This window comes from Gemmatimonadetes bacterium SCN 70-22, assembly GCA_001724275.1.
Taxonomy (GTDB): domain Bacteria; phylum Gemmatimonadota; class Gemmatimonadetes; order Gemmatimonadales; family Gemmatimonadaceae; genus SCN-70-22.
The window spans coordinates 57,672-115,342 of record MEDZ01000015.1; the positions used below are offsets into that span (position 1 = coordinate 57,672).

45 protein-coding genes, 3 tRNA genes and 1 pseudogene (2 of these 49 cut by a window edge) are annotated in these 57,671 nt (G+C 70.0%); 33 read left to right on the forward strand and 16 right to left on the reverse strand.

The window, feature by feature from the left end; all coding sequences use genetic code 11:
- From ABS52_09310 to ABS52_09330, 5 genes are all read left to right on the forward strand, one after another.
- A protein-coding gene (locus ABS52_09310) for a hypothetical protein (protein ODT03399.1) crosses the window boundary here: on the forward strand, window positions 1-833 show its 3' portion. It extends 613 nt beyond the left edge of the window; only the last 833 of its 1,446 coding nucleotides appear in the window; the start codon falls outside the window, past its left edge; the stop codon is at window positions 831-833.
- Between the two features lie 4 nt (window positions 834-837).
- On the forward strand, window positions 838-2,199 hold the full coding sequence (locus tag ABS52_09315) for an L-seryl-tRNA(Sec) selenium transferase (protein ODT03400.1): 1,362 nt from the start codon (window positions 838-840) through the stop codon (window positions 2,197-2,199).
- Window positions 2,187-2,750 carry a hypothetical protein gene (locus ABS52_09320; protein ODT03401.1) on the forward strand — a complete coding sequence of 188 codons (564 nt, stop codon included), beginning with the start codon at window positions 2,187-2,189 and terminating at the stop codon, window positions 2,748-2,750. Before ABS52_09315 ends, ABS52_09320 begins: the two co-directional genes overlap by 13 nt.
- Window positions 2,751-2,817: 67 nt before the next feature.
- On the forward strand, window positions 2,818-3,510 hold the full coding sequence (locus tag ABS52_09325; GenBank protein ID ODT03402.1) for a phosphoribosylglycinamide formyltransferase: 693 nt from the start codon (window positions 2,818-2,820) through the stop codon (window positions 3,508-3,510).
- A 126-nt stretch (window positions 3,511-3,636) separates the two neighbouring features.
- Window positions 3,637-5,169: a bifunctional phosphoribosylaminoimidazolecarboxamide formyltransferase/IMP cyclohydrolase gene (locus ABS52_09330; GenBank protein ODT03403.1), complete on the forward strand. Its 1,533-nt coding sequence runs from the start codon at window positions 3,637-3,639 to the stop codon at window positions 5,167-5,169.
- Here ABS52_09330 and ABS52_09335 read toward each other — a convergent pair.
- A pseudogene (locus ABS52_09335) lies at window positions 5,166-6,228 on the reverse strand (DDE endonuclease). The gene ABS52_09330 and the pseudogene ABS52_09335 overlap by 4 nt on opposite strands.
- 2,677 nt (window positions 6,229-8,905) lie before the next feature.
- Here ABS52_09335 and ABS52_09340 point away from each other — a divergent pair.
- From ABS52_09340 to ABS52_09360, 5 genes are all read left to right on the forward strand, one after another.
- Entirely contained in the window at window positions 8,906-11,185 is a 2,280-nt protein-coding gene (locus tag ABS52_09340) for a hypothetical protein (GenBank protein ODT03404.1), read from the forward strand.
- A gap of 81 nt (window positions 11,186-11,266) precedes the next feature.
- Window positions 11,267-11,349 (forward strand) — tRNA-Ser (locus tag ABS52_09345).
- 112 nt (window positions 11,350-11,461) lie between these two features.
- A tRNA-Ser gene (locus tag ABS52_09350) sits at window positions 11,462-11,551 on the forward strand.
- Window positions 11,552-11,692: 141 nt separating this feature from the next.
- A complete protein-coding gene (locus tag ABS52_09355) occupies window positions 11,693-13,141 on the forward strand; it encodes a glutamate--tRNA ligase (GenBank protein ODT03480.1) in 1,449 nt (482 codons plus the stop codon).
- Window positions 13,138-13,782 (forward strand): repressor LexA, encoded by a 645-nt coding sequence (locus ABS52_09360; GenBank protein ID ODT03405.1) that lies wholly within the window; start codon window positions 13,138-13,140, stop codon window positions 13,780-13,782. Before ABS52_09355 ends, ABS52_09360 begins: the two co-directional genes overlap by 4 nt.
- Window positions 13,783-13,794: 12 nt before the next feature.
- Here ABS52_09360 and ABS52_09365 read toward each other — a convergent pair whose 3' ends face one another.
- From ABS52_09365 to ABS52_09405, 9 genes are all read right to left on the reverse strand, one after another.
- Complete coding sequence (locus tag ABS52_09365; GenBank protein ODT03406.1) at window positions 13,795-14,739, reverse strand: hypothetical protein; 945 nt, start codon at window positions 14,737-14,739, stop codon at window positions 13,795-13,797.
- A 116-nt stretch (window positions 14,740-14,855) separates the two neighbouring features.
- Window positions 14,856-15,461 (reverse strand): hypothetical protein, encoded by a 606-nt coding sequence (locus ABS52_09370; GenBank protein ODT03407.1) that lies wholly within the window; start codon window positions 15,459-15,461, stop codon window positions 14,856-14,858.
- Between the two features lie 90 nt (window positions 15,462-15,551).
- Entirely contained in the window at window positions 15,552-18,104 is a 2,553-nt protein-coding gene (locus ABS52_09375; protein ID ODT03408.1) for a hypothetical protein, read from the reverse strand.
- Between the two features lie 101 nt (window positions 18,105-18,205).
- Entirely contained in the window at window positions 18,206-19,435 is a 1,230-nt protein-coding gene (locus ABS52_09380; protein ID ODT03409.1) for a hypothetical protein, read from the reverse strand.
- 323 nt (window positions 19,436-19,758) lie between these two features.
- Window positions 19,759-21,507 (reverse strand): hypothetical protein, encoded by a 1,749-nt coding sequence (locus tag ABS52_09385; protein ODT03410.1) that lies wholly within the window; start codon window positions 21,505-21,507, stop codon window positions 19,759-19,761.
- Between the two features lie 34 nt (window positions 21,508-21,541).
- The gene (locus ABS52_09390; GenBank protein ODT03411.1) at window positions 21,542-25,108 is read right to left on the reverse strand and encodes a hypothetical protein; all 3,567 of its coding nucleotides are present in this window, start codon (window positions 25,106-25,108) and stop codon (window positions 21,542-21,544) included.
- Window positions 25,105-25,782 (reverse strand): hypothetical protein, encoded by a 678-nt coding sequence (locus ABS52_09395; GenBank protein ODT03412.1) that lies wholly within the window; start codon window positions 25,780-25,782, stop codon window positions 25,105-25,107. The genes ABS52_09390 and ABS52_09395 overlap by 4 nt, the downstream gene beginning before the upstream one ends.
- Entirely contained in the window at window positions 25,779-26,702 is a 924-nt protein-coding gene (locus ABS52_09400; protein ODT03481.1) for a 16S rRNA (cytidine(1402)-2'-O)-methyltransferase, read from the reverse strand. Before ABS52_09400 ends, ABS52_09395 begins: the two co-directional genes overlap by 4 nt.
- Window positions 26,703-26,823: 121 nt before the next feature.
- The gene (locus tag ABS52_09405) at window positions 26,824-27,153 is read right to left on the reverse strand and encodes a thioredoxin (protein ODT03413.1); all 330 of its coding nucleotides are present in this window, start codon (window positions 27,151-27,153) and stop codon (window positions 26,824-26,826) included.
- A 90-nt stretch (window positions 27,154-27,243) separates the two neighbouring features.
- On the opposite strand from ABS52_09405, the gene ABS52_09410 reads away from it, so the two are divergent.
- Window positions 27,244-27,669, forward strand: a complete 426-nt coding sequence (locus ABS52_09410) for a methylmalonyl-CoA epimerase (GenBank protein ODT03414.1) — start codon at window positions 27,244-27,246, stop codon at window positions 27,667-27,669.
- 40 nt (window positions 27,670-27,709) lie between these two features.
- Here ABS52_09410 and ABS52_09415 read toward each other — a convergent pair whose 3' ends face one another.
- Complete coding sequence (locus ABS52_09415; protein ODT03415.1) at window positions 27,710-28,147, reverse strand: hypothetical protein; 438 nt, start codon at window positions 28,145-28,147, stop codon at window positions 27,710-27,712.
- Window positions 28,148-28,251: 104 nt separating this feature from the next.
- Between ABS52_09415 and ABS52_09420 the strand changes: the two genes are divergently transcribed.
- From ABS52_09420 to ABS52_09460, 9 genes are all read left to right on the forward strand, one after another.
- The gene (locus ABS52_09420) at window positions 28,252-28,998 is read left to right on the forward strand and encodes a pyridoxine 5'-phosphate synthase (protein ODT03482.1); all 747 of its coding nucleotides are present in this window, start codon (window positions 28,252-28,254) and stop codon (window positions 28,996-28,998) included.
- Between the two features lie 55 nt (window positions 28,999-29,053).
- Window positions 29,054-30,721 carry a hypothetical protein gene (locus ABS52_09425; GenBank protein ID ODT03416.1) on the forward strand — a complete coding sequence of 556 codons (1,668 nt, stop codon included), beginning with the start codon at window positions 29,054-29,056 and terminating at the stop codon, window positions 30,719-30,721.
- Window positions 30,722-30,727: 6 nt separating this feature from the next.
- Complete coding sequence (locus ABS52_09430) at window positions 30,728-31,753, forward strand: hypothetical protein (protein ID ODT03417.1); 1,026 nt, start codon at window positions 30,728-30,730, stop codon at window positions 31,751-31,753.
- Between the two features lie 7 nt (window positions 31,754-31,760).
- Window positions 31,761-32,699 (forward strand): hypothetical protein, encoded by a 939-nt coding sequence (locus ABS52_09435; protein ODT03418.1) that lies wholly within the window; start codon window positions 31,761-31,763, stop codon window positions 32,697-32,699.
- A 54-nt stretch (window positions 32,700-32,753) separates the two neighbouring features.
- Window positions 32,754-32,824: transfer RNA gene (locus ABS52_09440), tRNA-Gln, on the forward strand.
- 148 nt (window positions 32,825-32,972) lie between these two features.
- Entirely contained in the window at window positions 32,973-33,926 is a 954-nt protein-coding gene (locus ABS52_09445) for a ribose-phosphate pyrophosphokinase (protein ODT03419.1), read from the forward strand.
- A 43-nt stretch (window positions 33,927-33,969) separates the two neighbouring features.
- Complete coding sequence (locus ABS52_09450; protein ODT03420.1) at window positions 33,970-34,620, forward strand: hypothetical protein; 651 nt, start codon at window positions 33,970-33,972, stop codon at window positions 34,618-34,620.
- Between the two features lie 20 nt (window positions 34,621-34,640).
- Window positions 34,641-35,225 (forward strand): aminoacyl-tRNA hydrolase, encoded by a 585-nt coding sequence (locus ABS52_09455; GenBank protein ID ODT03421.1) that lies wholly within the window; start codon window positions 34,641-34,643, stop codon window positions 35,223-35,225.
- A 19-nt stretch (window positions 35,226-35,244) separates the two neighbouring features.
- Window positions 35,245-37,296, forward strand: coding sequence for a sodium-translocating pyrophosphatase (locus ABS52_09460; GenBank protein ID ODT03422.1), 2,052 nt, complete (start codon window positions 35,245-35,247; stop codon window positions 37,294-37,296).
- 34 nt (window positions 37,297-37,330) lie between these two features.
- Here the strand turns inward: ABS52_09460 and ABS52_09465 are convergent, their stop codons facing one another.
- Window positions 37,331-37,768, reverse strand: a complete 438-nt coding sequence (locus tag ABS52_09465; GenBank protein ODT03423.1) for a hypothetical protein — start codon at window positions 37,766-37,768, stop codon at window positions 37,331-37,333.
- A 129-nt stretch (window positions 37,769-37,897) separates the two neighbouring features.
- Here ABS52_09465 and ABS52_09470 point away from each other — a divergent pair, with 129 nt between their 5' ends.
- Window positions 37,898-38,998 carry a redox-regulated ATPase YchF gene (locus ABS52_09470; protein ID ODT03424.1) on the forward strand — a complete coding sequence of 367 codons (1,101 nt, stop codon included), beginning with the start codon at window positions 37,898-37,900 and terminating at the stop codon, window positions 38,996-38,998.
- Here the strand turns inward: ABS52_09470 and ABS52_09475 are convergent.
- The 3 genes from ABS52_09475 to ABS52_09485 form a co-directional block, all read right to left on the reverse strand.
- Window positions 38,995-40,068, reverse strand: a complete 1,074-nt coding sequence (locus ABS52_09475; protein ID ODT03425.1) for a hypothetical protein — start codon at window positions 40,066-40,068, stop codon at window positions 38,995-38,997. The genes ABS52_09470 and ABS52_09475 overlap by 4 nt on opposite strands.
- Entirely contained in the window at window positions 40,062-40,952 is an 891-nt protein-coding gene (locus ABS52_09480) for a hypothetical protein (GenBank protein ODT03426.1), read from the reverse strand. The genes ABS52_09475 and ABS52_09480 overlap by 7 nt, the downstream gene beginning before the upstream one ends.
- A gap of 489 nt (window positions 40,953-41,441) precedes the next feature.
- Window positions 41,442-42,122, reverse strand: coding sequence for a hypothetical protein (locus ABS52_09485; protein ID ODT03427.1), 681 nt, complete (start codon window positions 42,120-42,122; stop codon window positions 41,442-41,444).
- Between the two features lie 147 nt (window positions 42,123-42,269).
- Here ABS52_09485 and ABS52_09490 point away from each other — a divergent pair, with 147 nt between their 5' ends.
- The 12 genes from ABS52_09490 (at window position 42,270) to ABS52_09545 (ending at window position 57,566) form a co-directional block, all read left to right on the forward strand.
- A complete protein-coding gene (locus ABS52_09490) occupies window positions 42,270-42,641 on the forward strand; it encodes a 30S ribosomal protein S6 (protein ODT03428.1) in 372 nt (123 codons plus the stop codon).
- Window positions 42,642-42,644: 3 nt separating this feature from the next.
- Window positions 42,645-42,869: a 30S ribosomal protein S18 gene (locus ABS52_09495; GenBank protein ID ODT03429.1), complete on the forward strand. Its 225-nt coding sequence runs from the start codon at window positions 42,645-42,647 to the stop codon at window positions 42,867-42,869.
- A 58-nt stretch (window positions 42,870-42,927) separates the two neighbouring features.
- Entirely contained in the window at window positions 42,928-43,935 is a 1,008-nt protein-coding gene (locus ABS52_09500; protein ID ODT03430.1) for a hypothetical protein, read from the forward strand.
- Window positions 43,936-43,950: 15 nt separating this feature from the next.
- The gene (locus ABS52_09505; GenBank protein ID ODT03483.1) at window positions 43,951-44,394 is read left to right on the forward strand and encodes a 50S ribosomal protein L9; all 444 of its coding nucleotides are present in this window, start codon (window positions 43,951-43,953) and stop codon (window positions 44,392-44,394) included.
- Between the two features lie 329 nt (window positions 44,395-44,723).
- Complete coding sequence (locus tag ABS52_09510; GenBank protein ODT03431.1) at window positions 44,724-45,107, forward strand: ribosome silencing factor; 384 nt, start codon at window positions 44,724-44,726, stop codon at window positions 45,105-45,107.
- Entirely contained in the window at window positions 45,104-48,382 is a 3,279-nt protein-coding gene (locus ABS52_09515) for a hypothetical protein (GenBank protein ODT03432.1), read from the forward strand. Before ABS52_09510 ends, ABS52_09515 begins: the two co-directional genes overlap by 4 nt.
- 209 nt (window positions 48,383-48,591) lie before the next feature.
- Window positions 48,592-50,100 (forward strand): hypothetical protein, encoded by a 1,509-nt coding sequence (locus ABS52_09520; GenBank protein ID ODT03433.1) that lies wholly within the window; start codon window positions 48,592-48,594, stop codon window positions 50,098-50,100.
- An 11-nt stretch (window positions 50,101-50,111) separates the two neighbouring features.
- Complete coding sequence (locus ABS52_09525; protein ID ODT03434.1) at window positions 50,112-51,368, forward strand: hypothetical protein; 1,257 nt, start codon at window positions 50,112-50,114, stop codon at window positions 51,366-51,368.
- Window positions 51,369-54,899, forward strand: a complete 3,531-nt coding sequence (locus ABS52_09530) for a chromosome segregation protein SMC (protein ODT03435.1) — start codon at window positions 51,369-51,371, stop codon at window positions 54,897-54,899. It abuts the gene before it with no gap.
- A 124-nt stretch (window positions 54,900-55,023) separates the two neighbouring features.
- Window positions 55,024-55,788, forward strand: coding sequence for a hypothetical protein (locus ABS52_09535; protein ODT03436.1), 765 nt, complete (start codon window positions 55,024-55,026; stop codon window positions 55,786-55,788).
- Window positions 55,788-56,840, forward strand: coding sequence for a 3-deoxy-7-phosphoheptulonate synthase (locus ABS52_09540; protein ID ODT03437.1), 1,053 nt, complete (start codon window positions 55,788-55,790; stop codon window positions 56,838-56,840). Before ABS52_09535 ends, ABS52_09540 begins: the two co-directional genes overlap by 1 nt.
- 27 nt (window positions 56,841-56,867) lie before the next feature.
- Window positions 56,868-57,566 (forward strand): outer membrane lipoprotein carrier protein LolA, encoded by a 699-nt coding sequence (locus ABS52_09545; GenBank protein ID ODT03438.1) that lies wholly within the window; start codon window positions 56,868-56,870, stop codon window positions 57,564-57,566.
- A gap of 80 nt (window positions 57,567-57,646) precedes the next feature.
- Here the strand turns inward: ABS52_09545 and ABS52_09550 are convergent, their stop codons facing one another.
- A protein-coding gene (locus ABS52_09550; protein ODT03439.1) for a hypothetical protein crosses the window boundary here: on the reverse strand, window positions 57,647-57,671 show its end. It continues 1,562 nt past the right edge of the window; the window shows 25 of its 1,587 coding nt (coding positions 1,563-1,587); its start codon lies off the right edge, out of view — the gene reads right to left on this strand; the stop codon is at window positions 57,647-57,649.

Here is a 57,671-nt window from a genome sequence, read left to right on the forward strand (position 1 = left end):
TCATCGACCCGCGCGAGCTGTACGACACGGTGACCGTGACGCTCGCCGACTCGCTGCGCCACGAGATCCTGGCCTTCGTGCACGACACGCTGGGGGCGGGGATCCAGACGGTGACGGTCACCGACTCGCTGACGCTGCGCGTCTCGCTCGATCGGGCACTCGACACGTCGTTCGTGCTCGACACCACGCGCTTCACGCTCAAGCAGGCCGACTCCACGGCCGTGCGGATCGCCCGCGTCCTCTCCCGGCGCGCGTTCGAGAAGGAGCGCGATGATTCCATCCGGACCAAGGCCATCCAGGACTCCATCCAGCGGGCGGCGCGGCGCGACTCGGCCCGCGCCGCCGACACGACACGGGCGGCGCCAACGCCCCCGGTCCCGCCGACCACGCGGCGGACGCCCCCGCGCCGTGCCACCCCCGCCCCGCCGGCCCAGGCTCCCGACACCACCGCCAGGCGCAAGCCGGCTCCCAAGCCGAGCGTCCCGGCCCCGGTCAGCGAGGTGGTGATCAAGCTCGGGACCCCGCTTCGCCCCGGCACGACGTATCGTCTCCGGGCCATCGAGCTGCGCACGCTGTTGCGTCATGCGCGCACGAGCGAGCGCGTCTTCACCACGGAGAAGGAGCGCAAGGCAGCCGACACCACCCGCAAGGGGGCGGCACGCCGCGACTCGACGCCGCGCCCCCGGCCGGACACGGGGGGCGTCGGGGGGGCGGCGGGACGCGGGCCGGCGTCCGGCACCGTGGGGGCGTCGCTGGCGTCGTCGCCTCGCGCGGCGCACGCCAGGTCGCCGTGGGTCGACGACCGGCGCCGCGCCGCCATCGCTAGCCGTTAGGCTCGTGACCGACGCGCGCCGCGCCCTCCCCGCCATCGGCGTCCTCCTGGCGCGCCGAGGGGTGCAGGCGCTCGGGGAAGGCGCCCCACGCGCGCTCCTCGCGGAGGCGGCCCGGCGCGCGGTGGCCGACGTGCGCGAGGGGCGCACTCCTGTCCCGTCCGACGAGGCGGGATGGGTGGCACGCATCGCGGAGGTACTGCACGCCCTGCAGCAGCCGTCGCTCCGCGCGGTGTTCAACGCGACCGGTGTCGTCCTCCATACCAACCTCGGGCGCGCCCCGCTGGCCCACGCCGCCCTCGAGGCCATCAACGGGACGGCCGCGGGCGCGTGCAACCTCGAGTACGACATTGCCGAGGGGCGGCGCGGGTCGCGATACGCGCACTGCGTCGCCCTCCTGTGCGAGCTGACCGGCGCCGAGGATGCGATCGTCGTCAACAACTGCGCGGCGGCGCTCGTCCTGGCGCTCAACACCTTCGCCCGCGACCGCGAAGCGATCGTGTCCCGGGGCGAGCTGGTCGAGATCGGGGGGAGCTTCCGCGTCCCGGAGATCATGGCGCGGAGCGGCGCCGCGCTGCACGAGGTGGGGACGACCAACCGCACGCACGTCGACGACTATCGCGCCGCGTTAGGCACCGCGACCGGGGCCCTGGTCAAGGTGCACCGCTCCAACTTCGAGATCACCGGCTTCGTCGCCGAGGCGACGGTGCGCGACCTCGCCCCGGTGGCCGGCACGCACGGCGTCCCCCTGCTCTACGACTTCGGGAGCGGGCTGATGGTCGACCTGTCCGCGCATGGCCTGGCGGGCGAGCCCGTGGCGCGCGACGGCGTGCGCGACGGCGCCACGCTGACCATGATGAGCGGCGACAAGCTCCTCGGCGGGCCGCAGGCCGGCATCATCGTCGGGCGCGCCGAGGCGGTCGACGCCTGCCGGCGCAACCCGCTCTGCCGCGCCCTTCGGGTGGACAAGCTCACCCTCGCCGCGCTCGAGGCCACGCTGGTGCTGTATCGCGACCCTGCCGCCGCCATGCGCGAAGTCCCGGTGCTGGCGATGCTGACGGCACCGGCCGACGACATCCGCGCGCGGTCGGAATCGTTGGGTGACGCCCTCCGCGCCGCCGGGATCCCCTGCGACGTCGTCCCTGCCGAGGCCACCGTGGGCGGCGGCGCCTTCCCGGCGGCGCGCATTCCGTCGTGGGCCGTCGCGCTCCAGGGCGATGCGCTGGCGCGCGATCGCCAGCTGCGTCGCGGGACGGAACCCGTGGTTGGACGCATCGAGCGCGACCGGCTTCACCTCGACCTCCGCTCCGTCCCGGCCGCGCTCGACCTCCATCTCCGTCGCGCCATCATCGGCGCGTGCGCGCCATGACGGCGCGCCCTGCCGCCTTCCTCGACCGCGACGGAACGCTGATCGAGGACGCCCACTACCTCGCCGATCCCGACGGCGTGCACCTCCTCCCAGGGGTCGCCGAGCCGGTGTCCGCCATCAACGAGGCGGGCCACCTCGCAATCGTGATCACCAACCAGAGCGGGATCGCGCAGGGGCTCCTGACCGAGGCGCAATACGAGGCGACGCGGCAGCGACTCGACGCCCTCCTCGCCGAACGAGGGGCACGGATCGACGCGTCCTACCACTGTCCGCACCACCCCAGCGTCTCCGGCCCGTGCGACTGCCGCAAGCCGGCGACCGGGCTGTACCTGCGGGCGGCCAGGGAGCAGGACATCTCGTTGGAGCGGTCGCTCTTCGTGGGAGACCGTCGTCGCGACATCGAGCCGGCCACGGAGCTCGGCGGAATGGGGATCCTCGTCCCGTCCAACGAGACCCCTCCCAACGACGTCTACTGGGCCCGCACGCACGCCCGCGTGATGCACTCGCTGGGCGAAGCGGTCACCCACTGGCTGGCCACGCTGGCGCGCTGAGCAGCGCCGCATCGTACCCCCACACTGCCCTTACTCCGCGAGCGCCGCGTGGGTACAATGCGGCGCCATGCACAAGCGGATCGCGGTGCTCGCCTCCGGGGGCGGGTCGAACCTCCAGTCCATCCTGCAGCACTTCGCGACCCTGGGCGAGGAGCGCCCGGGCGATGTCGTCCTCGTCGCCAGCGACCGGGGAGCCGCCGGTGCGCTCGAGCGGGGACGCGCCGCGGGGGTTACCGCGGTGGCCATGGACAAGGCGCTCCGTACCAGCGGTCTCCTCTCGCTCCTGCAGGAACACGCGATCGACCTGGTGGTGCTGGCCGGCTACCTGCGCTTCGTCCCGGCCGAGGTGACGCGCGCCTTTCGCGGGCGGATGGTCAACATCCACCCTGCCCTCCTCCCCGCGTTCGGGGGGGAAGGGATGTACGGGCACCACGTCCACGAGGCGGTGATCGCCCGCGGGGCTCGCGTGACGGGCGCCACCGTGCACTTCGTGGACGAGGTGTACGACCACGGCCCCATCATCGCCCAGTGGCCCGTCCCCGTCTTCCCGCACGACACGGCCGCGGCGCTGGCGCAGCGGGTGCTGGAGGTGGAGCACGCGCTGTACCCGCGGGTGGTGCAGCACGTCGCCTCGGGGGACATATCGTTAGGCGATGACGGCCGGGTGGTCGGGGGGGAAGGGCGCGTGGCCCCATCCCGGTTCGCGCTCAGCGACACCCCGGGCGCCACGGTCGAGGGCATTCGGGCGATCCTCGGTTAGCTTTCGGGCGGGTCGGGCGCGCGCGGGCACCGGCGCCGCCTCCCGCGGCGCCCACGCTCCCCGCGCTCCCCGCGCCGCCCGACCCTTCCGCCCATCGTCCTCCGCCCAGCTCGTACCGCCCGCAGAATGCCCACTGCCCTGCTCTCCGTTTCCGACAAGTCGGGACTCGTCGACTTCGCCCGCGCCCTCGTCACCGCGGGGTGGGACCTCGTTTCCACCGGGGGGACCGCGCGCGCCATTCGCGACGCCGGCCTCGCCGTGCGCGACATCGCCGAGGTCACCCGCTTTCCCGAGATGCTCGACGGCCGCGTGAAGACGTTGCACCCGACGGTGCACGGCGCCCTCCTGGCCCGTCGCGACCTGCCCGAGCACATGGCGGCGATCGCCGAGCACGACATCGCCCCCATCGACCTCGTCTGCGTCAACCTGTACCCCTTCCGCGAGACGGCCGCCCGCCCCGGGGTCCACCCCGACGAGGTGATCGAGAACATCGACATCGGCGGCCCCTCGATGCTCCGCTCGGCAGCCAAGAACTTCGCGTCGGTCTGGGTGCTGGTCGACCCGGCCGACTACGCCCCGGTGCTCGAAGCCATCCAGTCGGGCACGGACGACGCCACGCTCCGCCGGCGCCTGGCCGAGAAGGTGTATGCCCACACCGCCGCCTACGACGCCGCCATCACCAGTTGGTTCGCCCAGCAGCGCGGCGACCGCTTCCCCGACACGCTCCCGGTCGCGCTGGAGCGCAAGCAGTCGCTGCGCTACGGGGAGAACCCCGGGCAGGCGGCGGCCTTCTACATCGAGCGGTCGGGTGACGGGTTGGCCGGGCTCGTCCAGAAGGGGGGGAAGGAGCTCTCGTTCAACAACCTCCTGGACCTCGAGGGCGCGCTCCTCGCCAGCGACCCGTTCGGCGACCAGCCGTGCTGTGCCATCATCAAGCACACCACTCCGTGCGGGCTCGCCGTCGGCGACTCGGCGCTGGACGCCTACCGCAAGGCGCTCGCCTGCGACCCGGTCTCGGCCTTCGGGAGCGTCGTCTCGTTCACCGTCCCGGTGGACCAGGCGGCGGCCGAGGCAATCGCCTCGCTCTTCGTCGAATGCATCGTCGCCCCCGCCTTCAGCGAGGAGGCGGTGGAGATCCTCGGCCGGAAGAAGAACCTGCGCGTGCTGGAGGGGACGGCGCGCTGGCGCCCCGGCGCCCAGGACTTCAAGCGGGTGCGCGGGGGGTTCCTGGTGCAGGATCGCCCGCCCACCTCGTTAGGCGATGCCGACTGGAAGATCGTCACGCGCCGCGCCCCCACCCCCCGGGAGCACGCCGACCTCCTCTTCGCCTGGCGCGCCGTGAGCTCGGTGAAGTCGAACGCGATCGTCCTGGCGCGCGACGGCGCGACGATCGGGATCGGCGCCGGGCAGATGTCACGCGTCGACGCCTCGTTCATGGCGGTCCACAAGGCCCGGACCATCGGCCACGAGACCACCGGCGCGGCGCTCGGCTCCGACGCCTTCTTTCCCTTCCGCGACTCCATCGACCAGGTGGCCGAGGCGGGGGTGACGGCCATCGTGCAGCCGGGCGGCTCGGTGCGCGATGCCGAGGTGATCGCCGCCGCCGAGGAGAAGGGGATCGCCATGGTCTTCTCGGGGCAGCGGCTGTTCAGGCACTAGTGGGACGTAGTTGAAATAGATGTAGCACGCATGCGTCGCGTGGGGTCGCGGTAGCGCCACACAAACGGCTGACAGGTGGTGTTATGCAGTTTGATGTACTGCAGCAGTTTCCGCTTGAGGTCCGTGGTCGAGGTGAAGATCCCGCGCGCGATGCAGTCGCGTTCGATGCGTGCGAACCAGCTCTCCACCTAGTTGAGCCAACTGCTGTACGTGGGCGTGTAGTGCATCGTGACGTGCGGGTGGGCGTCGAGCCACGCCTGCACCGCCTTGGTCTTGTGGGCGGACAGGTTGTCGACGATGAAGTGGAGCGGCTTCCGCTTGGGCGCCGCCGCCCAGACCTGGTCGAGGAACGCCACGAATTCCGTGCTCGTGTGGGGCGCGCCGCGGTGCGCCCTTCCACGCGGCCGGTGGCCACCTCGAGCGCCGCGTACAACGACAGGGTGCCATGCCGCACGGACTCGAAGCCGTGTCGCTCGGCACGGCCGGGCGAGAGCTGGAGCCGGGGATCGGTGCGATCCAACGCTTGGATCGCGGTCTTCTCATCGATGCAGAACAACACGGCATGCTGCGGCGGCTCGAGGTAGAGGCCGATGATGTCGGCGGCTTTGGTCTCGAAGTCGGGATCCGGGCTCGCCTTGTAGCGCTCCAGCCGATGCGGCCGCAAGCCGTGCCGCTTCCACACCGCCGCGATGGTGGTGTGGGCGAGCCCCAGCCGGGCCGCCAGGCGGCGACTCGACCAGTGGGTCAGGGGGGGACGGGCGGCGCGGCCTGCACCGTCAGGCGCACGATCTTCGCCTCCAGCGCGGCCGACAAGCCATGTCCCCGCCCGGCCCGCGGGGCATCGCCCAGGGCGAGCACGCCCCCCTGGACATAGCGACGCTTCCAGGCCGCGATGAACCGATCCGTACACGCGAGCGCGCCGCCGATGGAGGAGTAGGACGCGCCGTCGCCGAGCGGCAGCACGCCCCGGATGCGCTTGGCGATGTCTGGACTGAGCGTCGTTTGACGGAGCAGCCGCTCGAGTTCGGCGCGCTCGACGTCGGAGAGCACGAGGTCCATGGCACGATGACACATACCGGCCGCTCATGCAAGATCGATGCTATCCACATTTCACTTACGCGCCACTAGTAATTTCATCGCGCCGCTCAACCGCAATTTATCCTTCGAGATCACCAGCGTTGACTCCACTGCATCGAGGCTCCGCCTCGCCGGGAGCACCGAGAGGACTCAAGAGCAGCGAGACACGTCGAATGACTCCTCGCGCCTGGAACTTGCCAGCTACCTCCTGAGAAACTCGAACGAACTCTCCAAGTTCCCGAGAAGGCGAATTCGCTTCGGCGCTTCCATCGTCTCCATGACCATTACTCCCGAAATGTCGGACTCAAGATTCTGCGGCACGAGACGGAACTCGCGCGTTGACGCACTCGGCCGCACCAATCCATGGGTCTCACTCTGCTGTCGTTCTCCACCCGACTCTGTGGACGTTCTCGAGAAGAGCAACAGCGAGTAACGATGCCCACTCTCGAGCACTAGTACGCCCGAGTCTACGACGGTGCTTGCCATCGGACTCACTCGCGCCGGCAGCGCTAATCCATTGACTGACTGCAGCACATAGTGCCCCTCGAGTGAGGCTCCCGTAGGAGAGGAACCGCAAGCGGAGAACAGGATCAGGAGCGTCGCTATCGTCAGGACCTGTGTTAGCGACGACGGAGCACTCTGTGTACTCATGGTCGACGTCCGAATGGTAGAAGTGCCAGTGAGAAGCGCGCTGTGGTCGTCCATTTACATGCGTGCTATCGCAGGCTCGTGAGATACCGAGTCCAGCCGAAGTGACCATTGAGTTCGGCATACACGAGATTGATCGGGCTGAAGGTCATGTACACGGTTCCCGAACTCGGAAACACCGAGTACCCCCGCCCCCAAAGCATGCCGTGGAGCGTGACGTTGGTAGTCTGTGTATTCAGGGAGGAGAAGACGGGAGAACCGCTGTCGCCAGGTCCGCTGAGTACTTGCGCCTGGTCTTGACACAGCATGTCTCGACCGGTGTCTACACCGTTCGAGAAGTACTGCCGAACCCGGACGCAAGACTGGACTGACGTCCCGAAGGAGGTTCCAGTGGTACGACCGGTCTTGTACAGCATCGCCAGCCCGACGAAGTAGTATGGTGTCTCTCCCTGAATCACATAGTTGGACTTCAAAGTCAGGTCGCTGGATGAGCGCGTTCGCGCGATCTGTCCAAACTGTCGAAGGATACCAGCGTTCACACGTACTAGAGCTGCGTCGCTATACCTACAGAGCCTACCCGAATCGCATTGCGAATTGCTGGAGTTGTCGAATAGTGGGGGGTCGTAAACCTCCACGCCGACTAGACTCGTCGCGAGCGACTGTCCGAACTGCGCGCTATCGACATAGCCGAACTGATCAGTGCAGTGCGCGTTCGTTGCAAAGAACGTCTCCGACGAGTCTACGCCATTAGCTGTTGAGGTGTGGAGCACTGGTCCCATGGTGCAAATCCCGCCGGACGGTGTCATGATCTGCGTACCAGCCAGAATCGGCCGAATTTGATCCTGGTTCGTGAGTGAGACGTATGCTGGCGGCCGAATCTCGACCGAGAACAATTCCGGCGAAATCGACACCTTCGCAGCGACCGACTGAATGCGACTGACGGCCGCAGAATCCCGACCACCAATCACGATTCTATTGCGCATCTCGTCGATGTCGCTCGAGGTGAACCCCGGATCACTGCCCACGACTCGAAGCGCCTGGTATGCGTCATACAACTGGACGAAGTCGAAATCCACCTCTCGTACGGTCGCGAACGCAAGCGCTTCCCGTTCGAGCTGCGTGCCAAGCCGTGGAGTGAGGAAGGCGACCGCCGTTCGAAGTACGAGTTCTCGATCAGCCTGCTTGGTAGCGGATACGACGATTCGACCGCCGTCAGCGGTTGCGAAGCCAGCAAACCCTGGCGCGGCTCGCGCTATTGCAAGCAGTTCCTCGTCTCGCGTCTCGACACGTTCGACCTTGCCCAGCAACGCCGCGACAGAGTTCTGCGTGCCACGCGCCACCGACTCGCGCGGCAGCGCGACCTGACGCACCGCAGTTGGATCTTCAGAGCAACCGAACACCGACGCTAGGCCGACCACCAATGCCATTCTCCTCATCCCGTCCTCCCGTCTGGCGAAGTACCGTTTGCGTCTTTTGCAAGGTCGCTTGACGCTAATAACATGCGAGTCTACCCCAGAAGCGTCAACCCGATCCCACCCGTGTCAGCGAATTCCGGTCAATCGGATCAACACGCCGCTCGTCAGCTCTTCGCCACTGCATCGAGCGTGCTGCCACGAGCGCTTGGGCGAGAGCGAAGACGCCATTCTCACCGGCGTGGTTCGCACCATGACGGCATTCGCTCGAGAGCCGGTCAGGAACGGAAGAATGGGCGGAATGAGTTACGAACCCGTGAGCCACCTCGAACGACGAAGGCACGTTGACCCTAGCCGTTCCGAACTTTCGAGCCTCTCAATTGGCCAGCGCGATTCGGCAGCGATGAGCCGCTTTGCCAATGGCTTCCATGCCCCGTCGCCCATGCGTATCCTTCGCGGCTACATATGGAGCGGAAATCCGCCCGGACCGGGCAGCGCTCCCCTGCTCGTCGGGTGCTCGAGACGGAAGCCGCGGTCCTCGTGTTCTCGTCTTCCCGTGCTCTCGACTTCTCGTCTTCTCGTCTTCTCGTCCTCTCCGCATGTCGCAGACTGAGCTCGACTACCGTCCGTCCTACCTGGCCGCGGCGATTGCCGGCGTCCTGGTATTCACGCTGTACATGCTCACCATCGGCCCGTCGACGGCCATGTGGGACACGAGCGAGTACATCGCGGCCGCGTACATCCTGGGGCTCCCGCACCCGCCGGGGAATCCGCTGTTCGTCCTGCTGGGGCGTGTCTTCGCGATCTTCCCGATCGCCCCCACCGTCGCCATGCGCGTGAACATCCTGGCGGCGCTGTGCAGTGCGGCGTCGGCGGCGATGTGGTTCCTCATCACCGAGCGCGTCCTGGTGAGCTGGTTCAGCGAGCGGTGGCAGCGGATCGTTGGCGGGGGGCTCGCCGCGCTCATCGGCGCGACGGCCTTCACCGTCTGGTCGCAGTCGGTCGTCAACGAGAAGGTCTACACCGTCGCCCTCATCGGCGTGGCGCTCGTCGCCTGGCTCACGGTCCGCTGGTGTGACGACCCGGATGGTCCCAAGTCGGACAAGCTCCTCGTCCTCATCGCCTACCTGCTCGGCCTCGGCTTCTCGAACCACATGGCCGGCTTCCTCGCCGCCCCCGCCGTCGCCTTTGCCGTGATGGTGCGGCGCCCCAGGACGATCCTGCGCTGGAAGCTCCTGCTGGCCTGCGTCGGGGCCGTGCTGTTCGGGATGACGCCGTTCGCCACGCAGCCGATTCGTGCCGCGCACTTCCCCGCCATCGCCGAGGGAGAACCGACGGCGTGCACGACGGAACTGACGGTGAAGTGCACGTTCGACAAGGTCACGTGGGACCGCTTCGTCTACAACTTCAATCGCGGCCAGTACGGCGCCCCGGATCCCAACGATCCGAGCCGCGTCTATCCCGCCCAGATCGGGATGTACTGGATGTACTTCAAGTGGCAGTGGCTGCGCGATCCGTACGGCGAGCACCAGACGCTGCAGGCGGTCCTCGCCTCGCTCTTCCTCGTCCTCGGCCTCTTCGGCGGCTGGGTGCACTGGAAGCGCGATCGCCAGTCGTTCTGGTTCTTCGGGCCGCTGATGTTCACGATGACGCTGGCCCTCATCAAGTACCTCAACTTCCGGTATGGCTACTCGCAGGCACCGGAACTCGGCGACTCCATAGAACGCGAGGTGCGCGACCGCGACTACTTCTACCTGTGGAGCTTCTCGGCGTGGTCCGTGTGGGCCGCGCTGGGACTGGCGTTCGTCTGGGAATCGATCGCGGCGCTCATCGGAAGCGAGCAGGTCAAGCTGGGCAAGGACTCCCTCGACCTCCCGAAGAAGCGCAGCTGGCTCCTCGCCTCGCCGGTGCTGGCGCTGGCATTCGTCCCGCTGGTCGGCAACTGGGGCCCGTCGACCCGCCGCGGTGACCTGACGACCGCCAACTTCGCCCACGACCTCCTCAACTCGGTGGAGCCGTACGGGATCCTGGTCACCGTCGGCGACAACGACACCTTCCCGCTGTGGTACGCGCAGGAGGTGGAGGGGATTCGCAGGGACGTGATCGTCGCCAACACGTCGCTGCTCAACACCGACTGGTACACGCGCCAGCTGATCCGCAACCCGGTGCGGGAGTACGACGAGGCCAAGGGGCCCGCCATCTACAAGGGGGGCAACTGGACCAAGCCGTCCGGGCCGCCGGTGCATCTCACCATGGACCAGGCGGATTCGATCCCGCTGTACTTCGAGCTGCGCGACTCGGTGCTGTTCGAGGCGCACGGGATCCGCACGAAGATCGCGCCGCGCCTCCTGACGCGCGCCGACTACTTCGTGCTGCAGATGGTGAAGGACAACCCGGGGCGCCCCATCTACTTCTCCCGCACCGCGGGGAGTTACGGGCGCGAGCTTGGGCTCGAGCAGTACCTGATCACGCAGGGGCTGGCCCGCAAGCTCCTAACGCACGTCCCCACGCAGTCGCCCGACACACTGATCGTCCCGGGCGAGGGGTTCGTGGACGTCCAGCGCTCGAAGCAGCTGTGGGAGAACGTGTTCACGGCGCCGCAGGCGTTCATCGCCAAGAATGGGTGGCCCGACAAGGCCTCGGTCGGCATCCCGGCGCTCTACGTCTCCACCGGCTTCATGATGTACGACGCGTTGCAGGTGACGGGCGACACCGCCGGGGCCAGCAAGGCGCTCGCGGGGGCCAAGCAGATTGCGCAGGCCACGCGGATCGCGGAGTTCTTCAACTTCGACAACATCCCCGGCGCCACCCCGCCCGGTGACACGCGCCCCGTCGTCCCGCTCGACGTGGCACCGAAGGAGTCGATCGCCCGGAAGTAGGGCTCCGCTCATCGGCCGGAAGTGGCCGCCCAGCGCCCGCGGTTGAACCCGGCGCGCTGGGCGACCATCTTGCTTGGGTTGGGAGGGCTGGCAGAATGGCTATTGCACCGGTCTTGAAAACCGGCGTCCGCAAGGACTTGGGGGTTCGAATCCCTCGCCCTCCGCTGCGGTGCTGACACGGATCGACATGGCTCACGGGTCGACGCCGATCCGTTGACGCCCCCCCGGACCCGGACTAACATCCTCCCGGTCCGGCAAGACACCGCAAGACATCCTGGAGACGTGGCCGAGAGGCTGAAGGCACCGGTTTGCTAAACCGGCATACGGGGTCAACCTGTATCGAGGGTTCGAATCCCTCCGTCTCCGCTCGACAACACCAGAAGTGAGACGGGAGACGGGAGACGGAAACGTCTCTCGTCTCCCGTCGCCCGTTTGGCGCACGTCGGCCGACGCCTCACGCGGGGGCGGCTGGCGACGCCCTTCCGCCATCTCCGCATCACCCATCGCGTGACGACGCCTCCACGCCTCCGATTCGCTCCCTCCCCCACCGGGTACCTTCACGTCGGGGGGGCACGGACCGCCCTCTTCAACTGGCTGTACGCCAGGAAGACGGGAGGGAAGTTCCTCCTCCGAATCGAGGACACGGACCGCGCCCGCAGCACCGAGGAGAGCACGCGCGCCATCTTCGACGGCCTCACCTGGCTGGGGCTCGACTGGGACGAGGAGGTCGTCTTCCAGGGCGCCAACGTGGCGCGGCACCAGCGCGATGCGCACCGCCTCCTGGACTCGGGGGCAGCCTACCGCGACTTCACGACCGCCGAGGCGCTCGACCGGATGCGCGCGGAGGCCGAGTCGCGTGGCGTGCCCTTCCGCTTCGACCGGCGCCTGGCGGAGCTGCCGCCGGACGAGGTCGCGGCACGGCTGGAACGCGGCGATCCGTACACCATCCGCTTTCGCGTCCCCGAGGGCGTGACGGGGTGGGACGACCTCGTGCACGGCCCCATCGAGTTCCCCAACAAGGACCTCGATGACTTCATCATCCTGCGCTCCGACGGAACGCCGATCTACAACCTCGCCGTCGTCTCCGACGACATCGCGATGGCGATCACCCTCGTCATGCGCGGAGACGATCACATCTCCAACACGCCCAAGCAGATCCTCCTGTATCAGGCGTTAGGCGCCTCCCTCCCCACGTTCGCCCACCTGCCCATGATCCTCGGGGGCGACGGGAAGAAGCTCTCCAAGCGCCACGGCGCCACCGCGGTGGGCGACTACGGGGCGCTCGGCATACTCCCCGACGCGATGTGCAACTTCCTCGCCCTGCTCGGCTGGTCGCCGGGTGGCGACCGCGAGGTGATGACGCGCGCCGAACTCATCGAGGCCTTCTCCGCCGAGGGGCTCCTCAAGAAGGCGGCGGTCTTCGACACCAGGAAGCTCGAGTGGATGAACGGGCAGCACCTGGCCCAGGCGCCCATCGAGGCGCTGGATGCCTACCTGCGCCCCTTCCTCGTGCAGGAGGGGCTCACCACCGGCGAGGAGCTCGAGGCGCGGCGCGACTGGTGGCGGCGCCTCCTCGAGCTCCTGCGTGTGCGCGCCCGCACGGTCACCGAGCTGGTGGAGCAGTGCCGCCCGTACTTCCTCGACGCCGTCGCCTACCAGCCGGAGGCGGTCGCCAAACAGTGGAAGGATCGCCTGGCGACGGCCGAGCTGCTGCAGGCCGTGCATGACCGGCTCGCGGCCGCGCCGTGGGAGGCGCAGGCGATGGAGGAGTCGCTGCGCGCGTTAGGCGAGGCGCGGGGCGTGGGCGCGGGAAAGATCTTCCAGCCCATGCGCGTCGCCCTCACCGGCGTCGCCGCCACCCCGGGGATCTTCGACGTCCTCCTCGCCATCGGGCGCGACCGCTCGCTTGCACGGCTCGACGCCGCCGTGGCGCACCTCACCGCCCCCGCGGGATGAACGATCCCCTGACCCCGCTCGAGCGGCGCGTCTACCACTACCTCCTGGACTTCCTGGCCGAGAACACCTACCAGCCCAGCGTCCGGGAGATCGGGCGGCGCTTTCGCATCAAGTCGACCAAGACGGTGGCGGAGGTGCTCCAGTCGCTGGCCGACAAGGGGTTCATCGAGCGCGAGGGGGCACGCTCGCGCGGGGTGCGCATCGTGGGCTGGTCGTCGATGGGGCAGGTGCAACCCGTCCCGCTCTACGCCCGCGTGAACCCGGTGGAACCGTACCTCACGGAGGAGAACCGCGAGCGCTGGGTGGCGATGGACCGCTCGTTCGTCCCCACCGACGACGCGTTCTTTCTCCGCCACGGCGGCGAGGCCATGATGGCCCGCGGCGTGCACGACGGCGACTGGCTGCTGGTGAGCCCCTCCACCCGCGCCCGCGAGGGCGACCTGGTGGCGGCGCGCGTCGGCGCGCACGTCCTGGTGCGCATCGTGGCGCGACAGGGGGCCGTGCTGTCGCTCGCCGCCACCAACGGGGAACCGCGCGAGATCTTCCTCGGCCCCAGCGACGACTTCTCCGTCCTGGGCGTCGTCTCCGCCGTCTTCCGCACCTGGCACGACGAGCCCGAGGTGGAGGGGGCCGACGGGTAGGGCACCGCCGCCCTAGCGCCCGGAGATCGTCTTGCTCTCCGTCTTCTTCCGCGCCTCGGCTTCCCTGCGCTCCTTGTCCTTGCGATCGCGGATCTTCTTCACGGCCTGGCGGAACTCCTCCTCGTTCATCGCCGCCTGCGCGCCGCGCATGATGTCCGCGCGCATGGCCGCCAGGCGCGCCTGCCGGTCGTTCTCGATCGGGTTCCCCTGCATCCGGTTCATCGGGAGGAGCCCGAGCAGCGCCGTCGGGATCGAGAACTTCCCGAGGCGGATGTACTGCTGGTCGATCCCGTACTTCTCCCCCCCCTTGGTCTCGTACGTCCAGTCGCCACGCTCGTACTTGTTAGGCGAGTGGGTATTGGCCAGCACCGAATCGCGGTAGCGCATGATGCTCGTGACCACCGCCGAGTCGAGCCGCTCCTCGTCGGTCTTGGGGGCGTAGACCAGCGCCGGCGCCCCGGGCCAGAGGCGCGGGTCCACATAGCCGGGCTGCAGCCCCTTCACCGCCCCACGCCCGCTCGCGAGCGGCCCCCCGGCCGGGGTCCCCGCGTTGACGTCGAAGCCTGCCGCCGCCGGCGGTGGGATGCTCGCCGGCACCTCCTTGGGCGCCGCCAAGGGAAGCGCCGGGACCCCGGGGGCTCCGGCGCCACTCCCCATGGTCGCGCCCGCGCGCGGGGCTCCGCCGACGGGAGCCGGAGCCGCCACCGCGCTGGGTACCTCCGTCGCGGGCGTGGTGCGGGGGGGGGTGACGGTCAGGAAGCGGAGCCGTTCACGCGGCGGCTCCACGATGAACTCGCGCACGAAGATGCGCTGGATCGCCCCGGTCGAATGCAGCGCCTCGATCAGGGCCATCACCAGGACGACGTGCACCACCACCGAGACCAGGGCGGCACGCGCCGAACGCCCGGCGCCCGCGCCGGGCTCGCTTCGGTTGTGCCGCTTGTCGAGTGTCAGCATCGTCGGGTGAGGATCGAGGGGCGTGCGAGCGACGCACCTGCGTGGGCGTCTCTCCTTGGTAACCCTGCCGGGTCAACGGGTTTCCGGCGACAAGTGTTGCCGCCCGGGCCGGGAGGTCAGGCGACCGGGTTCCTGACGGAGCTGACCCCCAGGATCTCCACTTCCACGACATCGCCAGGCGCGAGCGGGCCGACCCCCGCCGGCGTCCCGGTGGCCACGAGGTCGCCGGGCTCCAGCGTCATCACCTGCGAGACGTACGACACGAGGAACGGGACGGAGAACACCATGTCCGAGCCCCGCGCCCGTTGCCGTTCGACCCCGTTCACCCGGGTGACGAGCTCCAGCGCCCCGAAGTCGAACGTCCCGAGCCTGGGCGTTCCCACGGCGCAGAAGGTGTCGTACCCCTTGGCCCGCGTCCACTGCGAGTCCTTGCGTTGCAGGTCGCGGGCCGTGACGTCGTTGAGCGCGACGACGCCAGCAATCGCCTCGAGCGCCTTCGCCTCCGAGGCGTTCCGGAGCGCCTTGCCGATGACCACCGCGATCTCTCCCTCGAACTCGACGCGCTCGGACTGCGGGGGGAGGACGATCGCCTCACCATCGCCGATGAGCGACGACGGTGGCTTCAGGAAGAACAGCGGCTCGGTCGGGACGTCGTTGCCGAGCTCCCGGGCATGCTCGGCGTAGTTGCGGCCGATGCAGACGATCTTGGACGGACGGGACATTTCTCTGAGAAGACGAGAAGACGAGAAGACGAGAAGGCGAGAAGGCGAGAAGGCGAGAAGCGGGCGTTGCCTCTCAAAACTACCGTCCGGTCACCGGTGTCGCTTGGCTGAACGCGCCCCGCCGACGCTCGTCGCGCGCGCGTGGGCGGAGGGGACGGGGCGGTAGAAGCGGGCGATCTCGCGGGCTACCTCCGACCACGGGGCGATGACCCGGCGAGCCGGGGGGAGCCCCTCCACGAGCTCGCGGCCGAAGGCCTTGGACGCGGCGCGCGGGTCCATCAGTACCACGACGCCCTGGTCGCTGGCCGAGCGGATCAGGCGGCCGAACCCCTGCTTGAGGCGCAGTGCCGCATGAGGGATCATGTACTCGCGAAACGGGTCGCCCCCTCGCGCCTCGATGGCCTCGCAGTGGGCCGCGGTGAGCGGCTCGGTCGGGACCTTGAATGGGAGCTTGCTCAGGACCAGGGCGCGCAGCGCTTCGCCCGGTACGTCGACCCCTTCCCAGAACGACGCGGTCCCGACAAGGATCGCATCGCCGGCGTCGCGGAACCGGCGGAGGAGCGAATCGCGCGCATCTTCGCCATGGACCATCAGGGGGAATCGCTGGTCCAGGGCTCGTTCGCGCAGCACGAGCGCGGCCTCGCGCACGTCGCGGTGTGAGGTGAAGAGAGCGAAGACGCCTCCCCCTGCCGCCCCGGCCGTGACCGCGATCGCCTCGACCACGGCCTCGAAGTGCCCGCGCGGATCCACGTTGGGGGGCGCCGTGTCGGTGGGGATGGCCAGCATGGCCTGTGTGGCGTAGTCGAACGGGGACGGGAACACCTGCACCTCGGGCTCCACTTCGCTCTCGGTGAGCCCGAGGCGGGTCCGGATGAAGTCGAACTTCCCGTCGGTCGAGAGCGTGGCGCTGGTGACGATCGCGGTTTCCAGGCGGGCGAAGAGGTCTTCGCGGAGAATCGGGGCGAGGTCGAGGGGGACGCTGGTGACGGCGAGGTTGCGCTCCTTGCCGCGCACCTCGAGCCAGCGCACCGTCTCTCCCCGTCCCGATGGGGTGAGCCCCTGGCGCAGCGCCTCGCCGGCGTTCTCCAGGCGTCGCGTCACGCCGCGCAATTCGCCCAGGAGGGGAGCGTGCGCCTCCAGCGCCTGCTCGTCGGTCTCCAGCCGCTCGCGCACCAGGCGCAGGTTTTCGCCCAGGAGGGCGAGCTCGCGCAGCAGGTCCTCGAGTGCCACGCGGAGCCCTGCGCGCCATACCGGGTGCTCGGCGAACTGGTCGGTGAGTCGATATACCGGCGTGCGCGCCTCCTGCGTCACCCCGTCGAGCAGGTCGAAGACCGCCCCGCCCTTCTCACGGGCGGCGACGGCCGACGGAAAGAGGCGCGCGTGCACGAGGTCGAGCGAGGCCACGCTGAGCAGGTCCTTCCGCGCGCCCAGGCGCGCCGCGAGGGTGGGGAGGAGCCCCTTGCCGCGGCGCTCCAGGCGTCCAAAGAGGCGCTGCAGCCCGCGGCGCGTGGCGGTGGCCCCGAGGTGGCTGGCCGCGGCATCCTCGAGGTGGTGTCCCTCGTCCACGACCAGCCGCGAGTACGGGGGGAGGACCGCGGCGTCGTCCCATTTCTGCGAGGCGCGCCGGACGGCGAGATCCGCCAGGAGCAAGTGGTGGTTGACGACGATCACGTCGGCCTGCGCCGCCTGCCGGCGGGCGGCGAAGAGGAAGCAGCGGTCGAAGTGCGGGCATTGCAGCCGCAGGCAGAGGTCGGGCTCGGCCGCCACCTCGTCCCAGACGTCGGGCTTCGGTGGGACGGCCAGGTCGCTCAGGCTCCCGTCCCCCGTCCGCTCGGCCCACTTGGCCAGCGCCTCCAGCTCCGACGCCGCCCCTGCATCGAAGAGCGTCGCGCCGGCGCCTCGCGCCTGGTCCAGCCGGTGCAGGCAGAGGTAGTTGTGCCACCCCTTGAGGAGGGCGTAGCGCACCGGCTGGTCGTCGAGGGCCCGGGCGAGGAACGGGAGGTCCTTGCCGACCAGCTGTTCCTGGAGGTTGATCGTGTTGGTGGAGATGACGGTACGCTCGCCGTTCTGCGCCGCCCAGCGCAGCGCCGGGACCAGGTAGCCTAACGACTTGCCGACCCCCGTCCCCGCCTCGAGCACGCCGATCCCGCCCCCGTTGTAGAGCCGGGCGATGGTGCGGGCGAAGCCGCGCTGGCTGGCGCGGTCCTCGTAGCGCTGGTGCAGCCGCGCCACCGCGCCACCCGCCCCCAGCACCGCCTCGACCGCCTGCAGGTCGAGGGGCGAGCGCCGCCGGGCGCGCGGGACCTCGACCACCACGTAGACCTCGCGGGCATCGTTGTCGACGATGGCGAAGCCCACTCCGGCGTCGTGCATGCGCGCCGCGATGTCGAGGTCAGGGCCGGACGGCGCGAGGTTCCCGGACGGGTGGTTGTGCAGGAGGAGCTCGCCGCGCTGCGCGAATCCGGGGAGCGCGAGGACGGAGGTGACGTCGCCCCGCGCCACGACCCGCGCCGACGCGATGACGTCGCGCTCGTCCACCGTGCAGACGAAGCACACCTCGCGTCCCCCCGCCAGCCGGATGGCCGCCCGCACGGCGGCGGCGGCGTTAGGCGAAATCCTCCCTTCGGGTCTCTCCGGCGGCATGCCGGAATGTAGCGGGGGCGCCGAACGCCGGGGGGTGACCCGGCGCGAACGGTGTCCCTGTCGCGGCGTCGCGATCCCGTCCCCCGCCTCCGGGTCCCCGGCTACGTCTTCAGCGGCTTCTTCTTCGCCGCCGGAAACAGCACGTTGTTGAGGATCAGCCGGTAGCCCGGCGACGTCGGGTGCAGCGAGAGGTCCGTGGGGGCGGCCCCGATGTTGTGTTGCGGATCTTCCGGGTCGTGGCCGCCGAGATAGGTCCACGACCCCTTGCCGTAATCGCCGTGGATGTACTTGGCCCACGGCGCCCCCTCTTCCTGCGCCAGGACGGTCACGCCCTGCTTGATGGTCGCCTTGTTGAAGGACGTCGTGACGCCATAGAAGTCCTGGATGACGGTACGATGGTCCTGCACCAGCATCGACGAGACCGGGTCGAACTTGGCCGAGAACTGGAAGAGCGTGAACTGCCCCAGCGGCTGCCGTCGCCCGGGGACGTTGACCTGGTGCCCGTCGATGTCGCTCATCGAGTTGACGAAGGGCGAGGGTTCGAGGTGCACGTCCTTGAAGGCGAAGGAGCGATCCCAGTCCATCTTGCTGTCGGCCGCCTCGTCCACCGGTGTCCCGTCGGCGAAGCTCCCGGCGATGTCGGTCTGGTAGGCGGCGATGGCCAGCGACAGCGTCTCGGTCGCCCCGCACATGGCGAACAGGAAGCCGCCACGCTCGACGAACTGCCGCATCTTCTCCGCCACGGCCTTCTTCATGGCGGGGATCGTGGCGAAGCCGAGCTTTCGGGCGCTGGCCATGGCCCGCTCGCGCTGCTCGATGAACCACGGCGTGTCGCGGAAGCCGAGGTAGAGCTTGTTCTGCTGCCCGGTGAAGTCCTCGTGGTGCAGGTGCAACCAGTCGTATTTCGAGAGGTCGCCCGCCATGACCTCCTCGTCATACACGGAGGCGAACTCGATCCCCGCATACTGCAGGGCGAGCGTCACGGCGTCGTCCCACGGGGGCGACTTGGCCGGGCGGTAGATGGCCACCTTGGGCGCCCGCTCGAGCGAGATGGCGTCCATGTTGCCTGAGGCGATCTCGGAGCGGATCGCGGCGAGGCGCCCGTTGTCGACCGGCTCGAAGGTCACGCCGTCGAGGGTGGCGCGCTTGCGCAGCTCACTGAGGTCGGGGAGGAGGAACGACCCGCCGCGGTAGTTGATGAACCATTCGGCCTTGTTGCCGTCGCGGAGCGCGTTGAAGGTGAGCCCGTACGCCTTGAGGTGATTCGCCTGGTTGTCGTCCATCGGGACGAGCAGGTGCTGCGCACGCGCCCCGAGGGGGACGCACGTCACGACCGCCGCGGCAAGGACGGTGAGGAGCCGCGCCGCGCGACGACGCGCCGGTGGCTGAGCCCGGGTCACGGCAAGGCCCGACGGGCGCCGGGCATCGCTGTCCTTCCCCGCAGGAAGGGATGGGGGCGTATGGGCCGGGCGACGGGAGAGTCGGAAGAATGATGACGACCGCACGGAAGCGATGATGGAAGGAGGCGTGGATGAATGCATGTTGTTGTTAGGGGGGGCCCCCCGCGACTGCGACCGCCGCCAGCGCCACCACCACCACCGCCGCCACCGCCTCCACCGCCGCCCCACCCCCTCGTGCCCCGGCTCGCCCCCCATTACCCCGTCCCCCCCGGTGGAACCGTCCCGCGCGCCAGCTCCAGCTCCCGCCGCGCCTGCGGTACCAGCGCGCTCTGCGGGTACGTCAGGATCAGGTGCTCGAGGCGGGCAATCGCCCCGGCCGCATCCCCGCGGTGCCGCAGCACGCGCGCCCAGTCCAGCTCGGCCTCCGCCGCCTCCGGCGCATCCGCGAATCCCTCCACCAGCCGCGCCCACAGCAGGGTGGCGTGCGGCGTGTCGCCAGCCGCCTGCGACAGCCGAGCCGCCGTGAGCAGGAGGAACGGCGCGGCGTCCGGGAGGACCGACGCCGCCTCCTCGAAGCGGCGCGCGGCGCCGGCCGTGTCGCCCTTGGCCAGCGCGAGGAACGCGGCCCCGATCGATGGGGACTCCTCCGCGCGCGTGCGCGACAGGAGTGCCATGGCGGTCACCACGTCGCGCGACGTCTCGTCGGTGCGCCGCAGCCCCCGCCGCGCCGCCTTGAGGTCCCCCGCGTACAGGGCCAGCCACCCCTCGATCCGTTCGTCCTCTTCCGTCCCCCCGCCGCCAGCCGCAAGCGCCTGCCGCGCGCGCGCCAGGTCGCCGGCGCGGATCCACGCCCACGCCAGCGCCCGTTGCGCCTGGCGGACACCCTCCGGCCCCAGCAACGCCCCGCGCCGCGTCACCACCGCCTCCACCTCGGGCGCGCGCCCCAGCGCCGCCAGCGCCCGCACCTGCAGCAGCGCCACGGCGCCACCCGCCGCCGAGTCGGCCGACGACGCCAGCGGCTCGACCAACGCCAGCGCCGACGCCGGCTCCCCGCCGTTCAGCGCCGCCGTCGCCGCCTTCACCACCAGCGCGTGGTCCCCGGGACGGCGTGCCGCCGCCGCCGCGTACGCGTCACGCGCCGTCAGCCACGCCTCTCCCTGCTCCGCCTCGGCGGCAAACTGGATCCACGCCTGCACCGCCGAGTCGCTCGGCGCCACCGGTGACAGCGCCGCCCACCCCTCGCGCGCCGAGCGCCACCGCGTCTCCAGCGAGGCCAGGATGCGCCGGGCCCCCAGCGCCACCGGCGGCGCGGCGAAGATGGCCCGCACCCCGTCCCGCACCGAATCCGGGGCGGCCGCCAGCGAGAACGCCGCCGCCTGCTCCATGTACGGCATCACCTCGCTCGCCTCGCGCCAGCTCCGCGCCGACGAGAGCCAAAGGCCAAGTGCCGCTTGCATCTGAGCGAACTCCGCCGCGAGGTCCCGCGACCCGCCCAGCACCTGCACCGCCCCGCGCAACACCGTGTCGGCCGCCGCCGCGCGCCCTGTCTCGAGCAGGAGTCGCGCGTACTCGCGAAACGGGGCCGGCTCGCGCGGCGAAAAGGCCATCCACTGCGCGAACGCCGCCTCCGCCTCCCGATCGCGTCGCAGCCCCACCAGCGTCCGCAGCTGCACCGTCCGAAGGAGGGGATCGCGCGGGCGTCGCGCGAGGAGCGAGTCGACCAGCGGAAGCAGCGCCTCGCTCCCACCGACCTGCGAATGGCACCGCTCCAGCCCCAACACCGCCCCCACCGGGTCCTCGGCATCGAGCGACTGCCGGTACAGCGGGATGGCGTCTCGGCACTTCCCCGCGCTCTCCAGATCCAGCGCCTGCACCAACGGCGACGGCGGGGCGGGCTTCCCCTCCTGCGCCGAGACGACGAAAGCGCGAGAGACGATGAGGCAGGCGGCCAGGAGGATCGTGCGGGCGCGACCGCCGGCGCTCCATCCCTCCCGCTCCGGCACCTCCCGTCTCCCGCCTCTCGTCTCCCGTCCCTCCCTACGGCTTCGCATTGATTCGCTTGAAGTACTCGAGCACGAGACGCCGCTCCTCGGGTGTCAGCCCGCGCAGCTCGTTCCACGTGGGGGGCGTGAACCGCGTGGCCCCCTTCCCGCTCGCGGTGGCTCCCTGCGGCGTGAACGTCTCGGTCCCGGTCCACGCCTTCGCCTCGCGCTTCCCCGTGTCCTCGCGCTGGTCCTCCTCGAGCAGCCGTCCCGCATCGAGCATCTTCCGGAACAGGCGCTGCTGGCGCTCGAGCACCGCGGCATCGAGGCTGGCGGACTCCAGCTGCTGCGCGATCTGCCGCGCCTCACGTGCCATCTCGTCGGACCGCCCGCTCTCGTCGCGATCGCCCTGCTCCTCGAGCCGCGCCGCGACCTCGCGCTGCTGGCGCGCCAGCGCGCGCGCGCTGTTCTGCGACTGCGCATCCATCTTCTGCCCGGGCCGGGGAATCAGCTCCTGCGCCGCCGAGTTCAGCGCCTGCTGCTGCTTCGCCATCTGCTGCAACTGCTCGAGCATCTCGGCGAAGCCCGTGGCCGACTCGCTGTTCTGCGTCCGCTCGCGGTCGCGCACCAGCGAGGCACCCGCCTGGTTGAGCGACTCCCCGGCCTCGCGCATCGCGCTCGCCATCTGCTGCCCCGTCTGCGAGCGCTGCGTCTGCGCCGTGGCATCCTCCACCTTGCGGCGCGCGTCGTTCATCATCCGCAGCGAGCGCTGGGAGAGCAGGTTCGACTTGGTGGCCGCCTGCTGCAGCCGCTGCATCGTCTTCTCCACGCCCTGCTGCAGCGCCCCCTGCTGCGAACGCAGCTCCGCCGGCGACGTCCCGCTCCGGGCCTGCTGCTCGAGGTTGTCCTGCTCCCGCGCCAGCTGCAACATCTCCTGGATCGCCCGGTCCATTTCGCCGGTGAGCTCCTTCTTCCACTCGCTCACCTGCTGGTCGCGCGCCTTCCCCAGCTCGTCGGCCGCCTGCTCCATGGCCTGCGCCGCCTGCTCGGCCGCGGACTCGCCCGACTTCTCGCCCTTCTGCTGCCCCTGCTGTCCCTGCTGTCCAGGGCCGGCGCGGTTCTGCCCTTGCTGGCCCCCCTCCTGGGCGCCCGCCCCCTTCTGGCCGGCGCTCTGCTCCCCCTGCTGCTTCTCCCCACCCTTCTCCCCACCCTTCTCCCCTCGCTCGGCGCCCCCCTTCTGCTCCTCCCCCTGCTGACGGGCCCCCCCCTCACGCTGCTCGCCGGACTTCCCCTGCTGGCCCGCCTGCTTCTCGCCCGCCTGCTTCTCGCCCGCCTGCTTCTCGCCGGCCTGCTTCTCGCCGGCCTTCTCCCCGCCCTGCTTGTCACCCTGCCGACGCATCGCCTGCTGCAGCTTCTCCAGCGACTCGTCGATCTTGTCGTTGGCCTCCTGCATGCGATCGGCGCCCGCCTCCGCCTTCTCCCGCTTGAGCCGCTCCTGCAGCTGCTTCACGTCCTCCTGCAGGTTCTTCGCCCGGTCGGTCAGCTCCTTCGTCATCCGCTCGGCGGCCTGCTGCTCCGCCTGACGATCGGCCGTGCGCATGGAGTCGACGAGGTCGCGCTGCCGCTTCGCGAGGTCCTTCGCCTCGTCCTTCAGCGTCTGCATCTGTCCCTCGAGCGCCGCCCGCTTGAGCATCTCGACGCTCTTGTCGAGCTGCTCGCGGAGCTTGCGCTGCTGCTCCGCCAGGTCCTGCAGCGCGCGACGCGACTCCTCCGGCGACATGTCCTGCGACGCCTGCTCCAGCTTGCGGAGCTTCTCCTGCAGCTCGGGGGTCAGCGCGTCGCGCAGCAGCTTCTGCGCCTCGCGCAGTCGCTCCTGCAGCGCACTGTCCAGCGCCCCGGTCTGCCGGAGCTGCTGCTCGAGCTTTCGCGCCGCATCCTGCATCTGCTGCATCCGATCGGCGAGCTGCCGCTGCTCCTTCGCGAACTGCTTGGCCTGCTGCGACGCCTCGTACGACATCGCGTCCTTGCCGTTCTGCTGCTGGGCGCGCTGGCGCGCGCGCGCGGCATCGGCGGTGCGCTGGTTCAGCTGCTTCTGCGCGTTGGCCGTCGCCTCCGCACGCGCCACCGCCGAGTCGGCGGCCGACCGCACGGCATCGCGCTGTTCGCTGAGGCTCGGCAGTCGCACCACGACCTCGGGACTCTCTCCCGCCTGGCGCCACGGCGAGGCGTCGGTCGCCAGCGCCACGAGGCGCATGGCATCGCCGGGGGTGAGCGTGGACATGGCGAGCGCCAGTTGCCCCTGGAACTGCTCGCCCTGGGCGCCCGGCAGGGGGCGCACGACCGACGAGCGCACTTCGCCGCGCCCATTGGTGATGGTGATGCGCAGCGCCGCCGACGCCAGGCCATGGTCATCGGTGGCCAGGACCGACACCCCGATCGTGTCGCGGGCCAGCACGAGTGTGTCGCGCCCCGGCGCCAGGATCTCCACGCGCGGCGCCGAATCCGCCTGTACCTCCAGCTGCAACGCCGGCGGCAGGTCGGCGATGGCGCCGTTGCGCCCGCTCGCCGTCCAGTGGAACGTCCCTCCCGTCCCCACCTGGAATCGCCCGCGGAAGCTGCGGGCGGACACCTGCAGCGGGATGCTCGCCCCGTCGCTCGCCAGGCGCACGCTCTCCAGCTCGGTGGAAGAATGTCCCTCGATCTCGAGTACCGTCCCGCGCGGAAGGCGGACCGGCTCGCCCAGGGGCACCGTCTCATCGCGCCGCCCGAGGTAGGCCGGGAAGGCCGCCCGCACCGTGACGTCGCCGATGAACGGCCGGTCGACGACGCGCACCGCCATCGTGTCGCTGGTGCTCCGCCCGTCGGTGGCGTAGATCGCCAGGTCGGCATCGAGCGGGCCGAGCGTCACGACCGCCGAGTCGCCGCGCAGCGGGAGCGCGCTCGTCCGCCACGAGCTCCCCGTGACCCGCTGGGCAACGGTGACCATCCGGCGCCCCGGGGCATGCACCGTCAGCTGCACCTTCTCCCCGCGCAGCACCGCGCGCGGGGCCTCGCTCAGCGTCACCCCGCCGAGCAGCGTCCCCTTCCAGGCCAGCACCGGGTGCACCAGGGCGCGCCATCCGTCGGGCGCGGCCGAGGCCGCCGTCACCAACCCCAGGATGCCGGCAATCGCGGCGCCGCCGCCGATGGCCGCCCGGCGCGCGACACTCCGGCGCAGCCCCGGCGCCAGCGACGGGTCGGCCAACCCGGCCAGCCGCCCCGCCACCTGCTCGGCGTTCAGGCGCCCGAGCGCCCCCGCGTCGGCCACCTCGAGCGCCCCGCGCACCGACCCCGCACGCAGCCGCCGCTCCTCCTCCACCGCGCGCGCGATCCGGACCACCGAGGTCTCCTCGGACAGCCGGCGCCGCAGCCAGCGCCCCCCCGCCACCGCCGCCGCGATCGCCAGGGCCCACGCGACGAACGGGGTCAGCCGCGGGAGCACCAGCCACCGGCTCCCGCCTAACGCCACCGTCGTCACCAGCAGGACGAGGACGACGCCGGTCAGGACCAGCGCCGCCCCCCCAGCCGTCAGCTGCCGCGCGACGCCGCGGCGCTCGCGCTCCACCAGGTCGAATAACGTCATGAAACCGGTCGGCTCGTCACGGCATACACGAAGAGGTTCACGCCCATGCGCAGCGCCGCCTCGTGCAGGTCAGGTGGATCGTTGTAGGTCCCCACGTCTTCCCACCCGTTCCCGATGTCGCTCTCGTTGGTGTAGTAGACCGCCAGGCGGTCCCCGATGAAGATCCCGTACCCTCGAGCCGGCTTGCCGTCGTGCTCGTGGATCTTGGGCAGCCCCTTGGGAAAGTCGTACACCACATGGTAGATCGGGTGCGACAGTGGCACGTCCACCAGCGGGCGATCGGGAAAGACGCGCGCGATTTCCCGGCGAAAGCTCTCGTCGAGCCCGTAGTTGTCGTCCGCATGCAGGAAGCCGCCCCGCAGGATCCACTCCCGCAACCGGGAGACTTCGGTGTCGGTGAACTTGATCTCGCCATGCCCCGTGAGGTGCAGGAAGGCGAAGTCGTACAGGCGCTCATCCGTGAGCGTCACCCGCCCCTCGACCGGCTCGACCCGCAGCGTCGTGCGCTCGTTGATGGCCTTGAGGAGGTTGGGAAGGCTCGACGGGTTGGCGTACCAGTCGCCGCCGCCATCGTATTGCAGCCGGGCAATCCCCAGCTTCGTCCCCGACGACGGCGCGAAACCCGCCAGGGACAAGAGGAGCAACGGCGCGACAACTCGGCGAAGACGGATCATGCGTCCTGTGCTAGGCGATAGGCCAGATTGCGTGGGGCTCCGTGTCGGTCCACCAGCGACCGCACGATCTCGCGCGTGGTCGCCCCCTCCCGTCGCAACGCATGCGCCGACTCGCGCAACGCCGCCTCGTCCAGCTCCCGCTCCGGGCACCCCTCGAGGAGGATGACCACCTCGCCACGAGGAGAGACGTCGCGAAAGGCGTCGGCCAGCTCCGCCACCGTCCCGCGCCGGAACTCCTCGAACCGCTTGGTGAGTTCGCGTGCCACCACCGCACGCCGCACCGTCGCGTCATCCCCCATCACCGCGGCCAGGTCGGCGAGGGTGTCGCCGACCCGGTTGGGGGCCTCGTACAGTACGCCGGTGTGCGGCAGGGTGCTGAGCAGCGCCAGCTGGGCCGCGCGCTCCTTGCCCTTGCGCGGGAGGAAGCCCACGAAGGTGAACGCCCCGGTCGGCAGCCCCCCGCCCACCAGGGCCGCGAGCAGCGCCGACGCCCCGGGAAGCGGGACCACGCGCGCCCCCGCCTCGAGGGCGCTCCGCACCAGGCGCTCCCCGGGATCCGACAGCAGCGGCGTTCCGGCATCGGAGATGAGCGCCACCTCCTCCCCCTCGGCCAGCCGCGCGAGGATGCGCGGCGTCTCACGCGCCTCGTTATGCTCGTGCAGGGCGGCCACGGGAGTGGTGACCTGGTAGTGGTCGAGCAGCGCGCGCGAATGGCGCGTGTCCTCACACAGGATGACCTTCACCCGCGCCAGCGTCTCGACGGCGCGAATCGTCATGTCTCCCAGGTTCCCGATGGGAGTACTGACCACGAACAGGGTTCCGACGACTGGTTCGTTGCTCACGAGCAGAAGAATACGTGCGCGGCGACACCCCCCGCGACCCGCGCCCCGACGACGCCAGACGACGCCAGACGACGCCAGACGACGCCAGACGACGTCGCGTGCAAGGCGGGAGCAGACGAGAAAACGCCAAGAGGCGGCCGGGGCTACCCCCGGCCGCCTCTTGTACCCCGCCAACGTCGGTTGGAACCGCCTGGAACCGTCAGTTGGCCGTGTACAGCTTGAACTTCGCCTCGAGCGTCGGCTTCGGCACGTATCCGATGACCTGGTCGACGAGCTTCCCGTCCTTGAAGAACAGGATCGTCGGGATCGACCGCACATTGTACTTCATCGCCGTCCGCTGGTTCGTGTCGACGTCAAGCTTTCTCACCTTCGCCTTGCCGGCGTACTCGCCCGCCAGCTGGTCCACGATGGGGCCCACCATGCGGCACGGTCCGCACCACTCGGCCCAGAAATCAACCACCGCAAGCCCGCTGGCCTGCTCGATCTCGGTCGCGAAGTCCGCGTCCGTCACCGCCGTCGTCTTCGACATCCTGTTCGCCTCCGCGGCCAGGGATACTCCCTGCCGACTGTCAGATTAACTTGCGCGCGCACCATCCTGATCCGGAGCGCCGTCTCCACCATGTCACAGCAGACTTCACCTGATTCGAACCGGCGCGGCACGCGCATCGCCCACATCGGCGTCGCCGTCCGCTCCCTCGACGAGATCCTCCCCTTCTACCGCGACGTCCTCGGGATGCCCGAGACGCCGCTCGACGACGCCGACGGAGCCCGCATCGCCGGACTCGTTGCCGGAGAATCCCTCGTCGAACTCCTCGAGGCCGAGACGCCCGACTCGCCCATCGGCAAGTACGTCGCCAAGCGCGGTCCTGGCATCCACCACATCTGTTTCAACGTGGACGACCTGGACGAAGCCCTCGCCCGTTGCCGGACGGCGGGAATTCGCCTCATCGACGAGACACCACGCATCGGCGCCGAGGGCAAGCGTATCGCCTTCCTGCACCCCTCGGCCACGGCGGGTGTCCTGATCGAGTTGTCCGAGTACTAATCCAGCGAGCGGACGATGAGTTCCGCTCTCGGTACCGCGCTCAGCGCTTGCAGAAATCCTTCATGGCGGTGATCCCCGCGTCGCGCACATACCATCGGTCGGACGGCCCCTTGACGAGGGAAAAGGTGGGGGTCGCCGACTTTCGCGCCCGCGTGATCTCCACCTTCACGAAGCGCTCGCCACTGGGCGCGGGCCCCTCCTCGAGGATGCGGTACCCGTCGTGGTCGTAGCACCCCTGCATGATGATCTCGCGCTTCTCCAGCTCCGAGCGCTCGAGCTGGTCGCGCGCGGGGCCCTTGTCGGTCCCCCACACGACCGACATCGCCTGCAGGTCCTGCGCTTTCACGGCGGCGAGGAACTGCTCCACCGCGAGCCTCGGGGCGGCTGCCCCGGTCAGTGCGACACCCGGAGCGGGCTGCCTTCCACACGCCGCCACCACGAGCGCCACGAGGGGCAGCACGACGATCCACTTCTTCACGCGACTCTCCCTGCGAGATTGCGAGCGAACGTAACCCGGCGCTCCGCGCCGAGCAACGGTGTCGCCCGGGGCGTACCCGCGGCGGCAGGAGGCGTTCCCCGATGATGACCCACCCCACGCCCTACCAGCGGCTCTACATCAACATCGACCACGTGGCGACCATTCGTCAGGCGCGCCGCACCGACGAACCCGACCCCGTCGCAGCGGCCTTGGCCTGCGAGGGCGCCGGCGCCGACGGCATCACCGCCCACCTCCGCGAGGACCGGCGCCACATCCAGGACCACGACGTGGCCCGCCTGGCCGCCTCGATCGGGACCGTGCTCAACCTCGAAATGGCCTGTACCGAGGAGATGCTCGCGATCGCGGCGCGTATCCGCCCCTTCCAGGTCACCTTCGTCCCGGAACGGCGCGAGGAGATCACCACCGAGGGAGGGCTCGACGTGTCGCACGATCCGCACACCCTCGAGCGCGCCATCGCGCGCATGCACGGGAGCGGGATCCGCACCTCGCTGTTCATCGACCCCTCGCCGGCGATGGTCGAGCGCTCGCGAGAGCTCGGCGCCGACGCCATCGAGCTGCACACCGGGAGCTACGCCCACCATCCCGGCGACCCGGCGCAGGTCGCCGCCCTCACCGCTGCCGCCACGCTGGCGCACGCCCTCGGACTGCACGTCCACGCGGGGCACGGGCTCACCGTGCGCAATGTCACGCCGGTGGCGGCCATCCCCGAGATCGAGGAGCTCAATATCGGGCACTCCATCGTGAGCCGGGCCATCTTCGTGGGGATTGCCGAGGCGGTGATCGAGATGCGCGCGGCGATGGATCGGGCACGTTCGTCGTCGCACACCTAGCCCTCCGCGCTACTCACTCCCTAACTTCTGGCCGCGCCCACCACCTCACTCGCGAATGAACGGATCGCCGGAACTCCTGGAGTTCTACCTCGTCGAAGCGACCGAGTACCTCGACGCGCTCGATCAAGTCGTCGCCAACACGGGGGGACCGCCCGACGGGAACGCCTTCATTGCGACGGCGCGCGCGTTGCGTGGCGCGTCTTCCATGGCCAAGGTCGAACCCGTCGCCGCGATCGCCACGACGATGGAGCAGCTCGCGCACGCCGTGCGCGACGGCGAGTTGCGCTGGACCATGGACCTGTACCAGACGCTGCGCGACTCGGTCGACGACCTCCGGTTCCTGGTGCGCGGCGTGCGGACATGGGGCGAGCGAGAGGGGGCACGGGCGGCGGCGCGACTCGCCTCGCTGCAACTCTTCCTGCCGAGCGAACAGCCGCGCCCCGCGACCCCGGCGGCCAGCGCCACCGCGCCGGTCTTCATCGCCCTCCAGGCATCGGCCATCGCCGCCGAGCTCGACGCCTTCCTCGACGATCCACGGCAGCGCCGCGCGCTCGACGAGGCGCTGACGCGGGCTCGCACGATGCGCGGGATCGCCGGCATCGGAGAGTATCCCCCGCTCGCCGACGTCGCCGAGGCGCTGGACCGCGCGGTGCGGACCCTCGTCCCCGACGCCCCGCTCGCGGACCGCGAGGTGGAGCTCTTCCGCGCCGCCGTGGAGGTGCTGCGACACGTCTCGGCACAGCTTCGCGACGCCGGCGGAGCGCCGGCGGAGGCGCCCGAGGTGGCGCGGTTCGCCCGGGCCTTCGCCGCGCTCGATGCCTTGCTTCCCCCCGCCGAGCCCGTGGTCAGCATCGACGAGCTCTTTTACGCCGACGCCGGCCCGCACATCGTGCGCCGCGCGCAGGCGGCGTCGGCCACGCGGATGCAACGCTTCCGCGACGAGATCACCACGCGGGCGGAGCACATCCGGCGCCTCGTCAACGACGCCCGCCAGGTGCACGACCTGGCCGGGCGCGAGCGCGCGGGGCGCGCCTTGACGGGGGCGCTCCTCGACCTCCAGGGCGTCGCCGCCTCGTTCGATGCGCACCAGGTGGCGAGCTTCTTCGGTGAGGCCGCCGCCGAGCGTGCGCTCCTCGACCCCGCACTGCTGGACGCGCTCGACGCCGGAACGCTGCTCCTGCTCTCACCGGGCGAAAGCCTGGGAGAGATCGAACAGCGGCTGGCCGTGTTGGAGCGCGTCCGGCGGCACACCCCCGTCTCGCCCCCGGTCGTCTCCCCTTCCGTGAGCCCCGCGTCGCCGCCGCCGGCGCCCGTCACCGCCAGCGCATCCCCTGCGCCGGCGGTTGCACCTGCTCTCCCCACGGCCGATGTGGCCCCTGCACCCCCCGCCGCCGCCGTTGCCCCCACGCCCTTCGGCGCACCGGTTTCCGGGCCGCACGCCGCGCTGAGCCGACGCCCCCCGCCCACACCCACGGGGCGCGAGCTGCAGGACTTCCTGCAGGAAGGGATCGCCGGCTTCGAATCGCTCGATCACGAACCCTTGAGCACGCCCGCTCGTCTTGATGAGGACGAAATCGTCCCCATCGAGTCGTTGCTGTACCGCGGGCAGGATGCCGTCCGGCGCGCGATCGAAGTGCGCGATGCCATGCGGGCCCGCGGGGTCACCGACGACGCGACCCTGCAGGAGATCTTCGATCTCCTCGACCTCGCCCAGGCGGAGTAACCCCGGATGAAGATCGGTTGGCGCGGTGCGCTCGGCCTCGTGCTGAGCGCGGCATTGCTGGTGTGGACCATGCGCGAGGTCTCGTTCGCGCAGGTGTGGGAGGTCCTGCGCCGGTCGAGCCTCCCGATGTTCCTCCTCTCCACGGCCGTGGCGACGATCATCTTTCCGCTGCGCGCCCTGCGCTGGCGGGTGATCCTCGAGCCGCTCGCCCACGACCTGAGCCTTGGGGCACTCTGGCGCTCCACGGCCATCGGGATGATGGTCAACAACGTCGTCCCGGCCCGGGCAGGTGAGCTGGCGCGTGCGTATGCCCTGACGCGCGAGGACCAGCGCGTGAGCTTCGCGGCGGCGTTCGCCTCGCTCGCCGTCGACCGGATCTTCGACGCCGTGACCGTCGTCGTCCTCCTCGTCGCGGCCATGTTCCTGTCGGCCTTTCCGGAGGGGACGACGATCAGCGGCCAGCCGGTCGGCCACGTCGCGATCGTCGCGGCCGTCATCGCGGTCGGCGCGCTCGCCGCGCTGGTGGCGATGGCGCTGTACCCGACCCTCGTCGTGCGCATCTGGGACGGGGTCATCGGACGCCTCGCTCCGCGCTACGTCGAGCGCGGACGTCGCTTGCTGGAGTCGTTCATTTCCGGGCTCGGGGCGCTGCGCTCTCCGAGCCGGTTCGCCCGGGTCTTCGGCTGGGCGCTCGCGATGTGGCTCTGCAACGGCCTCGCGTTCTACCTGGGGTTCCTTGCGGTCGGGATCGACGCCCCCTTCCCCGCAGCGCTCTTCCTGATGGGGGTCATCGCGATCGGTGTCGCCCTCCCGTCGTCGCCGGGATTCTTCGGCGTCTTCGAGGCCGCCGCGCTGGCCGGACTCACCCTGTACCAGGTGCCGAGCGAGCTGGCGGTGAGCTGGGCACTGGGCTTCCACCTCCTCTCGTTCCTCCCCATCACCCTCATCGGCCTGTACTACTTCGGACGGCTGGGGCTCAAGTTCCGCGAGTTGGGCGAGTCACCCGAGCGTCGGGCCGGCGCTCCCGCCTGAAGCCCGCATGGCGAGCGCGCGCGTCGTCGCCCAGGCCAAGGTCAACCTCTTTCTTCGCGTCCTCGCGCGCGAGGCGAGCGGCTATCACCAGCTCGAGACGCTCTACTGCCGCCTGGCGCTGGGGGATGAGGTGCGGGTGCGGGCCACCGATGGCGCGCGCTCGCTCGACTGCGCTGGCGCGGCGCTCCCGCCGCGCGGGCTGGGACCGGTCGAGCGAAATCTCGCCTGGCGAGCGGCGACGGCCTTCGCGGAGGCCATGGGGTGGCCACGGGGGTTCGCCATCGAGATCGAGAAGCGCATCCCGGTCGGCGGTGGGCTCGGCGGTGGCAGCGCGGACGCCGGTGCCGTCCTTCGCGCCCTGAACGCACTCGCGCCCGCGCCGTTCCCGCCCCACACCCTCCTGCGGATCGCGGGAGGGCTCGGAGCCGACGTCCCATTCCTCACCCAGGATGCATCACCGCTCGCGTTGGGGTGGGGACGTGGCGACCGGCTTCTCACCCTCCCCGCCCTCCCGGCGCGCCCGTGCCTCCTGTTCGTCTTCCCGTTCGGGATCGCGACGGCCGACGCCTACCGCTGGCTCGGCGAGTCTCCCGCCAGCGCGCCCCTCGCGGTGGCGTACCGCGCCGGCGGGTTTGCATCGTGGCGTGAGGTGGAAGTGATGGCGTACAACGAGTTCGAGCGGCTCGTGCTTCCGCGGCACGAGGTCATCCAGGGGGTCGTGAGCGGGCTGCGGCATCCCGAGCTTCGCGAGGCGTTCGACGTCGTGCTCATGAGCGGATCGGGAGCGACGGTATTCGCGCTCCCCGCCCCGCTCCCCGGCGGGGCGCCGTCCCCCGCCCTGCACGTCGCGATCGGGATCGACCCCTCGGTGGCGTCGGAGGCGCCCGTCGACGTGGTGGAAAGCTCGACGGCATCGCACGTTGAGCCCGTGCGGTTGGACGACTAGCTTCAGGGGCTTCCCGGCGATGCCGTCCGTTGGCCTCGCCGCGAGGTGCCTCGCTGGCCCTTCGTCCAATGGCAGGACATCAGACTTTGGATCTGAGAATGGTGGTTCGAATCCACCAGGGCCAATCGGGACCCCGACGGGCCGAGGCGGTGACACGGTGGGGCTCGCGGCGCGGCGTTGCCGCGCTGCACTCCCGTCTCCCCACTCCCGTCTCCCGTCCGCTGTTCGTTGACACAACTTTCAGTCCCCACTAGGCTTAAAGGCTCTACGGCAATGGACCATCTGCCCGGCGTGCTCCGCGGTTTCAAGCTGATCTCGGGAAACGCCAACAGAGGGCTCGCGGAGGAGATCGCGCGCAGCCTCGGGGTCGACCTCGCAAAGGTGACGGCCACGAAGTTCGCGGACGGCGAGATCTTCGTGCGAATCGATGAGAACATCCGCGGTGCGGATGTCTTCATCGTCCAGCCGACCAACCCGCCGGCGAACAACATCATGGAGCTCTTGCTCCTGATCGATGCCGCCCGGCGGGCGTCGGCGGCGCGCATCACGTGCGTGATGCCGTACTACGGGTACTCGCGGCAGGACCGAAAGGACCAGCCTCGCGTCGCGATCGGCGCCAAGCTCATGGCGAACATGATCGAGAAGGCGGGGGCCGACCGGGTACTCGGGCTGGACTTTCACCAGCACCAGCTGCAAGGGTTCTTCGACAAGCCCGTCGATCACCTGTATGCGGCCCCGGTCCTGGTGAATCACTTCAAGAAGAAGCAGCTGAAGGACCTGGTGATCGTGGCGCCCGATGTGGGCTCCGCGAAGATGGCGCGAGGATTCGGCAAGCGGCTCAACGCCACCCTCGCGATCATCGACAAGCGGCGTCCGTCGGCCAACGTCTCCGAAGTCGTGAACGTGGTCGGCGATGTCGAGGGGAAGGATTGCATCATCCCCGACGACATGATCGACACCGCCGGTACGGTTTCCGAGGCGACGCGCGCCCTCAAGGCGCTCGGCGCCAAGGACATATATGTGTGCGCCACGCATGCGCTCCTCTCCGGCCCCGCCGTGGAGCGCCTGAAGAACGCACCGATCGCCGAAGTGGTGGTCACCGACTCGATCGCGCTCGATCCGGCCAAGATGTTCGACCGGCTCACCGTGCTCTCGGTCGGCGACCTGCTGGCCAAGGCGATCCGCTTCACCCACAGCGAGCAGTCGGTGAGCTCCCTGTTCGACTGAAATTGCACTCCCGTCCCCCGTCTCCCGTCTCCCGTCTGGTCTTATGGCTACCGCATCTCTCTCCGCCTCGGCGCGCTCTGGTGTTGGCAAGGGTGTCGCCCGCTCGTTGCGCCGTGACGGCCGCGTCCCCGCCGTCATCTACGGCCATGCGCGCGCACCGCAGTCCCTCTCGGTGGACGCGCGTGAGCTCAGCCGCCTCCTCGAGCACGTCTCGGCCGAGACGACGGTGATCGAGCTGGCCATCGACGGCACGACCTCGCGCACGCTCATCCGCGACATCCAGCGCCATCCGGTCAAGCGGGCCATCATCCACGTCGACTTCCAGGAACTCGTCGCGGGCGAACTGGTCATCGTCAACGTCCCGATCGTCCTCACGGGCACGTCGGTCGGCGTGCGCTTGAACGGCGGGATCCTCACGCAGGTGATGTCCGACCTCCCCTGCCGCGTCGACCCGGCGAACATCCCGAACCGCATCGAGGTCGATGTGACGAACATCAACGTCGGTGGCTCGGTCCACGTCGGCGAGCTGAACGTCCCGGCGGGGGTCGAGGTCCTCTCGGAGTCGCGCGACACGGTCCTGACCGTCAGCGCCTCGCGGGCGGGCGAGGAGACGGCGGCGGCCGAGGGGACGTCGGCTGAGCCCGAAGTCATCCGGAAGGCGAAGGCCGAGGAAGAGGGCGAGGCCAAGAAGTAGTCGGCCGGCCGCTCCAGGCTGTGAAGGTCATCGTCGGCCTCGGGAACCCGGGGCGGAAGTACGAGGGGACGCGTCACAACGTCGGCTGGTGGGCGCTCGACCACCTCGCCGACGTTTGGCATTTCGACCGCTGGCGCAGCGACGGAGAATCCGTCGTGGCCGACGGGCGGCTCGGCGACATGCGCGTGCGCCTCGTCAAGCCACAGACCTACATGAACCTCTCCGGCGCCGCCCTCCGGCCGTACACGCGACGGCTCGGCTGGTCGGGGCTGCAGGACCTCCTCGTGCTCGTGGACGAGGTGGCGATCCCCCTGGGGACGTTCCGCCTGCGCGCCTCCGGGAGCGCGGGCGGGCACAACGGCCTCAAGTCGATCGAGGCGACGTTAGGCACGCGGGACTATGCCCGCCTGCGCATCGGCATCGCCCCGGTCGATGAACACCGCCAGGTCGGCGACCTGGCAGATTTCGTGCTGGACAGGTTCGGCCAGGAGGAGCGCGCCGTCGTCATGGCGCTCCTCCCCCGGATCACCGACGCCGTGGAGTGCTGGGCCCGCGACGGGATCCAGAACGCCATGAACCTGCACAATCGGAAAGCTGACCCTTAGCCGACACTACTTCTTCCCCATGACCGTCAACTTCGTCACCATCGCCCTCGCCATCGGCCTCGTGGGCCTCGCCGCCGCCTACGCGAAGCATCGCGGCGTGATGAGCCACGCGCCGGGGTCCGCGCGGATGCAGCAACTGTCCGACGACATCCACACGGGGGCGATGGCCTTCCTGCGGCGCATGTACTACGTGGTCATCCCGTTCCTGATCGTGGTCGGCGCCCTGCTGGCCGTCGCGCTGACGTGGCGGGCGGGCGCCGCCTACGTCGCGGGGGGGATCTGCTCCATCCTCGCCGGCTTCTTCGGGATGCATGCCGCCACGCGCGCCAACGTGCGCACCAGCGAGGCGGCGCGGGCCAGCGGGCAGGCCCAGGCGCTGCGCGTCGCCTTCGGCGGTGGCTCCGTGATGGGGCTCGCGGTGGCTGGCCTGGGACTGGCCGGCCTTGGCGCCGTGACGCTCTGGCTGCACAGCTACCTGGCGCCGGGCGGGAGCGCCCGTGAATTCGCCGAGATCATCTCCGGCTTCGCCATGGGGGCCAGCTCCATCGCCCTCTTCGCGCGCGTCGGCGGCGGGATCTACACCAAGGCCGCCGACGTCGGCGCCGACCTGGTGGGGAAGGTCGAAGCCGGGATCCCCGAGGACGACCCGCGCAATCCCGCGACCATCGCCGACAACGTCGGCGACAACGTCGGCGACGTGGCGGGCCTCGGCGCCGACATCTTCGAGAGCTACGTGGGCTCGGTGATCGCAACCATCGCCATCGCGTCGACGTCGACCGCACTCGCGGCCGAGTCGGTGTCCACGGCGATCCTCCTGCCGATCGGCTACATCACCGCGGGCCTGCTGGCCTCCCTGGTCGCCATCTTCTCGATGCGCGCGCTCGCCAAGGGGAACCCGGCCAATGCGCTCCGCACGGCGACGTTCATCGCCGCGGGGCTCTTCCTCGTGCTCGCGTTCTTCCTGACGCAGTCCATGCCGCTGACGATGACCCGGCCCGACGGGAGCCTCTTCCCGGCCATGGGGCCGTTCTGGGCGGTGCTGGCCGGAACGGTGTCGGGGACGCTCATCGGCGCGGTGACCGAGTATTACACGGCGGGCGCCCCGATCAATCGCATCGCCCAGGCGAGTCACACCGGCCCCGCGACCAACATCATCGCCGGGTTGGCCATCGGGATGGAGAGCGCCATCGCTCCGGTGCTCCTCATCTGCGGTGCGACGTACCTGTCGTATGAAGCGGCGGGGCTCTACGGCGTCGCCATCGCCGCGGTCGGCATGCTCGCGACGGTCGGCGTCATCATGTCCGTCGACGCCTACGGCCCGATTGCCGACAACGCCGGCGGGATCACGGAGATGTGCGGGCTGGGCGCCGACGTCCGGAAGATCACCGACGGGCTCGACGCGTTAGGCAACACGACCGCGGCCATCGGCAAGGGCTTCGCGATCGGGAGCGCCGCGCTGACCGCGCTCGCGCTCTTCAGCGCCTATGCCTCGGCCGTCGGCCTGGGGGCCACCGGGTTGAACCTCATCGACCCGATGGTCGTCATCGGGCTGTTCCTCGGCGGCGTGATGCCGTTCTTCGTCGGGGCGCAGACCATGACCGCCGTCGGCCGCGCGGCCCAGGGAATGGTGCAGGAGGTACGCCGCCAGTTCCGCGAGATTCCCGGGCTCCTGGACGGCACCGGGCACCCGGACTCGGCGCGCTGCGTGGACATCTCCACGCGAGCGGCCCTGCGCGAGATGGTCGTGCCGGGCGTCGTGTCGGTCCTCGTCCCGGTGGTCGTCGGCAAGTTCCTCGGCATCCACGCCCTCGGCGGCCTGCTGGGCGGTGCCACGGTGACCGGGGTGATGATGGCCCTCTTCATGGCCAACGCCGGCGGCGCGTGGGACAACGCCAAGAAGTACATCGAGCAGGGCGGCCACGGCGGCAAGGGGTCGGACGAGCACAAGGCCGCCGTGGTGGGTGACACGGTCGGCGACCCGTTCAAGGACACGAGCGGCCCGGCCATGAACATCCTCATCAAGTTGATGAGCGTGGTGTCGCTGGTATTGGCACCGTGGTTTATCGCGTAGGAGACGGGTGACGGGAGTGGGGAGACGGGACGTGTCAGCGCGACTTCGTCGCGCTGACACTCCTTGCCCTCATCTTCCGTCCTCGGAGCTCCGCCTGCGCCACCTTGCGCTGCACGGTGCGCCGCCGGATGGTGGCCCGCAGGGCGACTAGCATTCGGCACACCTCGTCGGTGCGAGCCTCGAGCTTGGCGTGGTCGCTCCGGGCGATCGCGCCAAGGTCGGCAGCAAGCAGGAGGAGGTAATCGACCTCACGTGCAGAGCCGATGGCAATTTCGAGAAACCGGCAGAATTGCTCCGCCGTGTCGCGACCCGCTCCCTCGGCGACGTTCGCCGGAATGGAAGTGACCGCTCGCCGCAGCTGGCTCGCGAGGCCCGGAAACCGGGCAGGTGAAACGCCGTCTGTCAGCTGGTAGGTCGCCAGCGCCAAATCGTGCGCCTTGCGCCAGACCGAGAGCCTTCGGAAGGGATGCATGGCACCAAAGGTGATCGACGCCGTGTCCCATCGGTCATCCCGATATCGCTCCCCGGTACGTTTCGTTGCGGCACGCGGTTGCACCTCGCACACTCCCGTCTCCCCTCTCTCGACTCCCGTCTCCACCCCATGTTACGCCTCGGCATCGTCGGCCTCCCCAACGTCGGCAAGTCCACCCTCTTCAACGCCCTCACCTCGGCTGCGGCGCAGGCGTCGAACTACCCGTTCTGCACCGTCGAGCCGAACGTCGGCATGGTGGAGGTCCCCGACGATCGCCTCGCCGGGCTGGCGTCGGTCGTGCGCCCCAAGCGCACCCTGCCGGCCGTGGTACAGTTCGTCGACATCGCCGGTCTCGTGAAGGGGGCGTCGCAGGGCGAGGGGCTGGGGAACAAGTTCCTCACCAACATTCGCGAGACCGACGCCATCGTCCACGTGGTGCGTTGTTTCGACGACCCCGACGTCACCCATGTCATGGGCAGCGTCGATCCGGTGCGCGATCGCGAAGTGATCGAGTTCGAGCTGGCGCTATCGGACCTCGGCGTGGTCGAGAAGCGGCTGGACAAGGTGCAGCGGGCCGCCCGCACCGGGGAGAAGGAGGCGCAAGCCGAGCTCCCCGTTCTCGAGGCGGCCTACGAGCTCCTCAAGGAGGGGAAGGCCCTGTGGGAAGGGACGCTCTCCCCCGAACAGAAGGCGGTGCTCGCCCCCCTCAACCTCCTGACCGCCAAGCCGGTGCTCTACGCCGCCAACGTCACCGAGGAGGAGTTGCACGGAGACGAGGGGAAGCATGTCACGGCGCTGCGCCAGGCGATCGCGGCCAGTGCCGAACAGGCGCAGGTGGTCCCCTTCTCCGCCAAGATCGAGGCGGAGCTGGCGGAGCTCCCGCCCGAGGAGCGCAAGGAGTTCCTCGCCTCGCTCGGCCTGGAATCGGCGGGGCTGGACCGCCTCATCCGCGCTGGCTATCACCTGCTGGGACTGCAGACCTACTTCACCGCAGGCGAGCAGGAGGTCCGCGCCTGGACGATCCATGATGGCGACACGGCCCCCAGGGCCGCGGGGGTGATCCACTCGGACTTCGAGCGCGGGTTCATTCGCGCCGAGACGGTCTCGTACGAGGAGTTCGTACGGCTGGGAGGGTGGAAGGAGGCGCGAGAGAAGGGAGCCGTGCGCAGCGAAGGGAAGGAGTACGTCGTGAAGGACGGCGACGTGATGCTCTTCCGATTCAACGTCTAGCCCCCCGGCGTCGGTCGCACGTTCAGCCACTGCTCGATCCGGGGGCGGATGTACCAGACTCGCGGGGCGTCCTTGGCGCTCCCGGGCAGCCGTATGTCGTGAGGGACCAGGTAGATGGCGGCTACACCAGGAGGAAACCGGGGCGAGAGCAGCTCCGTCCCGACGCCTGCCCGCACGAGCAGGGCGAATGGCTCGCGAACGGCGCTGACGGCGAACCCCGGCGGCACCGGCGACGCCAGTCGCTGCACCAGATATCGTGTGGTGCTATCGATGGTCTCCTGCCGCCTGGCGTGACGCTGCAAGGCGAGCATGGAGCCGTCGAACTGTGACAGCTCTCCCCTCGACGACCGAAACAGCGCCGACAAGACGCGCACGCTGCGGAAGTACCCTTGCGACGCTTGCTCGTAACCCGGCTCGCGGATGACCACACGGTTCGAGATCCCGCGGAGGAGCGTCACCGGTTGCAGGTGTGGCGGCCATGAGAGCGCGAGTGCCACCACGGCCGCGAGCGCCGTCGCCATCCGCCATCCCTTCCCCCCGAAACGCTCGACGCCCCGCAGGTGGACGGCGACAGGAAGGAGCATGGCGGGTATGTAGTAGTGCAGCTGGGTGGCGGCCTGGACGTAGAAGGCGACGAAATAGACCGCCGTGAGCGCCGTCAGCGCCGCGGCGACCCGATCCCTCCCGCTCCACCACCAGACGGCGACTGCGGGGAGGATCCCTCCCGGAACGATCACGTAGAGGAGGCGGCGCACGTCGGTGATCTGGAGGGCGCCGTAGTACCGCACCAGCGAGGCGAGCGAGTGCTCCCGTCCCGGGGAGGGGAGCCCGACGGCTGCGAGCAGCGACGGGACCAATCGCTGCGCGAGGAGGAAGGTCGCAAGGGTGGCCATGGTCGCGACCAGCACCCTGCGGTGGAGCGGGCGCAACGCAACCGCCGCGATCGCCAGCCACATCAGGGCCAGCTGGATCCCACTCGGCAGCCCGAAGAGCGAAAGGAGGAGGGCTGGCACGAGGAGTTCCACCTTCGACTCCAGGAACCCGACGAGGAAGGCGAGGATGGTTACCACGAAGAGGGTGTCCTGCGACGAAGGCAGCGCGATGTCTGCCGTGTAGGCATCGTAGGTTGCGCTGTACGCCACGGTAACCGCGTAGACGACGGCGATAGCCAGGCCGGGAGGAAGATGCCCCGATCGGGCGTTGCCGGTCTGCGCACCGCGGCGAGGGCAACCAGGGCGAACGGCACGAGTGCGAGGTAGAGCAGGAAGGGGATGCGCACGGCCGAGTCCACTGCCCCGAGCAGGTACATGTGCCACGCCGCCGGATACAGGAAGGCGAAGGTGTTGAGCCCAGGCCAGGACGACATGGCGTCGACCCACTGGCGCCCCCAGAAGGGGGTACCGTTGACGACCAGATTCCGCGCCGTCTCGAACATGTGTTCCCCATCGGGCGACGGATCCTGCCATGCGAGACGAGGGCCGAACAGGAGTGCCAGTGCGAACACCCCCGCGGACGTCACGACCAGCTGCCACCGGCTCCCTCGTCCCCACATCCACTCCGCGGCCGGGCCCGTGCGTCGCGCGCGGGCGCGCCCAATTCCGTAGGCCGCCCCCCAGACCAGGATGACGACGCCCCGGAAGCCGACTCCTCCCGGGGCAAGTCCGGCGCCCCGGACCAGATGCGTGACGACGCCCCACACGGGAATCCCGACGCACAGCGCGAGCAGCATCACCACGGCGAGCGACGACACACGCTTCCAGCTCCCCAGCAGGAGCACTCCGGGAAGGAGGAAGGTCCAGACCGCCCCGACGGCGACCAGTGCGAGCGCCACCCACGCGAAGGCGAGGGAGAGTGGCGAGGCGGTTGGGCGGGAGACCGCATCGAGCGGGTGGTGACGTTCGAGCCACTCCGGGACCCCCGCCAGGATGAGCGCCGGCACTGCCCCGACGACCAATGCCAGGGTCAAACGGTCGGTCGCGTGTCGGGGGGAAAATGCTTCGGTCGTGGAAGCGCCCTCACCCCTCGTCGACGTTCCCGGCTCTCCTGCGATCTCTTCCCCCATCCTCCCCTCCCCAGCGCTGTCGATCAACGGGGTACCGCTCCCCAGTCCTCCGCTGCGATCCCGCAGGGCGCCGCCCAACCTCCATCGACGGCGAGCGGGGCGTGGCGACGCCGTCGTTCCGGCGCCCACGTCACCCTCGCCGCGCGTGTCGCCCCTCTCCCCTCGCGTGGGGAGATCCCGTCGCTGCTCCACGAGCCCGCTCCCCCGAACTCAGGGGCGACTCCCTCAACCGTGAGGTTTGGCTCGCCCCCCTGACATGCGTCGACAGACAATCATCTCCGCATCACGCCGGAACGCTGTCAGGTGTCGGGGAATCTTCGAGCGGGTGTTCCTGCACGTGACCGACGGCATTGATCCCACACCCGATGGATCCCACACCGACTAGTCCCGTGGCTCCATCGGCTCGAGCACGCGCGCGTCGTCCGCGCCCGGATTGTTGACGCGAAGCGAGATGGGATAGGCCTCCAGCCACTCGCTGGGGCACGGCTGCATCAGGTCGCGCAGTGCCGGGGCCGGGGTCCGTGCGTCGAGCCAGGCGTCGTACGCCTCGGGGCCGATGATCACGGGCATCCGGTCGTGAATCCCTGCCATCAGGGCATTCGGATCGGTGGTGAGGATCGTGGCGCTCACGATCCCGTCCGCTCCCTCCGGGGGGCGCCAGTATTCCCATAGCCCTGCCATGGCGAACGGTTCACCGTCGCGGGCGCGCACCGCATACGGCTGCTTCCGCTTCTGCCCGGTGACGACCTGCCACTCGAAGAAGACATCGGCGGGGATCAGGCAGCGCCGGCTCCGGATCGCACTTCGGAAGGCGGGCTTCTCGAAGGCCGTGTCGGCGCGGGCGTTCGCCATCCGCGCCCCGATCTCCGGATCGCGGGCCCAGGATGGAATCAGCCCCCACCGCGCGAGATCGGCCACCCGGTCCCCGTCACGCTCGCGCACCACGAGGATCTGGCTCCCCGGGGCGATATTGAAGCGCGGGACGAGCGGGACCGGCTCGCCGATGCCAAAGCGCTGGAGATCGAGACGCTCGGGGCGGGTCAGACCGAATCGGCCGCACATGCCGTGAATGTAACCCCCGTAATCCCTTGGTATTCAAGGAGAAGACCGCTAGTTTCCGCAGACAATTCGCCGGCGCCACGATTGGCGCCCTGCCCCTCCCCCTGTTTCCGGCAACCAACGGGGGGCGGTTCACGACCAAAGGGAGGATTGCCGACCGTGTCTCGCCAGTACGAGGCGGTATACATCTTCGACTCGACGCTCGAAGATGCCGCCATCCAGGAAAAACTCGCCAAGCACCACGCCCTTCTTGCGACGACCGAGGAGATCACGGTCGACCACTGGGGGCGGCGCCAGCTCGCGTACAAGATCGGGCGACGTGAGACGGGATACTACATCCTGGCCCGATTCGCCACCGATCCCCGCGCGCTCCCCGAGTTCGAGCGTGCCCTCAAGCTGGACGATGGCGTCATCCGCTACCTGATCACCCTGTACGAGCACGAGCTGGGCGCTCCCCCGGTCTCCGAGGAAGATGCTGCCCTGGCCCGCCGCCGCGACGACGACGACGAGGAGGAGGAGTAAGCCATGCGACGCCAGACGAAGACCTGCCCCTTCTGCGAAGGGCGCGTGCATTATGTGGATTTCAAGGACGACCGGACGCTCGGCCGCTTCATCACCGATCACGGAAAGATCCTCCCGAGCCGGCTGAGCGGCGTTTGTGCGCGGCACCAGCGCCAGCTGGCCACCGCGATCAAGCGGGCGCGCTACCTCGCGCTGATCCCGTACCAGCGCGGGCACGTCGGCGCCTAACGAGCTCCGGACCGCGGGAGGCCGTATCGCAACCCCCACCACCCCGGCGGCGCTCCCAGTGGGCGCCGCCTCTCGGCGGGAGCACGGATGGCGTCGCGTCATCCTCGTGCTCCTGCTGGCCTTGGCCGTGCCGATGGTGGCGATCCTCCGCCTGGTCGTCCCGATCGAGCAGACGATCGTCCTCATCGCGCCGGCGATGGCGGCGTGCGCCTTGCTCGGGTGGATGGCGGAGGGGCGTGCCTGGCTCGCCGCGATCTGGATGGGGCTCGCCATCTGGATCCTGTCGACCGAGCACCCTGCGGCGGGGGCGTTCGACGTTCTCGCCCGCGGCTGGGCCACCATGCTCGCGGCCTCGTTCGGAATCGTGAGCGCGGCAACGCCGGGTCGCCCGTTCTTCTCCCGCGCCTTGTCGGCCACAGCCCTCAGCTTCGCCGTCGGGGTGCTGGTGCTGATGGGGACGAGGGCCTCACCGTCGACCGCGGCCCGGCGCGTCTCCGATGAGCTGGGACGCCGGCTCGCGGCCTCGGAAGCCGAGTGGGAGGCGCGCGAGCAGTCGGCGGAGTGGAAGGAGCTGGCGCAGCGCTATCCGGCGGCGGCGGCGATGGTGGGAGAGGGAGAGTCGCAGCTTCGCGGCATCCCGCCGGTGACGGAACGGCTTTTCCCTGCCCTCCTTGCCCTGGAGTCGCTGGCGGCGCTGGGATTGGCGTGGTCGCTCTACCACCGCGCCAGCCGAACCCGCATCGGTCCCCCACTCCGACCGCTGCGGGAGTTCCGCTTCAACGACCAGCTGATCTGGGGGGTCGTGCTGGGGGTGACACTCATGGTGGTCCCCACGCTGCAGGAGGCGCGGGGGATTGGGCTCAACCTGGTGGCCTTCTTCGGCGCACTGTACGCCCTACGGGGATTGGGCGTGCTGGACTGGTTCCTTGCACCGCGCGGCTTCGTGCGGATGCTGTTCTTCATCGCGATATTCCTTGCCTGGCCAGTGGTCAGCGTCTTTTCGCTGGGGCTCGGACTGGGTGATACGTGGATCGACTGGCGCGGGCGCGCTCGCCCCGCCGCATAACGAGTGGAGCTGACCATGGAAGTCATCCTGCGACAGGCTGTCGAGAACCTCGGGAACCCCGGCGACCTGGTGAAGGTCTCCTCGGGGTTTGCCCGCAACTATCTCCTCCCCCGCGGCGTCGCCGTCGCGGCGACGGAGGGCAACAAGAAGCGCATCGCCCAGGAGAAGGCCCGCCTCGAGGCCGCCGAAGCGGCGCGCCGCCAGACCGCCGCGGAATACGCCGCCACGCTCGAGCAGGTATCGCTCACCTTCTCGGCGCGCGTCGGCGAGGAGGGGAAGCTCTTCGGATCGGTGACGGCGGCCGACATCGCCACGCAGCTGGAGGCGCAGGGGCACCGCGTGGAGAAGCGCCAGATCGACCTGCACGAGCCCATCAAGGCGCTCGGCGTCTACCGCGTCCCGATCAAGTTGCACGCGGACGTGAAGCCCGAGATCAAGGTCTGGGTGATCAAGCAGTAGAGAGGCGGGAGAAAGGAACAGGGAGTGCAAACGGCGCCGCGTGGCGCCGTTTGTCGTTCTCGGGCGCGAGCGCCCGCAATGCCGGGCGACGCCCTCGAGCCCGTCCGCGGCCCCCCGTCCGCGGCCCCTCGTCCGCCCACAGCTGTCTCCCGTCTCCCGTCTCCCGTCTCCCGTCTCGCATCGTCAGGGAGTCGCATCGCCCACGTGTCGCACCTGCGCGGGGGGCGTTAAGCTTTGGAGGGCAAACAGGCCCGACGACGGGCGTGGCACCGACGGGAACATTTCCCGAAGCCCGTCGCTAGAACAGTGACCGATTCCCTCCCCCCCGCATGGCGACTGCAGCCCCAGCGACGACGAGCAGCAAGGCCCTGGCCCTGCGCATTGCCGCACTCTGCCAGGAGTTCAAGGCCACCGATGTCACGATCCTCTCGTTGAAGGGGGTGAGCGACATGACCGACTACTTCGTGATCGCCAGCGGATCGTCGGACACGCATGTGCGCAGCACGGCGCAGCGGGTGGAGGATGAGCTGAAGGGCGACGGGATCCGCCCGGCGCATGAGGAGGGGATGCAGCAGGGGCGGTGGGTGATCCTGGATTACGTCGACGTGGTGTTCCACGTGTTCCACCCGGCATTGCGCAGCTACTACCAATTGGAACGGCTCTGGGCCGACGCCGCGGTCGTCCCGGTCACGCCGCAAGGAGCATCCGCATGAGCGCGCGTCAGTGGGTCGTGGCGGCCGTTCTGGCCGCCACGGCGCCGATGGGGGTGGCCGAGGGGCAGATGTACTTCGGCCAGAACCAGGTCCAGTTCGACAAGTTCCGGTGGAAGGTGCTCGAGACGGAGCACTTCCTGGTGCACTACTACCCGGAAGAACAGGACATCATCACCGACGCCGCGCGCATGGCCGAGCGGTCGTACGGTCGCCTGTCGCGGATGCTCAATCATCAGTTCCGCGAGAAGAAGCCGCTCATCCTGTTCCGTTCGCGCACGGATTTCGGCCAGAACAACGTCACGGGCGATCTGGGCGAGGGGACGGGGGGCGTCACCGAGGCGTTGCGCCACCGCATCCTCCTCCCCTTCACGGGCGATTTCAGGAGCTTCGAGCACGTGCTGGCGCACGAGCTCGTGCACGCGTTCCAGTACGACATCTTCGCCCGAGGGCGGGCCGGGGGCGGGCTGCAGACGCTGCAGCAGGTGCAACCGCCGCTCTGGTTCATGGAAGGGATGGCGGAGTACCTCTCGCTGGGCCCCAACCACATCCTCACACAGTCGTGGGTACGCGACGCCTCGCTCAACGGGAACCTGCCGACCATCGAGCAGATGACCATGCGTCCGGACATCTTCTTCCCGTACCGCTACGGCGAAGCGCTGTGGGAGTACGTGGGCAAGCGGTGGGGGGACGACGTGATCGGGGAGATCATGAATGCCGTCCCGAACGTGGGAATCGAGCGGTCCTTCAAGCGCGAGCTCGGGCTCTCGCTCGAGGAGCTCAGCGACGAGTGGCGCGAAGCGATGCAGGTGAAGCACCTCCCGCAGGTGGCCAACCTCGACCGCGCCCGCAAGTTCGCCGAACCGCTCCTGAACGCGCGCAAGTCGGGCGGGTTCTCGCAGCTGTTCATCGCCCCCTCCTTCTCGAGCGACGGCAAGTACATCGCCTTCATCTCACAGGGGTCGTTCCTGCGTGGCGAGGTCTTTCCCGACCTCTGGCTGGGCGACGGCGAGACCGGGAAACGCATCAAGCGCCTGGTGAAGTCGACACTCGATCCCGACTTCGAGGAGCTGCGCCTGCTCTACTCGCAGAGCGCGTTCTCTCCCGACGGTCGGCAGCTCGCCTTCACGGCGCAGAAGAACGGCAAGGATGTCCTGTACCTGATGGATGTGCGCCGCCGAAAGGTGACACACGCGTTCGACAAGTTCCCGCTCGACGTGGTGATGTCGCCGGCGTGGAGCCCGGATGGCAAGCAGATCGTCTTCCAGGGCTACAACAGTGGCATCAACGACCTGTTCATCGTCGAGCTGGCCACCGGAAAGCTCCGCCAGCTGACGAACGACAAGTTCGCGGAGATGCAGCCGCAGTGGTCGCCTGACGGTCGCACCATCGCCTTCGCGACCGATCGCGGCCCCGACGCCAACCTGGAGCTGCTGAAGTTCGACCTGTGGCGCATCGCGACCCTCGACCTCGCGACGTCGCGCATCGACCTCATTCCGGGCCAGGACGGGTTGAACCTCAACCCGATGTGGGCCCCGGATGGCAAGTCGCTGGCCTTCGTGAGCGACCGGACGGGGATCCAGAACATCTTCCTGTACGATTTCGACGCCAAGGAGCACTACCAGCTGACGAACGTGATCGGCGCCGTCAGCGCGATCACGGAGTACTCACCCGCCATCACGTGGGCCCGGCAGGCCGATCGCCTCGCGTTCACGTATTACGAGAAGGGCGACTACACCGTCTGGTCGGTGGCCAACCCGCGGCGCCTCAAGGGGCAGCCGTACCGGCCGCCCACCCCGCAGGCGGTGGTCGCGGCGGCCCCCTCGGCCAGCGCGCAAGGCGCCGGTTCGCGGGTGGCAAACCCGGGACAGCAGGGGCGCGACACGCTGCGCGCCATCGCGGGCGCGACGCGCGCGGGCGATTCCACGCGCACCGACGATCGCGCGGCCTCGCTCTATCGCTCGGCGACCGGCCTTCGCGAGTCGGCCGAGGCGCCGGCGGCGCGCGAGCGGTCGGGGAACGCGCCCGTCTCGGTGGCGCAGATGCTCGACAGCGCCGCCCTGGCGTTGCCGGACACGACGCACTTCCGGACGTACGACTATCGTCCGGGGCTGCAGCCGGAGTACATCTCGCGCCCCAGCATCGGCTACGCCCAGGACAATTTCGGACGCGGAATCTTCGGCGGCACGGCCATCATCCTCGGCGACATGCTGGGGAACAATCGCCTCGCCCTGGCGGGACAGGTGAACGGGCGCCTGAGCGAGGCGTATTTCTACGGCGCGTACACCAACCTGGCGAACCGCAACCAGTACACGACCGGCGTCTCGCAAACGCCGTACTTCTTCCTCAACGGCTTCAACGAGGCGCCACTGGGCGATGGCACGTATCGCTCCATCCAGACGCTGGAGATCGCGCGCTTCATCTTCCGGCAGGGCTTCGCCATCGCGATGCGCCCGAGCAACCGCTTCACGCGCTTCGAATACGGGCTCAACGCGAACAACGTGTCGCGTTCGATCGCCTTCGTGCGGCGCGGCGTGGACTACAGCATGGGGTACGCCACGGAGTTCGTCACCGACTCGGTGGCCGACCTGGGGAGCCTGAGCTACGTGGCGCCGTACGTGGCGTATGTCTCGGACAACACGCTCTTCGGCTACACGGGTGCCATCTCCGGCCGGCGCTATCGCTTCCAGGTCGAACCGTCGATCGGCGGACTGCAGTGGACGGAGTACACGGCCGACTACCGTCGCTATGTCCCCATCCTGTTCAACTTCCTGACGTTCGCCTGGCGCTTCCAGTCGAGCCTCGCCGTGGGGCCGGATGAGGAGGCGGTATCGCGCAAGTACATCGGGCGCCCGGATTTCGTCCGCGGCTACGATCGCGAGCAGTTCGCCTCGCAGTTCTGCGGAGGGGTGGTCAACGACCAGTCCTCGTGCTCGGCCACGGAGCTCCTCGGTACCCGCGTCGCGTTCTCGAATGTCGAGCTGCGCTTCCCGCTGGTCCGGCGATTCGACCTCGGGCTCCTGCCGATCTCGCTCCCGCCGGTGGACGGCCTGTTCTTCTACGACGCCGGCGTGGCGTGGTCGCGTGGCCAGAACGTCTCGCTCCGTCGCCCGGACAACTACGACCAGGGGACGAATCGTTACGTCCTGCGCTCGTACGGGGCCGGCATCCGGCTCAACCTGTTCGGCTTCGCGCTCCTGCGGTGGGACTACGCCATTCCGCTGGATCGTCCCCAGAAGAAGGGGTACTGGATGTGGACGCTGGGGCAGTCGTTCTAGGGGGGCGGAAGACAGGAAGACAGGAAGACAGGAAGACAGGAAGACAGGAAGACGGGAAGACGAAGGGGGCGCGGCGAAGCCGCGCCCCTTTCTCGTCCACCGACGTGCCGTGCCCTGGATCACCTCACCGGGGGGATCCAGCGACGCTGGGGTGCCAATCGCTCGTTCCCCGTCTCCCGTCTCGCGCGCTTCCCGCCTACTTTTGTCCTGTGCGAGCACTCGCGATCGCGGCGCTGGCGCTCATGGTGTGCGCATGTGGTCGCAAGGAACGCGACGCTGCGCCTGGAGCGACCGGCGCCCTCCCCTCCTCCGGCCCCGATCCCATCGTCGTGCGGATTCCGCGCGAAGGTGGCGTCGCTCGTGCCTATCGCTATCCAAACCTCGATTCGCTGATCTGGCGGGCCCAGCAGCCCACCCCGGCGCTCGAGCGCATCCTCGCCTTCGACGCCGAGAACGGGGTGCTCGCGTACCTCAATGGCGAAGGCGGCGTTGGGTGGCTCGACCTGCGCCTCGGTTCGGTGCGCACCACGGGGAAGGCACGGTTGGCATCCATCGCCTCGGCCGACGGCTGGTCGATCTTCGGGGTGGGCAAGGGGAACGCCGTCGTCCGCCTGACCCCAAGTGGCGACTGGGAGCTCGCCGCCGGCGGCGCCGTGCGCGCGCTCTTTCCGTTGCCCGATGGCGCGCTCGTCTTCCTGGCCGACCGCGGAGAGCGGAGCGTCCTCTTCCGGGTCCGTCCACCGGACGCTGCGTTGGACGATTCCGTGGAGGTTCCACGCCCCGATCGCGCCGTCGTCACGCCAATGGGCGACCGGCTGTATCTGGGGGTGAAGCGCAACCTGCTGAGCGTGCGGGCACAGGCGTTCGGCGGAGTGGCACAGACAAAGGCGGACGACGAGATCGTCGCGATCGCACCGACGCCGAGCGGCGACCGCGTGTTCATTGCCAACAAGGGAAGCGAGGACCTCGAGGTCCTCAACCGCTACACCGACAAGGTGGAGGCGGGCGTCACGCTTCCGGGGCGCGCGAGCGAGCTCCGCATGGATCCGCTCGGCCGCTACCTGCTGGCGCGCCCGGCAACGGGCGACTCTGCCTGGGTGGTGGCCATCGCCACCGACGAGCTCGTGGGGACCGTGCGGACGGCGTGGCGGAGCGACCTCCCGGCAGTCGCGGTCGACGGGCTGGTCGCCACGGTCCAGGGCGACGACGTCGTCCTGGTCGACGCCACCGGGGGACGCAAGGCGCTCCGTGCCGCGGGGGGGGCGAAGGAGCTGTGGTACTTCACGCTCTGGAACGGGCTGCGCCCGCGCGCGCGCGGGCTCGATGTCGCGGTCTCGTTCTCGTTAGGCGATTCGGCCGTGGCGCGGGCGGACTCCGCGCCGCAGCCGGCGGCACCCACCGACCCCCGGGGCGCCCCCGTGCCCTCGCCCGACACGATGCCGGCGGCCGCCAGCGAGCGACCGGCGGTCCCGCCCCCGCCGCCCGCGGCGCGCGACGGGTGGACCGTCTCCTTCGCCGCCGTCCTCTCCGAGCCGCGGGCCAGGGAGCTCGCCGCGGGCATCGCCGTCGACGGCCAGCATCCGCGCGTCATTCGGGGCGAGACCGCGGGTACGGTGGTGTACCGCGTGGTCTTCGGCCCCTACAGCTCGAAGGCGGAGGCCGAGCGCGTGGGACGGGCCTCGAAGCAGAACTACTGGGTGTACGAGGGGATCCCCTGACCGACCTCGACGTGCGCGAATACGAGGCGATGTGGGAGGCGGCCGGCGGGCGCGTGAGTGGCGCCATGGCGGGTCGTGCCGCGGTCGCCGTCCTGGGCGACGACCCCGCCGCCACGGCCGCCGTGTCGTTAGGCATCGCGCGTGCGCACGCCCTCACGCGACGCGTCTACCTCCTCGACCTCCTGGGCGACGGCCAGGGCGTGGCGCCGCGCGCCCCCGACGAGGAGTATCCCGGTGTCAGCGACATGGTGCGCTACGGGGTGTCGCTCGCCCGCGCCGCGCGCCTCCGCCCGGAGAGCCCCAACCTGTTCGTCGTCCCCGGCGGCGCCGAGTCGCCCCTCGCACCGGACATCCTCACCGATCGGTGGTGGGGCGTCGCGGCGGAGCAGGCGCGACGCGCCAATGCCCTCCTGTTGGTGGCCGCCCCGTCGCTGGTCCCGGCCATCGGAGGCCTCGTGCGCCGGCTCGACGGCGTCGTCCTCGTGGGCGAGGCGCATTCGCCGCTCCCGCAGGTGAACGTGCTGGCGGAGGTGCGCACCGCTCCCGCGATGCGGACCCCCGCCGCTCCGGCGCGAACGATCCCGGCAGCGCCGCCCCCGGCTGCCCCGGGGTCCAGATGGCGCCTCCCGGCGGCACTGGCCGCTGCGGCCATCATCCTCGTGACGATCCTCACCGCGCCGCGCTGGAGCGCATATCTCGGTGCGGGAGGCGCACGCCGGGATCGGATGCTCGCCGACACGCAGCTCCCTCCGCTTCCGCCTCCCGTCGCCCCTGCCGCGCGGGCCGACAACGAGGCCGCCTTCAGCGTGGAGCTGCTGTTCACCAATTCCAGCCAGGACGCCCTCGAGTACCTTGCCTCGTCGGCCGACTCGCTCCCGGCGGCGACATTTTCCCTCGTCGCGGTGGGGGCGGAGGGAGACACGTGGTATCGGCTGGTGGCGGGCGCCTTCCCGGATAGCGGCGCGGCCAGCGCATACCTCGCCGCGCTCCGCCAGCGCGGCCGGTTGGCCACTGGCGCCGGGACCATCGCTCGCACACCGTTCGCACTCCTGCTGGACTCCGCCTCGTCCGATCCCCTCGCGCGGCTGCGCGTGGCGGCATACCGTGGGCGGGGAATCCCGGCGTACGTCCTTCGCGATTCCGCGCAGGTGTGGCGCGTCTATGCCGGCGCCTTCGCAACCGAATTCGATGCGCAGCTGCTCAAGCAGCAGCTCGATAGCCAGAACATTCAGTCGGCCCTCGTGATGCGGGCCGGGAGTACTCCGTAGGTGCGCCTCACCAAGCTCCAGATGCAAGGCTTCAAGTCGTTCGCCGACACGACGACGATGACGTTCGACTCCGGCGTCACCGCCATCGTCGGCCCCAACGGCTGCGGCAAGTCCAACGTCTCCGACGCGGTCCGGTGGGTGCTCGGCGAGCAGCGGGCGCGCATGCTGCGCGGCGCGAAGATGGAGGAGGTCATCTTCCAGGGATCGTCCGCGCGTCGTGCGGTGAGCCTGGCCGAGGTGTCGCTCTTCTTCGAGAACGAGGACGGGGGCCTCCCGGTCGCCTTCAAGGAGGTCGTCATCACACGGCGGCTGTCGCGCTCGGGCGAGAGCGAGTACCTGCTGAACGGGGCGTCGTGCCGCCTGCGCGACATCCACGACATGCTGCGCGGCACGGGGCTGGGGGCCGACTCGGGGATCGTGATCGAGTCCAAGATGATCGACGCCCTCCTCTCCGACCGCCCCGACGACCGGCGGGAACTGTTCGAGGAGGCCGCGGGGGTCGGGCTGTATCGCGACCGGCGGCGCAGCACCGAGCGGCGGTTGGAAGAGACCGCGGTCGACCTGTCGCGCCTCGACGACCTGCTCGGCGAGGTGCAGAGCCAGGTGCGCTCGCTGGCGCGTCAGCGCAAGCGCGCCGAACGCCACGCCGAGCTGACGGCGCGCCGCTTCTCGGTCGAACTGACGCTGGCGTCGCGCGAGATGGCGGCGTGGCGCGAGGAGCTGGCGCAGCTGGAGGTCACGGTGGCGGCGCTGCGCGAGCAGGCGCCGGGTGATGACGCCCGCGTGGTGGCCGCCGAGGGCGCGCGCGACGCGGCGCACGAGGCGCGCGCCGCGGCCGAGGCGAGCCGCAACGAGCTGGCGCGCCTCACACAGCTGCAACAACAGCACGTGCAGGAGCTGCGCGCCGAGATCGCCGTCGCGGTCGAGCGGCAACGCAACGCCCTCGAGCGTCGCCAGCGCGCCGAAGAGGAGCGGCGCGAGGGCGAGGCCTTCGGGGAGCGGCTCAACGCCGATCGCGTGCGTGCCCGGGAAGAGCTGACCTCGCTCGAGGGCGAGGTCGAGCAGTCGCGCGAGTCGCTGGCGGTGCATGCCCGCGACGAGGAAGCGGCCCGCGCGGCCGTGACGGCCGCCCGCTCGGCGGTGGAGGCGGCCGAGCGCACGGTGCGCGAGCTGCGCGAGCAGCAGCGTCGCCTCGACCTCGATCGCGAGAGCGCGCAGCGCGAGACGGCGGAGCTGGAGCAGCGAAGCGCGGCACTCGAGATCGAGCGGCAGCAGCTGGTCGATGCCGCCACCGTCCTGGCCCGCGAGATCGAGGGAGCCGACGAGGCGATCGAGGTGGCGCGTGTGAGCGTCGCCACCGCGGTCGCGGCGCTCGAGGAGGCGCGGGCCGCAGCGCGGGCCGCGCGCGAGCGCGACGCCGCCGCGCGGGCCGAGCTGGGGCGCGCGGAAGACACCTACGTCGCGCTCGAGGGGAAGGTGAACGCCCTGGAGGGGCTGGAGCGCGAACGCGTCGGCCTCGCCCCGGCGGCCGCCCGTCTCCTGCGCGAGCGCGATCGCTTCGGCGAGGGGGCGGTGCTGGGACCGATCTCCGACTTCCTCTCGACGTCGGCGTCGTCGGCTGTGCTGGTCGAGCGCTACCTGGGGATGACGGTGCATGCCGTCATCGTTCGCGACCATGCGGCAGCGGAGGCGGTGCGCAGCTGGCACGCGAGTGCCAACCCCGGCCCCCTGCTCCTCCTCCCGCTCGACGCGATGCCATCGCCGAGCGGAGGCGAGGCGGGCGACCTGTTGAATCAGGTCGAGGCGGCCGAGCCCGCGGCGGGGTGGGTGCGAAGCCTGCTCGATCGCGTGCGGGCGCTGGACGATGGATCCGGCTTCGTGGATGGCCGCGGTGCCGTCTGGCTCCCCGGTACCACGGCCGGGCCGGGCCCCCTGCGTCGCCGCGCCGAGCTGTCGGGGCTTCGGTCCGAGCTGCTGGCGGCCGGCGCCGGCCGCCAGCTCGCCGCCGCAGCAGCCGAGGAAGCGCGGCGCGCGCTCACCGAGGCCGACGCGGCGGTGGCGATGGCCACCGAGGCGGCGAACCTGGCCAATGGCGAGGACCGGCGCGCCAACGACCACCGGGCGGAGCTGGAGCGTCGGCGGCTGCGCGGCATGCGCGAACTGGAGAATGCCGAAGGGCTGGCCAGCCGGCTCGCCACGCGGCAGGACGAACTGCGGTCCCGGCTGGCCTCGATCGAGGTGCGGACCGCGGAGCTGCAGGAGTCGTTAGGCTCGCACGGGGTCGACAGCGAGGCGCTGCGCGTCCAGGCCGCCGAGACGGAGCGTGCGCTCGAGGCGGCGCGCGAACATCGCACCAACGGGCAGGTGGCGCTCGCGCAGGCGCAGGCGCGCATGCAGGTGGCCACCGACCGCGTGCACCGCCTGGAGCAGGAGCATGAGAACGCCTCGACGCGCCTGGCCTCGCTGCAGCACGAGCTGTCGACCCTGGCCGACTCGGACCGCTCGCTCGCCGAGCAGATGGCGAACTGGCAGGGTGACCTCGACGCGCGTGTGGCGACGCTCACCGACGTGGAGTCGCGCCTGGCGGAGGCGGAGCGGCACGTGCGCGACGCCAATGCGTCGCTCAGCACCGCCGATCACGCCCTCGACCAGGCCCGCCGCGAGGCGCACGAACGCGAGTCGGCGCTGCACCACGCCGAGCTGCGTTTCGCCGAGCTGTCGGGGCGGCGCACGGCGATCCGGGAGCGCCTCGAGACCGAATGGAGGCGCCCGCTCGAGGACCTCCTGGCGAGCTTCGAGGCGGTGGAGGTCGACGACACCGCGCTCCGCACCGAGGCGGAACAGCTGCGCACCGAGCTGGAGAAGCTGGGCCCCGTCAATCCCCTCGCCGTCGAGGAGCACGAGGAAGAAGTGAAGCGCCTCGACTTCCTCACGGGACAGCGGAACGACCTGGCCGAGGCCAAGAACAAGTTGCAGCTGGCCATCCGCGAGATCGACACCACCGCACGCGAGCTCTTCCTCACCACCTTCACCCAGGTGCGCGAGAATTTCCGCCAGATCTTCATGACGCTGTTCGGCGGCGGCGAGTGCGACCTGCGGCTGGAAAACCCGGAGATGCCGCTGGACTGCGACATCGAGATCCATGCGAGCCCGCGGGGAAAGCGCACGCAGCGCATCCACCTCCTGTCGAGTGGCGAGCGGGCGCTGGTCGCGCTGTCGCTGCTCTTCGGCATCTTCCTCACGAAGCCCTCACCCTTCTGCCTGCTGGACGAGGTGGACGCCCCGCTCGACGACGCCAACATCGGGCGCTACGTGCGGATGCTGAACCAGTTCAAGGAGAACACACAGTTCATCGTGATCACGCACAACCCGCGCACCACCACCGAGGCGGCCGACGCGGTGTACGGCGTGACGATGCAGGAGCCGGGCGTCTCGTCGCTGGTGAGCGTGCGGATGCGCGGCAACACGGTGGACGAGGTGACGCCTCCCGAGATGGCCCCCGAGGGCGAAGTCGCTGGCGCCCCTGCCTGACGAGTCGCCCGTGCTGCCGCCCCCCGGCCCGACGCGGACGAGCCCCCGACGCGCCTAGCGCGTCGGGGGCTCTCCCGTCGCCCGACTGCCTCACCCCGTCCGCCTCACCTCGTCCGCCTTCCCCGTGCGCCTCACGACCATCGGCACCGGCACCGCCGCCCCGTCCCCGCACCGGGTGCAGAGCGCAACCCTCGTGTCGCACCAGGGCATTCGCCTCCTGGTGGACTGCGGAAGCGGGGCCGTGTACCGCATGGCGCAGCTCGGGATCGACTGGGGCACCATCACCCACCTCGCGCTGACGCACTTCCACGCCGACCACACCAACGACGTGGCCAACCTCCTCTTCGCCTGGCGCTACGGGATGCTGCCGGCGCGTTCGGAGCCGATCGAGATCGTCGGTCCGGAGGGGACAGTGGCCCTCCTGGACCGGCTGGCGCTGGCCTTCGGCACGGGGCTTCGCGATGCGGTCCCCATGGTGGTCCGCGAACTGGCGCCGCAAGGGCGCCTCGCCCTCGGGGAGGGCATGGAAATCGAGGCAGCCAAGGTTCCGCACACCGACGAGAGTGTGGCATATTCCCTCACGGCGCGCGGGCAGCGCGTGGTGATCTCGGGCGACACGGGGTTCGACCCGTCGCTGGCCGACTGGGCAACCGGATGCGATGTGCTCGCCCTCGAGTGCTCGCTCCCCGACGCGCTGGCCATTCCCACGCACCTCACGCCGCGTCAGTGCGGGACGATCGCCGGGCTCGCCCGGCCGTCGCTCCTCGCCCTGACGCACTTCTATCCTCCCGTCGAGGACGTCGACATCGAAGGCCACGTGGCCGAAGGGTTCGACGGGCGCGTGATCCGCGCCTTCGACGGGTGGTCGCTCGACCTTCAGGAGACGTAATGCTCGTCGTCATGCAGCACGACGCCACGCAGGCGGAAATCGACGCCGTCTGCAGCGTGATCACGGACATGGGCTTCACCGCGGTGCCGATGCCGGGGGAGCAGCGCACGGCCATCGGCCTCGTGGGCAACGAGGGACGCGTCGACGATACGAACGTGGTCGGCCTCCCCGGCGTGGCGCAGGTGATCCACGTCTCGCGCCCCTACAAGCAGGTCTCGCGCGAGTGGCGCCCCGAGAACACCGTCGTGCGCCTCGCGCCGGGCGTGGAGCTCGGCGGCAGCTCCATCGTCATCATGGCCGGCCCCTGCTCCGTGGAGTCGGAGGAGCAGATCCTGGCGGCGGCGCGCGCGGTGCGCGCCGCCGGGGCGAGTGCCCTGCGCGGCGGGGCCTTCAAGCCGCGCAGCTCCCCCTACTCGTTCCAGGGGCTCGGCAAGCGGGGGCTCGAGCTCCTCGCCCTGGCGCGGCGCGAGACCGGACTCCCGGTCGTCACCGAGGCGATGGACGAAGCGGGCGCCGAGCTCGTGGCGGAGTACGCCGACTGCATCCAGATCGGCGCCCGCAACATGCAGAACTACTCGCTGCTCAAGGCGGCGGGGCGACTCGGCAAGCCCGTGCTCCTCAAGCGCGGCATGGCGGCCACCATCACGGACCTCCTCCTGAGTGCCGAGTACATCCTGGCCGAGGGGAACACCCAGGTGATCCTGTGCGAGCGTGGCTTGCGGTCGTTCGACACGGCGGCGCGCAACATGTTCGACCTCAACGCCATCCCGATCGTGCAGAAGCTGTCGCACCTGCCGATGGTGGCCGACCCGAGCCACGGCACGGGGCTGCGCGACAAGGTGATCCCGATGACACGCGCCGCCGTGGCCGCCGGCGCCGATGGGATCCTGGTCGAGATGCACCCGAACCCCGAACGGGCCAAGTCGGACGGCGCCCAGAGCCTATTCCCCGACCAGTTCTCGCGCCTGATGCACGACGTCCGCCTCATTGCCCAGGCGATCGGGCGTGAAATCACCGCCCCTCCGGGAACGGAGTGGGGACGCGATCGGTAGTATCGAACGAGCGGTGGGTGGGGCACGGTGCCCCGCCCCGTCCCGAACGTCCTCGACATGCTCCGTTTCCCTTCATTCGTGGTGCTGGCGGCCACCCTGGCGGTGGCGCCCTCGGTGTGGGGGCAGGATCCGGCCGGCGACGCCATCGACAAGGCGGTCGAGGCCTACGCCAAGGTGCGCACGGCGAGGGCCGCCTTCGAGCAGGTGGTCACCAATCCGCTGACCGGGTCGCGCCTGCAGTCGCGCGGCGAGTTCGAGCAGGCCCGCCCCGACCGGTTCATCTTCCGATTCGCCGACCCCAAGGGCGACGTGATCGTCTCCGACGGCAAGTTCGTCTGGGTCTACCTCCCCAGCTCCCAGCCGGGGCAGGTCATCCGCGCCCCGCTCAGCGCCGAGGTGGAGGGATCGATGGATCTCATCGGCGCCTTCTTCACCAATCCGCGGACCCGCTATACGGTGAAGGACGCCGGCGCCGCGACGGTGGGGGGACGCGCGACGCGCGTCGTCACGCTCGTCCCGAAGGGACAGGGGGGGAGCTTCGTACGGGCCAAGGTGTGGATCGACACCGCCGATGGAACGCTTCGCCAGTTCGAGGCGGAGGAGATGAGCGGGATCGTGCGGCTGGTGACGATCACGACGTTCACGCCTAACGCCCAGGTCCCCAGCGCCGCCTTCCGCTTCAAGCCGCCGCGCGGCGTGCGGGTGGTGAACCAGTCGGACCTGTAGGAGCGTCGCCGGGATATCGGCGGGCGCCTCCCGCGGGAAGGCAATCCGGGAGGGCAACCCGGGGAGCAACCCGGGGAGCGTTACTTCAGCAGCGAGTGGCGCTGC

Bases quoted from the DNA above. Each gene is read 5' to 3' on its own strand.
- ABS52_09540 (ODT03437.1), top strand. From the start codon at position 55,788: ATGCTCGTCGTCATGCAGCACGACGCCACGCAGGCGGAAATCGACGCC.
- ABS52_09515 (ODT03432.1), top strand. From the start codon at position 45,104: ATGAGCGCGCGTCAGTGGGTCGTGGCGGCCGTTCTGGCCGCCACGGCG.
- ABS52_09470 (ODT03424.1), top strand. From the start codon at position 37,898: ATGTTACGCCTCGGCATCGTCGGCCTCCCCAACGTCGGCAAGTCCACC.
- ABS52_09365 (ODT03406.1), bottom strand. From the start codon at position 14,739: ATGCTGACACTCGACAAGCGGCACAACCGAAGCGAGCCCGGCGCGGGC.
- ABS52_09450 (ODT03420.1), top strand. From the start codon at position 33,970: ATGGCTACCGCATCTCTCTCCGCCTCGGCGCGCTCTGGTGTTGGCAAG.
- ABS52_09460 (ODT03422.1), top strand. From the start codon at position 35,245: ATGACCGTCAACTTCGTCACCATCGCCCTCGCCATCGGCCTCGTGGGC.
- ABS52_09370 (ODT03407.1), bottom strand. From the start codon at position 15,461: ATGTCCCGTCCGTCCAAGATCGTCTGCATCGGCCGCAACTACGCCGAG.
- ABS52_09430 (ODT03417.1), top strand. From the start codon at position 30,728: ATGAAGATCGGTTGGCGCGGTGCGCTCGGCCTCGTGCTGAGCGCGGCA.
- ABS52_09485 (ODT03427.1), bottom strand. From the start codon at position 42,122: ATGTGCGGCCGATTCGGTCTGACCCGCCCCGAGCGTCTCGATCTCCAG.
- ABS52_09325 (ODT03402.1), top strand. From the start codon at position 2,818: ATGCACAAGCGGATCGCGGTGCTCGCCTCCGGGGGCGGGTCGAACCTC.
- ABS52_09510 (ODT03431.1), top strand. From the start codon at position 44,724: ATGGCGACTGCAGCCCCAGCGACGACGAGCAGCAAGGCCCTGGCCCTG.
- ABS52_09420 (ODT03482.1), top strand. From the start codon at position 28,252: ATGACCCACCCCACGCCCTACCAGCGGCTCTACATCAACATCGACCAC.
- ABS52_09375 (ODT03408.1), bottom strand. From the start codon at position 18,104: ATGCCGCCGGAGAGACCCGAAGGGAGGATTTCGCCTAACGCCGCCGCC.
- ABS52_09405 (ODT03413.1), bottom strand. From the start codon at position 27,153: ATGTCGAAGACGACGGCGGTGACGGACGCGGACTTCGCGACCGAGATC.
- ABS52_09360 (ODT03405.1), top strand. From the start codon at position 13,138: ATGAACGATCCCCTGACCCCGCTCGAGCGGCGCGTCTACCACTACCTC.
- ABS52_09395 (ODT03412.1), bottom strand. From the start codon at position 25,782: ATGATCCGTCTTCGCCGAGTTGTCGCGCCGTTGCTCCTCTTGTCCCTG.
- ABS52_09505 (ODT03483.1), top strand. From the start codon at position 43,951: ATGGAAGTCATCCTGCGACAGGCTGTCGAGAACCTCGGGAACCCCGGC.
- ABS52_09425 (ODT03416.1), top strand. From the start codon at position 29,054: ATGAACGGATCGCCGGAACTCCTGGAGTTCTACCTCGTCGAAGCGACC.
- ABS52_09465 (ODT03423.1), bottom strand. From the start codon at position 37,768: ATGCATCCCTTCCGAAGGCTCTCGGTCTGGCGCAAGGCGCACGATTTG.
- ABS52_09390 (ODT03411.1), bottom strand. From the start codon at position 25,108: ATGACGTTATTCGACCTGGTGGAGCGCGAGCGCCGCGGCGTCGCGCGG.
- ABS52_09435 (ODT03418.1), top strand. From the start codon at position 31,761: ATGGCGAGCGCGCGCGTCGTCGCCCAGGCCAAGGTCAACCTCTTTCTT.
- ABS52_09340 (ODT03404.1), top strand. From the start codon at position 8,906: ATGTCGCAGACTGAGCTCGACTACCGTCCGTCCTACCTGGCCGCGGCG.
- ABS52_09445 (ODT03419.1), top strand. From the start codon at position 32,973: ATGGACCATCTGCCCGGCGTGCTCCGCGGTTTCAAGCTGATCTCGGGA.
- ABS52_09495 (ODT03429.1), top strand. From the start codon at position 42,645: ATGCGACGCCAGACGAAGACCTGCCCCTTCTGCGAAGGGCGCGTGCAT.
- ABS52_09410 (ODT03414.1), top strand. From the start codon at position 27,244: ATGTCACAGCAGACTTCACCTGATTCGAACCGGCGCGGCACGCGCATC.
- ABS52_09330 (ODT03403.1), top strand. From the start codon at position 3,637: ATGCCCACTGCCCTGCTCTCCGTTTCCGACAAGTCGGGACTCGTCGAC.